Raw genomic sequence first — 57,671 nt, 5'->3', positions numbered from 1 at the left:
AACTTCTGGCAGATCATTGAAAAGTACAATAATGTGCGTGCGGTTTTATGTGGCCATATTCATCAAGATATGGATAAGTTGCACAACAACGTGAGAGTGATGGCAACACCATCAACTTGCGTGCAGTTTAAGCCTAACTCTCAAAACTTTGCTTTGGATCGTCAATCGCCGGGTTGGCGAGAGATCGAGCTATATGAAGATGGAACAATTGTTACTGAGGTTAAACGTTTAGCAAATGGCTTGTTCTTACCGGATTTTAACTCAACAGGTTACTAAGCTTGTTAACTTTTCAAAATATTCACTTACTTAAACTTATGACGCTATGAAACCTTCTCTGCTTTTGTATATTCATGGATTTAACAGCTCTCCTCTGTCTGTGAAAGCAAATCAAATGAAAGAGTATTGTGAGCTGCATCGACCTGATATCAAAGTGGTTGTACCGCAATTACCATGTTTTCCCGCTGAAGCGGCGCAATGTTTACTGAATATTGTCTCGAAATATAAAGATGACTTTAATATTGGTTTAGTTGGTAGCTCGTTGGGAGGATACCTTTCAACTTGGCTTAATGATAAATTTGGCTTTCGAGCGGTGGTAGTGAACCCTGCGGTTAAACCATACGAGTTGTTGATTGACTACCTTGGTGAACAACAAAACCCATACACGCACGAAACCTATGAATTGCAACCAAAGCACATTGATGAATTGAAAGCTCTCGATGTGGGTCGAATTCAGACCCCTGAACATTTTTGGTTGCTACAACAAGAAGAAGATGAGGTTCTTGATTACCGTCAGGCGGTTGAAAAGTTCTCAGCTTCAAAGCAGACCGTTGAGGCTGGTGGTGATCATAGCTTTGTTGGGTTTGAACGTTATCGCCAGCAAATTATCGAATTTTTACAACTATAAGCTTGCAACATAGTGGTGCTTAATTAAGCGACACCGATCTCTCATAATGCTTTTTTACTAGGCTTGTCATTGAGGGAGGAGTCATAATTTTGCTAGTTACTTACTTATCCCACTTGACATGAACATGTCTCTTCCAGACTATGTTTCCCCTAGACTATTGCAGTCAAGAACGCTGATAAAAGCAGCGTTTTTGTTAAATTTTTAGCCGAAATAATAATAAGCTTCATAATTCATCTGCAAAGTAACCGTTTCAATTTCTAGAACGATATTCCGTATTATGACTGAACAATATAATGCTGGAGCCATTGAGGTTCTTAATGGTTTAGAGCCAGTACGTCGCCGACCAGGGATGTATACGGATACAGCGCGCCCAAATCACTTGGGCCAAGAGGTTATCGATAACAGTGTCGATGAAGCGCTAGCCGGACATGCAACAAAGGTTCAAGTAATTCTTCATGCAGACCAATCATTAGAAGTGATTGATGATGGCCGTGGCATGCCTGTCGATATTCACCCTGAAGAGAAGGTATCAGGCGTTGAGCTGATTTTATGTAAACTTCATGCGGGTGGTAAATTTTCTAATAAAAACTACCAGTTTTCTGGTGGTCTACACGGTGTAGGTATTTCGGTAGTAAATGCGCTGTCTAAGCGTGTTGAAGTAACCGTTCGTCGTGACGGTCAAGTGTATGAGATTGCTTTTGAACACGGTGATAAGGTTTCTGACCTAACGGTTACGGGCACATGTGGCCGTCGCAACCGTGGTACCAGTGTACACTTCTGGCCAGATGCAAAGTACTTTGATTCTGCAAACTTCTCGGTAACACGTTTGGTGAATAACCTACGTGCGAAAGCAGTACTTTGCCCGGGTCTAGAGATTACGTTTACCGATAAAGTAAACAACAAAGACTACAAATGGCACTACGAAGATGGTCTGAAAGACTATCTAGCGGAAGGTGTAAAAGGTTACCCAGTTCTACCAGAAGAACCATTTACTGGTGAGTTCTCAGCTGAAACCGAAGCGGCAAACTGGGCGGTAATTTGGCAGCCGGAAGGCGGCGAGATGATCACGGAAAGCTACGTGAACCTTATCCCAACCGCACAAGGTGGTACGCACGTTAACGGTCTACGCCAAGGCTTGCTCGATGCAATGCGTGAGTTCTGTGAATTCCGTAACTTGTTGCCTCGTGGCGTGAAGCTAACCGGTGATGACGTTTTTGACCGCTGTTCTTACGTACTGTCAGTTAAGATCCAAGACCCGCAGTTTGCCGGTCAAACCAAAGAGCGTTTGTCTTCTCGTCAAACAGCTGCCTTTGTCTCTGGTGTAGTAAAAGATGCATTCAGCCTATGGTTGAACGAAAAGCCACAACTGGCTGAGCAGTTAGCTGAAGTATGTATCGCGAATGCCCACCGTCGTATGCGTGCGAGCAAAAAGGTTGTACGTAAGAAGGTCGCATCAGGTCCTGCATTGCCAGGTAAACTGACCGACTGTTCTGTACAAGACCTTAACCGCACCGAAATCTTTTTCGTAGAGGGTGACTCGGCGGGCGGCTCTGCTAAACAAGCACGTGATCGTGAGTTCCAAGCAGTGATGCCACTGCGTGGTAAGATCCTGAATACGTGGGAAGTCTCTGCAGACCAAGTTCTTGCTTCTCAAGAGGTGCACGACATCTCTGTTGCTTTGGGTATCGACCCAGACAGCGACAACCTAGACAGCCTGCGTTACGGTAAGATCTGTATCCTTGCCGATGCGGACTCGGATGGTTTGCACATCGCAACGCTATTGTGTGCACTGTTCACACGTCACTTCCGTGCGCTGGTTGAAGCTGGTCATATCTACGTAGCGATGCCGCCTCTGTATCGTATCGACTGTGGTAAAGAAGTCTTCTATGCCCTAGACGATGACGAAAAAGATGGCGTACTAGAGCGCTTGTCGAAGAAGAAAGCCAAAATCAACGTGCAACGATTCAAAGGTCTGGGTGAGATGAACCCACTTCAGTTGCGCGAAACAACCATGGATCCGAACACGCGTCGTCTGGTTCAGTTAACCATTGATGACTCGGCGGCGACCATGGAAATGATGGACATGCTGCTTGGTAAGAAACGAGCAGATGATCGTCGTTCTTGGCTACAAAACAACGGCGATATGGCAGAGGTTTAACGGATGTCTACAGAAATTACTTACGATGGCGTTGAACAGTTGCCAATGCGCAAGTTCACCGAAGACGCTTATCTGAACTACTCGATGTACGTAATCATGGACCGCGCATTGCCATACATTGGCGATGGTTTGAAGCCGGTTCAACGACGCATCATTTACGCAATGTCGGAGCTTGGTCTTTCGGCATCAGCAAAATACAAAAAATCCGCACGTACCGTTGGTGACGTGTTGGGTAAATACCACCCGCATGGTGACTCTGCATGTTACGAAGCGATGGTACTCATGGCACAGCCATTCTCTTACCGTTACCCATTGGTTGACGGTCAAGGTAACTGGGGTGCGCCAGATGACCCGAAATCATTCGCAGCAATGCGTTATACCGAAGCAAAACTGTCTAAGTTTGCCGAAGTGCTGCTGGGTGAATTAGGTCAAGGCACGGTTGAATGGCAACCTAACTTTGATGGCACGATGAAAGAGCCTCAAATGTTGCCTGCACGTCTGCCTCATATCCTGCTAAACGGTGTAACTGGTATCGCGGTTGGTATGGCGACAGATATCCCGCCTCACAACGTTCGTGAAGTGGCGGATGCAACCATCCATTTGATCGACAACCCGAAAGCGGAACTGCCAGATGTGATGCAGTTCGTTAAAGGCCCAGACTACCCGACAGAAGCAGAAATCATTTCGCCGCAAGCGGATATCGAGAAGATTTACCGTAACGGTCGCGGCAGCATCAAGATGCGCGCGGTATGGCACAAAGAAGGTTCAGATATCGTTATCACTTCTCTGCCACACCAAGTATCAGGTGCGAAACTGCTTGAGCAAATCGCAAACCAAATGCGCGCTAAGAAGCTACCAATGGTTGACGACCTTCGCGATGAATCGGATCACGAGAACCCAACGCGTATCGTTGTGGTTCCAAAGTCAAATCGCGTAGATTGTGATCTGTTGATGAACCACTTGTTCGCTTCAACCGATCTTGAGCGCAGCTACCGCATTAACTTGAACATGATTGGTTTGGATAACCGTCCTCAAGTTAAAGGTCTGGTTCAAATTCTGTCTGAGTGGATCGAGTTCCGTCGCACGACTGTGCGTCGCCGTCTACAACACCGCCTAGACAAAGTAATGGCTCGTCTACACATCTTGGAAGGTTTGTTGGTTGCTTACCTCAACCTAGATGAAGTGATTGAGATCATTCGTACTGAAGACGATCCAAAAGCAGTGCTGATGGAACGCTTTGGCATTACCGATATCCAAGCGGATGCGATTCTAGATACTAAACTTCGTCATTTAGCCAAACTAGAAGAGATGAAGATCCGTGGTGAGCAAGACGAGCTAGAAAAAGAACGTGAGAAGCTAGAACAGCTACTAGGTTCTGAGCGTCGTCTGAACACACTACTGAAGAAAGAAATCAAAGCAGATGCAGAGAAATACGGTGATGACCGTCGTTCGCCAATGGTTGAACGTGCAGAAGCAAAAGCGCTGACTGAACGAGACTTAATACCAAGTGAGCCAATCACGGTTGTGCTTTCTGAGAAAGGCTGGATTCGTCACGCGAAAGGTCACGATGTGGATGCAGAAGGCTTGAGCTACAAGTCTGGTGACAAATACTTAGCGCATGCGCGTGGTAAGAGTAATCAGCAAGCGGTGTTCTTTGGCAGTGATGGCCGAAGCTACTCACTTGAGTCGCATTCATTGCCATCGGCGAGAAGCCAAGGTGAGCCAATTACTGGTCGCTTGAATATCACTGCTGGCAGCAGCATTCGCCAAGTGATCATGGGCGAAGAAGAGCAGCTATGGCTGGTGGGTTCTGATGCGGGTTACGGCTTTGTATGTAAAGGTTCTGATTTGCTATCGAAGAACCGCAGCGGTAAAGCATTGGTGACTCTGCCTGCAAACTCTGAAGTGATGACGCCTTATGCGATTCGTGATTTAGATAGCGATGAGATCTTAGCTATTACTAATCAAGGCCGTATGTTGCTGTTCCCAATCAAAGACCTCCCACAGTTAGGCAAAGGTAAAGGGAATAAGATCATCAATATCCCTGCAGCGAAAGCTAAAGAACGTGAAGAGTTTGTCTCTCACTTGTTAGCTTTACCACAAGGCGCTTCGGTAACTTTGTATGCGGGTAAACGTAAGCTTGGCCTTAAGCCGTCTGATCTTGAAAACTTCCGTGGTGAACGTGGACGCAGAGGTGGGTTATTACCAAGAGGTTTACAAAGGGTGACACGTATAGAGCTTGAACAGTCTTCAGAGCAAGAAACGTTGAATGACTAATTAAAAAAAATCCCCTGCTAAGCAGGGGATTTTTTTACTAATCTCTGGGGTCTTCTGCGATGGTGACTTGTAACGTCATCTCTTCTCCCTGCCGAAGTATTAAAATATCGGTCTGAGTTCCAGGGCGCAATTCGGTCACGATATCCATCACACTTTGTTTGCCATTTATCTTTTGACCACCAATTTTTAGAATGATGTCTTGCGCTTTAAACCCTGCTTTTGCGGCAGGTCCATTTGGATCAATTCCCAGCACAATAATACCGCCTAAATGGTCATTGCCTAAGAGGCGAGCAGTCAATTGGTTAATATCTTGGCCATCAATTCCAATATAACCACGAATCACACGGCCGTCAGCAATGATCTTCTGCATTATTTTGTTTGCTAGTGCATATGGGATTGCAAAAGAAATTCCATACGTCTCAAGTTCAGTCGCTTGCTGGAAAGAGGCAGTGTTAATACCAACCAGCTCACCACGAGTATTGACCAAAGCACCACCTGAGTTGCCTTCATTAATTGCAGCGTCGGTTTGAATAAAGGCTTGGCGTCCGTCCGCACTAATCGATGAGCGACCAGTCGCTGAGATGATACCAAACGTTGTTGTTTGGCCTAGGTTATAAGGGTTACCGATAGCAAGTACGACATCACCAACGGTTGGTGAATATTCTGAATTGAGTGGAATAACTGGTAGGTTTGTTCCTTCGATACGAAGGATTGCGATATCTGTTCGTCGATCTTTACCGACTAATTGAGCGGCAGCAACACGGCCGTCTTGAAGCAATACAATGATTTGGTCGGCTTTGGCTACAACATGGTAATTGGTGATGATATAGCCTTTTTCACTGACAATGACGCCTGACCCCAATCCTTGAGTTGAAAGTTGTGTTCTATTGTTTTCGGTGTATTTCCGGCTGTAGATGTTGACTACTGCGGGCGCAGCTCTACGCACTGCTTGATTAAACGAAATTTGTTGGGAGTTGATATCGATTCCGGTGCTTTGAGCTTGATTTGGTAGTACATTTGAGCGTAAAGAGGGCACTAACAACAAAAGAAGTGCAGCCGTTGCTAAACCTAAACCGACAGATCTTAGCAAAAATGGGATCATACCTTCTTCAACTCCGGATAGAAAACTCGTGAATGATGAAGAATAGCATTAGATGAAAAAATAATAAAAGGACAGTGCGGTGGAGCACTGTCCTTTAAAGTCAATATCACGTCATTTTATCGAACAACTAGATAAATAGTGCGATCGCCACGTTGAATATTCAATGCAAGCACTCCCGGTTTTTTATCTAGAATCTTTCTGAATTCCGCAAGGTTTTTCACTCGGTGACGATTAACACCAATAATAATGTCATCGGCTTGTAGTTGGTATGCTTCCGCAGGAGAACCTTTGGTAACAGACGTTACTTTCACGCCAGAGATCGGGTCATTAGCAATCGTATTGGTTAGCTCCGCGCCTGCCAATCCGTCATGCAGTTTATCTGCTGTTGTTTTCACATCAGATTGTTCGCCTAAGGTGACATTGAAGATTTGTTTCTTGCCATCCCGAACCACCCCTAAAGTGATTTTCTTACCGGCGCCTAAGGTGGCAACTTTTGCTCGCAGTTCACCAAAAGTATCAATACTCTTGTTATTGATTGATACAATAATGTCACCAGCTTTTAGACCTGCTTTATCGGCTGCACTTTCTGGCACTACTTGGCTGACAAAAGCGCCTTTACTCGATTCATAACCGAGCGCTTCGGCCAATTCAGAGGTGATTTCTCCGCCTTGAACCCCTAGCATGCCGCGTTTCACTTCGCCAAACTCGAGAATTTGCTCCGTTAAGTTCTTCATCATATTTGATGGGATAGCAAAACCAATACCAACGTTTCCGCCATTTGGACCAAGAATCGCCGTGTTTATACCGATAAGCTCACCATTTAGGTTCACTAAAGCTCCTCCAGAGTTACCACTGTTAATCGCGGCATCTGTTTGGATGAAGTTTTCAAGGTTTTCTACGTTAAGTCCGCTACGACCTAATGCTGAAACAATACCAGAGGTAACGGTTTGCCCAAGACCAAATGGATTACCGATGGCAACACTAAAATCACCGACGCGCAGTTTATCTGAATCGGAAATCTTTATTTCAGTTAGATTTTTTGCTTTTTCTAACTTGAGTAAAGCGATATCAGATTGCTGATCGCCACCGATAAGCTCTGCATCATACTCTCGTCCGTCATGCAGCTTCACTCGGATTTTCTCTGCACCATTTATTACATGGTAGTTGGTGACGACATGGCCTTTGTTTGCATTAATAATGACGCCAGAGCCGAGACCACGGAAAGGGCGCTCTTGGATTTGTTCGGCTGGAAACTCGGGACCAAAGAAAAAGCGGAATTGCTCAGGAATGCGTTGCTTGGAAACTTGAGTACCTTCAACAGCAATACTGACAACGGCGGGTGTTACCCGTTCTAGCATTGGCGCTAAGCTAGGAAGCTGTTCACCGTTAACGGCTAGCGGTAATGCGGCTGAGGCTGGTATGGGGGTGATGATTGAACTTAAGCTTAATGATAAGACGGTTAAAGCAAGCAAAGGTTTTTTCATCTGATAACTCCTATGTTATTCAAGACCTTTTGATTCTGTATTTGTTTGAGAAATAAGAATTCACAAGGTACTGCTGAGAGTTATGACTTAAAAACCTTTGCAAAGTTCATCTATTATACAAAATTGCTTTATGATGCTTTGGCGGTGACGGCGTCTTCCGAGCTCAATGTTTCTTTTTCTGGCTCTTTAAGTAAGCCTGTCGCACCAGAAGCGTAGTCTTTTGGCGCTTCTTCTATTTTCGAATTAACTTCGTGTTCAACTTTTTCTTCGCTATGTTCAGCAATTTTTTTGTTAAATGGATTGTCTTGATCTGGAACATTAGGCAGCAATTCTGTAGATGTTTTTGCCATATGTTGGTAAATTTTTGTGTATTCTTTACCTAGAGAGTCCAGCATTTCTGCGGTTTGCGCAAAGTGATCCGCAAGATCTTGTTTTTGCTGTTCCAATTCAAATTTTGCTTTGTCCAGTTCTTTTTGGACGCTTTTTTGCTTCTTGTATCCTGGGGTCGTGATTCGCGCGATGATAATTCCTAAAACTGCGCCAACTAACAAACCTATTACGGCGTAAATCCAAGGCATATTTGCTCCTTATCATTGTTATTTAACATGTTTTTTACCGAGTGGTTACACATGTTCGATGGACATGGTACTATGACAAACTGAGTCAATAAAGGGAAATGAATGCGCTTTATTTGCTGCTCTTTACTCCTCTTATATTCCTAATAGGTTGTATACCAATGACGCCGATAGAAAAATATCACTTTGACTTGAAAGAACACGGTTTTCAAAAAGACGACGCGCAACTACAAGCGATTAAGGCGTTAAATCAACTTTATTTGAATCTGATAGATTTTCAAAATACACCTAAATCAGAGGTTAATACCGGGCTTTGGTCTCGTTTATGGAGCAAGCCTCAAGAACTCCCGCCTCCACCTAAAGGGCTCTATTTTTGGGGGGGCGTGGGGCGTGGAAAAACATATTTAATGGACACGTTTTACGAAACGCTACCAGGAAATCGCAAAATGCGAGTTCATTTCCACCGCTTCATGCACCGCGTGCATGACGAATTAGGTGCTTTAGGCGAAATCAGTGATCCCTTAAAGTCAGTAGCAGATAAATTTAAAACTGAAACAGACATTATCTGCTTTGACGAGTTTTTTGTATCAGATATCACCGATGCAATGATTTTAGGGAATTTATTCCAAGAGCTCTTTGCTCGAGATGTTATTTTGGTGGCAACCTCGAATATTCCTCCACAAGATCTTTATCGCAATGGCTTACAGCGCGCGCGCTTTTTACCCGCTATTCAGTTAATTGAGGAAAACTGTGAGATTTTGAATGTAGATAGTGGGGTTGACTATCGATTACGAACGTTAGAGCAAGCAGAGATCTATCATTTCCCTCTCGATCGCGCCGCAAGTGAAAACCTAACTCGATACTATGAGCAGTTAGTCGGTGAACACAAAGACATTCAGTGTGAAATCGAAATCAATCATCGAACTGTTCCTGTGATAGCGGCATCTAATGGTGTGTTACATGCCAGCTTTGCTCAGCTGTGCCAAAGTGCGAGGAGTCAAAATGATTATATTGAAATTTCTCGCCTATATCACACGGTGCTATTAGCGGATGTTGTGCATATGAATCATAGCATTGATGATGCTGCGCGCCGCTTTATAGCACTGGTTGATGAATTTTATGAGCGAAACGTAAAGTTAATCATTTCGGCAGAAGTTGCATTAGAAGCGTTATACAGCTCTGGTCAATTAGAATTTGAATTTAAGCGTTGTCAGTCGCGTTTAATAGAAATGCAAAGTCATGATTATTTGGCAAAAGAGCATTTAAGTTAGTACGAAATTTAAGCTAAAACGGTACAAAGAAAAAAAATGATATTTTCGCGGAAAAAGAGGTGATTTTTTCAGCTGACTTCTCTATAATCCTGCGACCCACCGTTACTGCAGACCGAATTCTACAGGAATTTAGGGTCGAGAGTGCCAACCACTCGAAGGGGTGATGACTGGGCTCTTAGTCAGTGGGAGCTATGCTCCTTAAGTGTAAATTTAAATTAACGGGTTATTATTAGCATGAAAACTTTCGTTGCTAAACCAGAAACTGTAAAACGCGACTGGTACGTTGTAGACGCTGAAGGTAAAACTCTTGGCCGTCTAGCAAGTGAAATTGCATCTCGCCTACGTGGCAAACACAAAGCTGAATACACTCCTCACGTTGACACTGGTGATTACATCATCGTTATCAATGCTGAGAAAGTTGCTGTAACTGGCAACAAAGCTAAGAACAAAGTGTACTACCGTCACTCTGAGTTCCCAGGCGGCCTAAAATCAATCACTTTTGAAAAGCTGATCGATCGTAAGCCTGAAATGGCTCTTGAACTAGCGGTTAAAGGTATGCTACCACGTGGTCCTCTAGGCCGTGCTATGTACCGTAAGCTGAAAGTTTACGCTGGCGCTGAGCACAACCATGTTGCTCAACAACCACAAGTACTAGACATCTAATCGGGGATTTCGAAAATGGCAGAGAATCAATACTACGGCACTGGCCGTCGCAAAAGCTCAGCTGCACGTGTTTTCATTAAACCAGGCAGCGGCAACATCGTAATCAACAAGCGTAGCCTTGATGAGTACTTCGGTCGTCCAACTTCTCGCATGGTTGTTAAACAGCCTCTTGAGCTAGTTGAACTAACTGAAAAACTAGACCTATACGTTACTGTTAAAGGTGGCGGTATTTCAGGTCAAGCAGGTGCTATCCGTCACGGTATCACTCGTGCTCTAATGGAATACGATGAGTCTCTACGTCCTACTCTACGTGCAGCTGGTTACGTTACTCGTGACGCTCGTTGCGTTGAACGTAAGAAAGTTGGTCTACGTAAAGCACGTCGTCGTCCACAGTTCTCTAAACGTTAATTTTTCTTCGGAAGAATTATACGTTCCAGATGTACTGGATTACGCTATCAAAGCCTGGCTTCTTGCCAGGCTTTTTGTTTTTTGCTTCAAATCAAATCCCTTCATTCCTGAGAATCTCAGCATATTAATATCAGATTTGTTCCTTTTGTGACTTCACAAGCGAATTGCATTCACAAATGTTACAAAAAGGTAGCTTTATCTTGTCAAAAAGTAGGGTTTTATTTATCATTTCCAATCAAATAAATACAACTAAATTCGTATTTTGTTAGCCATGCTCTTAAAGGGAAATAACCGGGTCAAAGAGCCTGATATCCCCAAGGAGCAAGTGGGAGAATGTTTGGATGAGCAATGCGCCTTTAAATAACGGTCGCAGACGTTTCTTAACTGCTACAACAGCTGTTGTTGGTGGTTTGGGAGCAGCTGCGGTTGCCGTTCCTTTTATTAAATCTTGGAACCCAAGTGAAAAAGCGAAAGCTGCAGGTGCTCCTGTTGAAGTTGAAGTAGGTAAACTTGAAGAGGGGCAAATGGTACGTGTTGAGTGGCGTGGTAAACCTGTATGGGTGGTTCGTCGCGCTCAATCTGTGGTTGATGGCTTAACAGCGATCGACGGACAGCTTCGTGATCCTGAATCTGGTGAAGCCCAACAACCAGATTACGCTCAGAATGCTTACCGTTCTATTAAACCTGAATATTTTGTAGCAGTAGGTATTTGTACTCACCTTGGTTGTTCACCAACTTATTTGCCAGACAGTTTTAGCGAGCAAGTTCAAGGTGTTAAATCAGGTTTCTTCTGTCCATGTCATGGTTCGAAGTTTGATATGGCTGGTCGTGTATTTCAAGGTGTTCCAGCGCCATTAAACCTTGTGGTACCTAAGCACATGTACCTAAGCGATACCAAAATCCTTATCGGTGTTGATGAAGGAGGGGAAGCATAATGCAAGCTCTACTGGATTGGGTAGAAAAACGCATACCCGCAATGAACGCGTATAAGAAGCACCTCTCTGAGTATCCGATGCCAAAGAATTTTAACTTTTGGTATTTATTTGGCTCGCTAGCGATGCTTGTGTTGGTGAACCAGATCCTTACGGGTATTTGGTTAACAATGAACTACGTACCATCGGGTGATGGTGCATTCGCTTCAATCGAATACATCATGCGTGATGTTGAATACGGTTGGTTACTGCGTTACATGCATTCTACTGGTGCTTCAGCTTTCTTTGTTGTTGTTTATCTGCACATGTTCCGTGGTCTTATCTATGGCTCGTACCAGAAGCCTCGTGAGTTACTATGGATCTTCGGTATGTTGATCTTCTTGGTGCTGATGGCAGAAGCATTCATGGGTTACCTACTTCCATGGGGGCAAATGTCTTACTGGGGGGCTCAGGTAATCATCTCTCTCTTCGGTGCTATCCCTGTTATTGGTGATGATCTAACGTTATGGATTCGTGGTGACTACGTTATCTCTGGCGCGACGCTTAACCGTTTCTTTGCTCTACACGTTATCGCACTACCAATCGTACTTCTGCTGCTTATCGTTTTGCACGTACTAGCGCTGCACGAAGTAGGTTCAAACAACCCTGACGGTATCGAAACTAAACTGCCAAAAGGCACGATGGGCGACGATCACAAGACACAGTTTAAGTTCCACGACTACTACACGAAGAAGTACGATATTATCGACTCGATTCCTTTCCATCCTTACGGTACGGTGAAAGATATGGTTGGTATAGCGGGTTTCTTATTCTTCTTCTGCTACGTGTTGTTCTTCAACCCAGAGATGGGTGGTTACTTCCTTGAGCCACCTAACTTTGAAGCGGCCAACCCTCTAAAAACACCTGAGCACATTGCTCCTGTTTGGTACTTCACTCCGTTCTACGCGATCCTTCGTGCGGTTCCAGACAAGCTACTTGGTGTTATTGCTATGGGGGCGTCGATTGCGGTTCTGTTTGTACTTCCTTGGTTAGATCGTTGCCGCGTACGTTCTTATCGCTACCGCAGTAAGTTCCATTTATTCAATATCATCCAATTCACGATCAGCTTTATTGCGTTGGGTATCCTCGGTGCGCTTCCAGCAACACCAACATACACGCTGCTAGCTCAGATCTTCAGCTTAGCTTACTTCATGTTCTTCGTACTGCTGTACTTCTACAGTAAGAACGAAGCGACTAAGCCACTACCAGAAAGGGTGACATTCAAATGAAAAAATGGATTGTAATTTTATTTGCAATGCTGCCTTCATTGGCAATGGCAGCGGGTGCGAACGTACCACTTGATAAAGCAAACAATGACCTGAGTGATCAAGCGTCACTGCAAAATGGTGCGAAATTGTTTATGAACTACTGTTTCGGTTGTCATTCTGCTCAGTACCAACGCTATGAGCGTGTTGCTCGTGATATTGGTATTCCGGTGGAGCTGTTGAAGGATAATTTAATCTTTGATCCTGAAGCAAAAGTCGGTGATTTAATGGAAAATTCAATCCCTGAGGATTCTGCAGCGAAGTGGTTTGGTGCTCCACCACCTGATTTGACTTTGGTTGCTCGAGTTCGTGGTACTGACTGGTTATACACATATTTGCGTTCTTTTTATGAGGATCCAAGCCGTCCATTTGGTGTAAATAACATCGTATTCCCAAGTGTTGGTATGCCCCATGTATTAGAAGAGCTACAAGGTATACCTAAACCAATTTACGCATTAGAAGTCGTAGATGGTAAGGAAATACAAAAAGTGGTTGGTGTTGAGTCTGATGGTACAGGTGAGCTAAATAACGAGGAATACGATGATGCAGTGCGAGATCTCGTTAACTTCCTTGAGTATTCTGGTGATCCTGTGAAGTTAGAACGACATGCTCTTGGATGGTGGGTAATGGGTTTCCTTATTATCTTCACCATTGTAGTTGTGCTTCTTAAGAAAGAGTATTGGCGTGATGTGCACTAATTGTGCTATCATGCTGTGCTAATTTCCAAATTTTATTGTTTACAATGGAGGCTTAGCCTCCATTGTTTTTTTATATCTGTAAGTGTGCTGGAGGGCTCCATGGCTGTAGCTGCCAATAAACGTTCTGTGATGACTCTATTTTCTAGTGCGTCTGATATGTATAGCCATCAGGTACGTATTGTTCTGGCTGAGAAGGGTGTAAGTGTTGAGGTTGAGTTAGTTGACGAAGCTAATCTTCCAACTGAGCTTGTAGAATTGAACCCATATAAATCAGTACCTACTCTAGTTGACCGTGAGTTAGCGCTTTACGATTCAAAGATCATCATGGAATATTTGGATGAGCGTTTTCCGCATCCACCGTTGATGCCTGTATACCCAGTTGCTCGTGGTAACAGCCGCTTGATGATTTATCGCATCGAACGTAACTGGTATTCACTGGCTGCAAAAGTGAACAGTGGTACTGCTGAAGAAGCAGAGAATGCACGTAATAAGTTACGTAATGACTTATTAACACTTGCTCCTGTATTTGCTGAGTACGAATACTTCATGAGTGAAGAGTTTAGCTTGATCGATTGTTACCTAGCTCCACTATTGTGGCGTTTACCTGTGTTAGGTATCGATTTGGTTGGCCCAGGCTCTAAAGAGCTGAAGATATACATGAATCGTGTATTTGAACGTGATTCTTTCTTAGCTTCATTGACTGAAGCCGAGCGTGAAATGCGTCTGGTTCGTTAATGGATATTACTGAGATGACACCACGACGCCCATATATGCTTCGCGCATTTTATGATTGGCTCGTGGATAATGATCTGACACCTCACTTGGTTGTCGCTGCCACATTACCTGGTGTCAGAGTACCAATGGAATTTGTGCAGGATGGCCAGATCATTCTAAATATTGCTCCTCGTGCTGTGGGTAATTTGGAGTTAGGTAATGAAGCGATTACATTTAATGCTCGTTTCAGTGGTAAGCCTCATTCTGTGATTGTTCCTCTCTATGCTGTTCAGGCTATTTATGCTCGTGAAAACGGTGCAGGAACTATGTTTGAAGCAGAAGATGCATACATGGTGGATGAGCAAGCGGAAGAGTTTCTTGATGAGACTGACTCGTCATCTCTGTCTTTGGCATCAGAAGAAGATAGCGAAGTGGAAGAGGGTGTATTCCCTGATGATGAACCACCAAGACCCAAAGGTCGCCCAAGTTTAAGGGTTGTTAAATAAAAAAAGCAGCGTCTAGGCGCTGCTTTTTTATATCTGTATTGAAAAGGTATTTAGTCTCCGTACTGGAAAGCTTTAATCACCCGTTTTACACCAGAAATATTACGTGCGATTTCTGCGGCTTTATCTGCGTGAGCATGTGAGACATAGCCTAAGAGGAATACCTCATTATCTTCAGTGATCACCTTTATTTTAACGCCAGTTAATGCTGAATCGGTAAGTAAGGCTGATTTCACTTTTGTCGTGATCCAACTGTCGTGGCTGATCTCACCAACCGATAGTGGAGCTTTGATTTTTACTTGATTAAAGATTTCATGCACACCTTTGACTTTACTGGCTTGATGTTCAAATTGTTCCAATAACTCCTGTGTTTGTGCTTGTCCCATTAGCACAACAGTTCCTTTGTATGAACTGGCAATGACACGAACTTTTCCACGATAAGGTGCTTTATTTGTAATGCCCGCGACTTCAAATTCAATATTGTTATCTTGCCATATTTCTTGAGTGCTACGAGTATCAATTACGATCGCTGCAGTTGTCGCGGCTCCTGCGACAAATAAGCCTGCGCATCCAGAAGTCGCAAGTAGTGTGAGAGTTAAGAATAAGGCTTTTATGGAGTTCATTGAATTACTCTTCGTGAGCAGGGAATAATACTTGGTCAATAAGATCGCATAAGCAATGCAGTGTCACCATATGAACTTCGTGAATTCTCGCCGTTCTGTGAGACGGAATACGAATTTCAACGTCATTTTCACCAAGTAATCCAGCCATTTCGCCGCCATCTTTACCTGTAAATGCAATGATTGTCATATCGCGGGTAACTGCTGCTTCCATCGCCTTAATGATGTTTTTGCTGTTACCACTGGTTGAGATGGCTAAGAGAATGTCGCCGGGCTGGCCAAATGCACGTACTTGTTTGGAAAAAATTTCCTGATAGTGATAGTCATTTGCTACAGCGGTCAAAGTGGTGTTGTCAGAAGTTAGTGCCATAGCAGGCAAGCTTGGTCTTTCAGTTTCAAATCGGTTTAGTAAACAAGAAACGAAAAGTTGAGCATTAGATGATGAGCCACCATTACCACAACACAGAATTTTATTACCGTTAAGCAAGCTAGCAACCATAGCTTGAGCGGCGTGTGTGATCGCATCTGGTAATGCTTCAGCAGCGGCAATTTGGATTTGAATACTTTCGGTAAAACTGTCTTTAATGCTATCTAGCATCGGTTATCCTTGAGTGATCGCGTTCTTAATCCAGTCAATTTGTTGCCCCTGTGAGTGAATGGCGACAAGATCAAACCGAAAGTCGGTTGAATAGACTGAGAGGTTATTTTTCATTAACCATATGTTGGCCGCATGGATTAGTTTTTTTGCTTTACTCGCGGTCACTGTTTCGGCCGCGTGCCCATATGATTGATTTTTTCGGTATCGTACTTCAACAAAGATGATAGTTGAACCTTGTTTCATTATCAGATCCAACTCACCACCTTTGGTATTGAAGTTTCTCTCAATTAACGTGAGACCGCAACTGAGTAAATACTTCTCTGCTGCGGTTTCATAATGTTGGCCTACCTTGCGGCGGTTATTGAGCACTGTGCTCCGCCCAATCGATTTCACGTTCAACAACACATTGTTCATTGATGCTCAATACCCCGGTTCGGCCTTTGACAGTGTAACCATCCACGACTTTCATTTGAGGTAATTGTTCCATCATTAGATACGCATCCATACCTAACGCTTGTAAGCGTTTTTGTGAATTGGATTCATTTGGCCACATTTCATCCATCTGTCTTTTCAGTTGCTCTTCAGGATGGATAAGTAGAGGAATATCGCTGTAAACAACACCGGATAAATCTTCGTACTGATGACGACCATTGTTACTACGTGAGTTAGAAAACAGCTTAGGTGGTGCTGTATCTGGATTAATAGCCACTTCGATAAACGGCTTAATCAAGGTCAATTCTGCGCTGCTTGCAACAATATAAACGGCATCTACATCACGGCGGCTACGTGGCTGTGTTTCCAACGAAATACCTAATAAAGATTCCATTTGCGCAATGTGTTGCTGACTGCCTTGTAGGCCAAATGCGGAGTTAATATTACGTTGTAGTTGGCGTTTATCACTAAATAGAGTCACTGCAACTTTATTCTCGCTATGTTGTTGCCACTCTCGATTAAAAGCAGAAACGACACGCTCACCTAGGTGTCCTTTCGGTGCGAGGATCAGAGGATATTTGTAGCCTTGTTCATACAAATGTTTGGCAGCTTGTTCAACTTCTTGTTCTGGTGATAGCGCTAAATAACAAGTGCTGGTGCCGTTTTCGATTTCGTCAGGGATGTTTAACGCCAGCATTGGTACTGGTTGAGCGAACTTATCTTGTGCTGCTTGAAGCTTTTCAACATCATCTTTGATAAGTGGTCCAACGATGAAATCGATATTTTTTTCAAGCAGTGTACGCTCTAACTCTTCCACTGTGATCGTATTGGTATCGACAACCGTGAGTGTTGCACTTGGGTCACGTTGCTCATCGTTCATCATTTCAAGAATAAAACCATCACGAATAAGCTGAGCTTGCTTAGCAAACTTACCTGTTAGTGGTAACAGCAACGCTGTGTTTACTGGTTTTGTTATTTCTAGTGAAAGAATGTTTTGCAGTGATTTTGGTGTGTATAGTGCTGCAGGATGATTTGGGTTTTCGGCTAACCATTTTTCCAGCGTATTCTTAAGTTGAGGGATGTTGTTCGACATCGCCTTAACGTAAGTCGTAAGCTGTAACCAACCGTCTAGAACCGCTTCTTCAGGTTGTGCTGAGAAGCGTGTAATTTCATTAGCGGAGTAACGGTTTAAATTTGCCCAAACATCTTGAGCCACATAACTTTGCTGTGAAGAGGCTAAATATGAAGACAGGGCGATCAGTTCACGGCTGGCTTCAAAGTAATCCCCTTTTTTTGCAAACAGCTTGGCTCGTAGATTGTGGTAATCACGCCACTGTTCGTCTTCCAGCATCCATCCAGGTTTGAAATTTAGCCCTGACAAGGCGTCTGAATAGTCTGATTGATTCACCAAAAGCTGTGCTCGCGCCAGCTGCCATTCCGCTTGCTGTGGTTCAGACAGAGGTTGACGGGCGAGGCGTTTCAACAATAACTGAGCTTGTACGTCATCATTCTCCGCAATGGCTGATTTTAATGCCATGATCAACCAATCATTTTGTAAGCTGCCTTGAGAAGCATCCGCTCGCATGAGATAGCTTTGGGTTGATTGAGATGGATCAAGGGTAATGTCCACTGATGTCGGTGCTGAAGGTTTAGACGAACACGCCGCTAAAGTCACCGCAAGTGCAACAGGCGTCAGAATGCGTGTTACACTGAGTCGCTTATGGTTTTTGTTAGCCATGAGTATTTTAGTAATTCCGTGTAAGATTGTGTCTATATTAATCGTTGAAGTGATGGTAAACAAATGACAGATAACAAAACATTGCCAGCAGAGATCCCAACTCTCTACATTGTGCCGACCCCAATCGGCAATTTGGGTGATATTACCCAGCGTGCGATAGAGGTACTGTCTGGAGTCGATCTCATTGCTGCTGAGGATACGCGCCACACTGGTAAGTTATTGTCTCACTTCAGTATTCAAACCAAAACTTATGCCTTACATGATCATAATGAACAACAAAAGGCGCAAGTATTGGTGGATAAATTGCTGGAAGGCCAATCCATCGCGCTTGTTTCTGATGCTGGCACTCCTCTTATTAGCGATCCAGGTTACCATTTGGTCACAAAATGTCGTCAGGCAGGCGTCAAAGTTGTGCCACTTCCTGGGGCTTGCGCTGTCATTACGGCTTTAAGTGCGTCTGGGTTACCATCAGATCGCTTTAGCTTTGAGGGATTCTTACCACCGAAAAGCAAAGGGCGCAAAGACAAGTTTCTAGAAATCTCAAAAGCAGCACGGACGTGTATCTTTTACGAATCACCGCATCGCATTATTGATTCACTCGAAGACATGCTGGATATTCTTGGCCCAGAGCGTGAAGTTGTATTAGCGAGAGAGCTGACCAAAACATTTGAAACCATACAAGGTCTACCACTTGGTGAACTTATTGAGTGGGTCAAGTCGGATGATAACCAACAAAAAGGTGAGATGGTTCTTTTGGTTCATGGTTTCCGTGAATCTGTTGAGGACACCTTGCCTGATGAGGCAACCCGTACTTTAGCGATATTGACCAAAGAACTGCCTCTGAAAAAGGCTGCAGCGTTGGCCGCAGAGATCTATAACCTGAAGAAAAATGCCTTGTACAAATGGGGACTAGAGCATCTAGATTGAATCGCTTTATAGATAGATAAGATTGAGTTTTGCGGCTTTGCGGCAATTATGAATAAAAAAACATCAATTAGCGCATTCGTTTCATTATCTATGTGATCTCTCTGGACTCCAATGGGATAACTCTATACAATCCGCCTCCGGAGTTGACTGGGTAGTCGCTGCTTCATTGATGTCCTTTAGCCTTGTGTTAGGGGAGACTGATGGAGGGGAGGAAAGTCCGGGCTCCATAGAGCAGGGTGCCAGGTAACGCCTGGGGGGCGAAAGCCTACGACAAGTGCAGCAGAGAGAAGACCGCCGATGGCCCGTAAGGGAACAGGTAAGGGTGAAAGGGTGCGGTAAGAGCGCACCGTGCGACTGGCAACAGTTCGTAGCAAGGTAAACTCCACCCGGAGCAAGACCAAATAGGCTTCCGCATAGCGTGGCTCGCGTTGGAGAAGCGGGTAGGTTGCTTGAGCCAGTGAGCGATTGCTGGCCTAGACGAATGGCTACCACCGTGCAAACGGTACAGAACCCGGCTTACAGGTCAACTCCCCCTATTTAAAACCCATCGTAACAACATCGTTATGATGGGTTTTTTGCTTTTAGTTGACGTAAATTATTTTACAAGCAATAAACTTAGCGCAATATCACGTGTTCCTGATGGGACAAGGTGACGATAAGTTGCCAAATGAGTACACTGGACATCAGACGCAACACTGCGATAGTAAATGAGAAGACCATGACCGACGCATTCAAACACATTTCTGTTTTACTTCACGAATCTATTGAAGGTTTAGCGATTAAACCAGACGGCATCTATATTGATGGCACCTTTGGACGCGGAGGGCACAGCCGAACAATTCTTTCTCAGTTAGGCGAAGAGGGACGCTTATTTAGTATCGATCGTGATCCACAAGCGATCGCTGAAGCCAAAAAGATTGAAGATCCACGTTTCACCATTATACACGGCCCATTTTCAGGAATGGCTGAGTATGCGACGCAGCATGGTATTGCTGGTAAAGTTGATGGGGTATTGCTAGACCTAGGTGTTTCCTCTCCTCAACTAGATGATGCGGAGCGAGGCTTTAGCTTCATGAAAGACGGCCCTCTTGATATGCGTATGGATCCAACGTCGGGGATATCGGTTTCTCAATGGTTAGCTGAAGCCGACCTTGATGACATTACTTGGGTTATTCGTGAGTTTGGCGAAGACAAACATGCCCGTCGAATAGCAAAGGCAATTGTGGCTTATCGTGAAAATGAAGAAAATGAGCCATTAACTCGTACTGGCCAATTGGCGAAGCTGATCTCAGATGCTGCGCCTAAGAGTTTCAAAGAAAAGAAACACCCCGCCACTCGTGCTTTTCAGGCTTTTCGTATTTACATCAACAGTGAACTCGAAGAAATTGATACTGCATTAAAAGGAGCGGCTAGTATTCTTGCTCCGCAAGGGCGTTTGTCCGTGATCAGTTTCCACTCACTAGAAGATCGCATGGTGAAGCGATTCATTAGAAAAGAAAGCAAAGGACCAGAAGTTCCTCATGGCATTCCGATGACTGAAGCGCAGATCAAAGCGTTAGGTAGTGCAAACCTAAAAGCAGTGAGTAAAGCTATTAAACCTTCAAAACAAGAGATTGAGATGAACACGCGCTCTCGTAGTTCGGTTCTTCGCATCGCTGAAAAACTTTAACTTATATGAGTGAGCAGACGCCTAATTTAGCTAAGTTAGTGGCACGGGATCTGATATCGACAGGTCGCGTCCCCCTTATTTTATTGGTATTAATTTTTGCTACCGCAATGGGGGTTGTATTTACAACCCACCATTCTAGACAAGCTATCTCTGAAAAAGATCAGGCTTTGATAGAGCGCGAGCGTTTAGATAATGAGTGGCGAAATCTATTGTTAGAAGAGACGGCTCTTGCAGAACATAGCCGTGTACAAGCCGTCGCCAAGCAAGATCTTGAAATGAAGCGTCCTGACTCAGATAAAGAAGTTGTTATAAACCTGCAATGAGCTCAAAAAAAGTTACTCCGAAAAAAGCAACACCTAAGCCAGAAGCAACGTCTCCTGTTGTTATAAACTGGCGTATTTATGTCGTCCTGTCTTTTGTCTTCTGCGCCTTTGCATTGTTAGTTGGGCGCATTGCCTACATACAAATCATCGAACCAGATAACCTCATTCGACAAGGTGATATGCGTTCGGTCCGTGCCAAAACATTACATTCAGCTCGCGGTATTATCTCTGATCGAAATGATGAGCCTTTGGCGGTTAGTGTTCCAGTTCAAGCCGTATGGGCAGACCCTGCGACCATCTTTAAGCAAGGTGGCTTAGGTGATCGAGATCGTTGGTATGCACTCGCTGACGTTTTAGGCCTTAAACGCCAAAGCTTGATCAATAAAATTGAAAGAAATAAAACACGTCGATTTATTTACTTGCAGCGCCAAGTCAGTCCAGCGATGGCAAATTATATTCGAGAGTTAAAACTCGCGGGCATAGGCCTCAAAGCGGAATCTCGTCGTTACTATCCAGCCGGTGAAGTTAGTGCCCACTTAGTAGGGGTGACAGGTATTGATGGACATGGCCTTGAAGGGGTTGAGCGTAGTTATGATAAATGGCTAACTGGTGAGGCGGGTAAGCGGATCATCCGAAAAGACCGTTACGGCCGAGTGGTTGAGAATATTTCGCTTGAAGAGCGAGAAGAAGGAAAACCACTGCAACTGACGATCGATCAGCGCTTACAAGCCATTGCTTTTAGAGCTATTAAGCAAGCTGTTGCCGATTACCGTGCAACATCGGGCTCAGCTGTTATTCTGGATGTAAAAACTGGAGCCGTTCTTGCGATGGTCAATGCGCCATCTTACAACCCTAATAATCGCTCTGATCTACAATCGGCAAAAATGCGCAACCGTGTTATTACTGATGCCTTAGAGCCGGGTTCTACCGTCAAACCGTTTGTTGTATTAGCAGCACTTGAAAATGGTGTAGCTGATGAAAATACCATTATTGATACTGGCAATGGCATCATGCAAATTGGTGGTAGCCGCGTTCGAGATACCTCAAGAGCGGGCAAAGCAAGCCTTGCTAAAATCCTACAAAAATCCAGTAATATTGGTGTGGCGAAACTAGCACTCAGCATGCCATTAGAAGCGTTGCTTGGGATGTATAGCTCTGTTGGTCTTGGGGAGATCTCTGGCTTGAACCTGATTGGTGAAACTGCGGGTATTTTCCCGAACCGCCGCCGTTGGTCTAAATTTGAAATTGCTACCTTAGCCTTTGGCTACGGCATTTCTATAACACCTCTTCAACTTGCTCATGCATATGCAACTTTGGGCAATTATGGTAAATATCAGCCAATCCACATCATAGATAACAATCAGCAAGATTTATCTCGACAGGTTATTGATAAAGATAATGCCCGCAAAGTCTTAAACATGCTTGAAACGGTAACTCAGCCTGGTGGTACAGCCACCAAAGCCGCAGTACCGGGTTATCGTATTGCCGCCAAAACAGGTACGTCGAGAAAGGCGAGTGCAGGTGGTTATAGTGATGAATATGTGGCGGTTACAGCTGGCTTGGCACCGGTTAGCGATCCACGAGTTGCACTGGTTGTGATTGTGAATGAGCCACAGGGTGATCTCTATTACGGTGGTTCGGTAGCGGGACCGGTATTTGCTGAGATAATGAAGGGGACATTGCAAATTTTAAATATTGCCCCGGATGAAAATCGATTTAAAGAAGAATAAGCGAGAACATTGATGTTCAAGGAATTGACACTGGCTTCACTGCTTTCAACATGGGTTGATGTCAGTAAACAGCCATACGCTGATTTAATCATTACCCATCTTGAATTAGATAGTCGAAAGATCACGCAAGGGGATACATTTGTAGCCGTCAAAGGCCACGTTGTTGATGGTCGAAATTATATCGATGCTGCTATCTCTGCTGGGGCAAATGCCGTGATTGCTGAGGCCTGCGAGTTGCAGCCGCACGGCCATATTACGGAGTTACATGGCACCCCAGTTATCTATATTCAAGAACTGAACACGCTTCTTTCAACCCTTGCCGCTAAGCGTTATCCGCTCATATCCAATCAACTTATCGGCGTGACAGGGACAAATGGTAAAACCACCATCACTCAACTTATTGCTCAATGGCTTGAGTTGCTTCACCGCCGTGCGGCAGTAATGGGGACAACTGGAAACGGTTTTCTCAACGAGCTAAAACCTGCGGCTAATACGACAGGTAATGCTGTTGAAGTCATGCACACACTTCACGAGCTTGAAAAGCAAGGGGCTCAATACACGGCATTAGAGGTTTCTTCTCATGGCTTAGTTCAAGGTCGTGTAAAAGCCGTACCGTTTAAAGTCGGAGTCTTTACTAATTTAAGCCGAGATCATTTGGATTACCATGGCACCATGGAAGATTATGCTGATGCCAAGTTTCTATTGTTTAGTGAACATCATTGTCAGCACGCAGTGATCAACATTGATGACTCGATTGGTGCTAGTTGGGCTGAAAAGCTGCCAAACGTGACGGCCGTTTCTCTCACTCCTAAAGAAACAGGAATTTGGGCAACTCAAGTGCATTATAGTGATGCTGGGATTGATCTTTGTTTTGACGGCCTCTGTGGTCAAGGACAAATGCAAGTACCGCTTATTGGTGAGTTTAATGCCTGTAATGTATTGCTTGCCTTCGCAACACTACTTCAGCTTGGTTTTAGCAAACAAGCTCTGACGGAGAGCGCCCCATATCTAAAACCTGTTTTGGGACGCATGGAGCTTTTCCAAGCAAAAGAGAAAGCCAAAGTTGTTGTTGATTATGCTCATACCCCGGACGCATTAGAAAAAGCGTTGATGGCGTTGCGCGTGCATTGCCAAGGAAAGCTTTGGACTATCTTTGGTTGTGGTGGTGATCGTGATACCGGTAAGCGGCCTATGATGGCGGAAATTGCAGAACGTCTCGGTGATGAAGTGATTCTCACGGATGACAACCCTCGCAGTGAATCTCCACAAGCCATTATTCAAGATATGCTTTCAGGGTTGCGTGAGCCAGAGCGAGCAACCGTCGAGCATTGTCGCTATGACGCATTACGCTTCGCGTTAGCACATGCGAGTGCTGAAGACATTATCTTGTTAGCTGGAAAAGGGCACGAGGATTATCAAGTTATGGCGCATGAAACGATCCACTATTCAGATCGTGAATCGGCACAACAACTGTTGGAGTTAGGTCAATGATTTCTCTTCAATTAAGCGAAATTGCAAAGGTCGTGGATGGTGAGCTTGTTGGTGATGACCAGAAGATCATTGCTGTTTCAACAGACACGCGCACAATTACCGCTGGCGCATTATTTGTTGCTCTGAAAGGTGAACGCTTTGATGCGCATGATTTTGCCGTTCAAGCCGTTGAAGCACATGCAAGTGCCTTGTTAGTGGAAAGAGCTTTACCCTTCACAACATCGCAGGTTGTCGTGGCAGATAGCAAGTTGGCATTAGGGCAGTTAGCTGCATACGTACATAGCCAATGCAATACGCCAACCGTTGCGATAACAGGCAGTTGCGGTAAAACAACAGTAAAAGAAATGGTTGCTAGTATTATGGCGGCAAAAGGCCAAGTTCTTTTTACTGCTGGAAATTTCAATAATGATATTGGTGTGCCGTTAACACTTTTACGTTCTGCTCCTGAAGATGAATATGCAGTTATTGAACTAGGGGCAAACCACATCGGAGAAATTGCTTACACCACTCAATTGGTGAAACCGGATGTCGCATTGGTCAATAATGTGGCGGCAGCACATTTGGAAGGATTTGGGTCAATCGATGGCGTTAAGCAAGCAAAAGGTGAAATCTACCAAGGTTTGAAAGCTGGCGCAGTGGCGATCGTCAATTTAGATAGTCAAGGCGGTGAACACTGGTGTTCTGTGTTGGCGGATAAGACAGTTAAAACCTTTTCTTCAACCAATAATACAGCGGATTTTTACGCTAGCCACATTGTGTTAAATGAGATTGGAGAGGCCAATTTCACGATGCATACTCCTGAGGGGGATACCAATATTCAGCTCAGTATTGTTGGTCAGCATAATGTTGCTAATGCCTTAGCAGCCGCGGCTCTTGCTCTTGAGTTGGGAGCGACGCTTCCTATGATCCAACATGGCCTTGCGAATCTTGTGAAAGTGAAAGGTCGAGTGGAAGTTGAACAGCTTAAGTCGAATATTAAACTGATTGATGATAGCTATAACGCGAGCGTTCCTGCTATGAAGGCCGCAGTTGATCTACTCGCGGGTTTTAAAGGCTCTCGCTGGCTTATTCTCGGAAATATGGCAGAGTTGGGTGAGGAAAGTCTTGCACTTCACCGTCAAGTCGGAGAACATGCAGCCCCATTTAATTTTGAGTATGTCTTGACCTTCGGCGAGGATGCGAAAGCAATTAGCACGGAATGTCACGGCATGCATTTTTCTACTCACGACAGCATGATTGATTATATAAAGCAGCAGTTAAAACCGGGGATTGAGCCCAATACTTTATTAGTGAAAGGTGCAAATAGTGCCGGTATGAGTAAAGTTGCTGCTGCTTTGAAGGAGATGTATTCATGATCATTTGGCTTGCAGAGCTGCTACAGCCATACTTTTCTTTTTTTCGCTTATTCGAATACTTGTCTTTTCGAGCGATAGTCAGTGTCTTGACGGCTTTGGGACTTTCTCTTTGGATGGGGCCTCGTCTAATAAAGCGTCTGCAAATGCTACAAATCGGTCAGGTTGTACGTAACGAAGGCCCTGAATCGCATTTTAGCAAACGAGGCACACCGACGATGGGAGGGATCATGATCCTCGCATCGATCATTATTACCATCTTGCTTTGGACAGATTTATCCAACCCTTATGTGTGGGCTGTTCTGTTTGTCCTCACTGGTTACGGTGCCGTTGGGTTTGTAGACGACTACCGTAAAGTCGTGCGTAAAAACACAGATGGCTTGATTGCTCGATGGAAATATTTTTGGCAGTCAGCGATCGCACTCGTTGTAGCCTTTGCTTTGTACGCGCATGGTAAAGATACATCTGCAACACAGTTAGTGGTTCCATTCTTTAAAGAAGTGATGCCTCAACTTGGATTGATGTATATCGTTCTGACTTACTTTGTGATCGTCGGTACCAGTAACGCAGTTAACCTTACGGATGGTCTTGATGGGCTGGCGATTATGCCAACAGTGCTGGTTTCTGCAGGTTTTGCAGGAATCGCATGGGCAACGGGTAACGTGAACTTCGCGGAATATTTGCATATTCCTTATGTGCCTTATGCTTCAGAGCTGGTGGTGGTGTGTACCGCTATTGTGGGGGCTGGACTTGGCTTCCTTTGGTTTAATACATACCCAGCGCAAGTTTTCATGGGGGATGTCGGCTCACTTGCCCTTGGTGGTGCACTAGGTACCATTGCAGTGCTTGTTCGTCAGGAGTTTGTTTTGGTGATCATGGGCGGTGTATTTGTAATGGAAACCTTATCGGTTATTTTACAAGTCGGCTCATATAAGCTGCGCGGTCAACGAATTTTCCGTATGGCACCTATCCACCACCACTATGAATTAAAAGGTTGGCCTGAACCACGTGTTATCGTTCGATTCTGGATCATATCAATCGTTTTGGTATTGGTTGGCTTAGCTACCTTAAAAGTTCGCTAAGGTAAAGAGATAACAGGCATGGAACATTGGCGTAATATAAATAAGGTTGTTGTTGTAGGGCTCGGTATTACCGGGCTCTCTGTCGTTAAGCATTTAACAAAATTACCGCACAGTTTATCAATTAAAGTAATTGATACTCGCCCGCAGCCGCCAGGCGCAGAACAATTGCCGACCGAGGTAGAACTACACAGCGGTGGGTGGAATCAGGAATGGTTGCAACAAGCTGATCTAATTGTTGCGAACCCCGGTATTGCTCTAGCTACTCCTGAGATTCAATGTGCTATCCAAGCTGGTATTCCAGTGATTGGAGATATTGAGCTTTTTGCATGGGCTGTTAATAAACCTGTTATTGCGATTACTGGTTCGAATGGAAAGAGTACGGTGACGGACCTGACCGGAGTCGTGGCCAAAGCGGCTGGTTTGAGCGTTGGTGTTGGTGGGAATATTGGTGTTCCTGCATTGGATTTACTGGAGCAATCAGCCGATCTGTATGTGCTTGAGTTATCTAGTTTTCAGCTTGAAACAACGTCGAGCCTGAAATTGAAAGCAGCCGCTTTTCTTAATCTTTCAGAAGATCATATGGACCGATATGATGGCATGGAAGACTACCGTCAAGCCAAATTAAGAATTTTTGAACATGCTGAGTGCTGCATCGTTAACCAGGCCGATCAAGCAACTTATCCTGATGATAAAAGGACGGTGATTTCGTTTGGTTTAACCACGAGCGCTGACTTTGGGGTTAAGGAAATTGAAGGTGTGGAATATCTTTGCGATCATGACTCGCCTGTCCTTACCTCGGACGCTTTGAGTCTTGTTGGGCGCCACAATGTCGCTAATGTTTTGGTTGTGTTAGCGCTACTTCGTCAAGCTGGTGTGGATTATCGCAAAGGTTTGGATGCATTGAAATCTTACAACGGTTTGACACATCGTTGCCAAGTGGTTGCGGATAATCGCGGTATAAAATGGGTAAATGATTCTAAAGCGACGAATGTAGCAAGTACATTGGCAGCACTTTCTGGCTTGCGTTGTTCCGGCAAGTTGTATTTGTTGGTTGGTGGTGATGGTAAAGGTGCAGATTTTTCTGAGCTTGCTCCTGTGTTAGCTGAGTTAGATGTAGAACTTTGCTGTTTTGGTCGTGATGGTGAGCGTTTTATGCCTTTGCATTCATCTGCGAAGCAATTTGAAACGATGGAACAAGTCATCAAGGCCATTTCATCGGAGCTAAAGCCTAGTGATATTGTGATGCTTTCGCCAGCATGCGCTAGCTTCGATCAGTTTGCCAACTTTATGGCTCGAGGGGATGCATTTACCCAACTGGCCCAACACTATGCGTAACCGATAAGAATACAGAAATATGCAGATTCACAACTCCATCTCTGGTGTAAAAGGATGGTTTACACGCCCAGCTCCTCAAGCATTATTTGATCGCCAGTTAGTCTGGATATCACTTGGTTTGATGCTAACTGGTCTCGTCATGGTGACATCTGCTTCATTTCCTATTAGTTCACGTTTGACGGATCAACCATTTCACTTCATGTTCCGCCACGCTATCTTTTTAGTTTTAGCAATTTCTACGTCAGCCATCATCATGCAGGTGCCAATGAAACGCTGGATGCAATACAGTTCAGCACTGCTTGTTGTGTCTGTTGGGCTTTTGGTTGTCGTACTTGTTGCGGGTAAATCTGTTAACGGTGCATCACGTTGGATCCCACTTGGCTTATTCAACCTGCAACCAGCAGAGGTCGCTAAGCTTTCATTATTTATTTTTATGTCGGGTTATTTAGTACGTAAAAATGATGAAGTTCGTGCTACCTTTTTTGGTGGTTTCATTAAACCCATCATGGTATTCGGTACACTAGCCAGCTTACTTTTGCTTCAGCCGGATTTAGGCACAGTGATCGTAATGCTTGTTACCCTGTTTGGAATGCTGTTCATTGCAGGGGCAAAGCTCACTCAGTTTCTTGCTTTAATGGTGGTCGGTATTGCAGCTGTTGTTGGCCTTATCTTAATTGAGCCCTATCGGATGCGCCGAGTCACTTCATTTTTGGACCCATGGGAAGATCCATTTGGCAGCGGCTACCAGTTAACACAATCATTAATGGCTTTTGGTCGTGGGGAATGGTTAGGCCAAGGTTTAGGTAACTCCGTTCAAAAATTGGAATATCTGCCTGAAGCGCATACCGACTTCGTCTTTGCTGTACTAGCTGAAGAGCTGGGTTTTATTGGTGTTGTACTGGTCCTTATTTTAATTTTCAGCCTAGTGCTAAAGGCGATTGCAATTGGCCGAAAGGCTTTTGAGCATCAACAGCTTTTTGGGGGCTACCTAGCGTTTGGTATTGGTATTTGGTTTGCCTTCCAAACCTTAGTCAATGTGGGGGCGGCAGCCGGTATCGTACCTACAAAAGGCTTAACATTGCCTTTGATCAGTTATGGTGGCTCGAGCTTAATTATTATGTCGGTTGCTGTTTCGATATTACTGAGAATCGATCATGAGTGCCGTATAGCCGACTCTAAGAAAGAATTACAAACTATAGATACAGATGACAAACAGTAAAAAATTAATGGTAATGGCTGGTGGTACGGGAGGACATGTTTTTCCTGGCTTAGCTGTAGCCAAAAAGTTACAAAAACAAGGGTGGCAGATTCGCTGGCTGGGTACAGCGGATCGTATGGAAGCTCAACTCGTCCCTCAACATGGTATTGACATAGATTTCATCCAAGTCAAAGGCCTACGAGGAATGGGGATGATCAGACTTTTAAAAGCACCGTTTCAGATCATCAACGCGGTATTGCAGGCCCGTAAACATCTTAAAAACTATCAGCCCGATGCAGTGTTAGGTATGGGGGGATACGTCAGTGGTCCCGGGGGAATTGCTGCTTGGACCTTAGGTATTCCGGTTGTACTGCATGAACAAAACGCGGTTGCTGGCCTCACAAATCAGTGGTTAGCGAAAATTGCTAAGCGTGTTTTTCAAGCGTTTCCTGGGGCGTTTACTGATGCAGAGGTCGTCGGTAACCCAGTAAGAGAAGATGTCGTTGCTATATCTGACCCAACGGTTCGTATGTCTGACAGAAATGGGGCGATTCGCATTTTGGTGATGGGAGGGAGCCAAGGCGCTCAAATCCTTAACCGAACGCTGCCAGAAGTTGCTGCATTACTTGGTGAAAACTATCAAATTCGTCACCAAGCAGGAAAAAATAACCAAAATGAAGTCGAGCAGGCTTACCATAGTGCTGGTTTTGAGCATGTAGAGGTAACAGAGTTCATTAATGATGTAGCAGAAGCCTATCAGTGGGCTGATCTATTGGTTTGTCGCTCGGGGGCGCTAACCGTATCGGAAACGTCGGCAGCTGGAGTTGGTTCCATTTTTATTCCATTCATGCACAAAGATAGGCAGCAAGCACTAAATGCTGATCACCTAGTAGAATGTGGCGCCGCAAAAATGATAGAGCAACCAGAGCTAACGGTCGACAAACTGGCCAATCAAATTAAGAACCTTACACGTGACGAATTGCTAGAGATGGCAATTAAAGCTCGAGCTGCTGCAAAACTGAACGCTGACGACGTCGTGGCTGACGCCATCGTAGCGCTGACCAAATAACGAGAAATTTTATGACTGTTCAACATACTCAAAATCTTGCTCAAATTCGCGCGATGGTGCCAGAAATGCGTCGTGTTAAATGCATTCACTTTATTGGCATCGGCGGTGCTGGTATGAGTGGTATTGCCGAGGTTTTATTAAATGAAGGATATCAGATCACAGGTTCTGATATCGCGGAAAATGCTGTAACAGAGCGTTTAGTCAGCAAAGGTGCACAAGTTTTCATTGGTCATCAGGCTGAAAATGTTGAACGTGCGAGCGTTGTTGTTGTTTCTACTGCTATTAATGAAGAGAACCCGGAAATTATGGCAGCGCGAGAAGCGCGTATTCCCGTTGTGCGCCGAGCTGAGATGTTAGCAGAGTTGATGCGTTTCCGTCATGGTATTGCCGTTGCAGGTACACATGGCAAAACAACTACAACAGCGTTAGTGACTCAGATTTACTCTGAAGCAGGATTAGATCCTACCTTTGTTAATGGTGGTTTAGTTAAAAGTGCGGGCACCAATGCTCGTTTAGGCTCTAGCCGCATTTTGATTGCGGAAGCCGATGAGAGTGATGCGTCATTCTTACATTTACAACCTATGGTCAGCATCGTAACGAATATCGAAGCCGATCATATGGATACTTATGGCGGTGATTTTGAAACGTTAAAACAAACGTTTGTTGATTTTCTACATAACTTGCCTTTCTACGGTCAGGCGATTGTTTGTATTGATGATGAGGTTGTTCGTAATCTAATCCCACGTATTAGTCGTCAAGTCATTACCTACGGTTTCTCCGATGATGCAGATGTTCGTATCGAGAATTATCGTCAAGAGGGTCAGCAAGGTAAGTTTACAGTTGTCCGTGAAGGTAAAGCGAATTTAGATATTACGCTTAACATACCTGGTCGCCATAATGCATTGAATGCCTCTGCAGCAATTGCTGTCGCGACTGAGGATGATATTAGTGATGAAGCTATCCTTGCAGCAATGGCAGGAACTCAGGGAACTGGACGCCGATTTGACCATTTAGGTGAATTTGAAACTGGTCGTGGCCAAGCCATGTTAGTGGATGATTATGGTCATCATCCTACAGAGGTGGATGTGACAATTCACGCTGCCAGAAGTGGTTGGGAAGATAAACGCTTAGTTATGATCTTCCAGCCTCATCGATACAGTCGAACGCGTGATTTGTACGATGATTTTGCCAATGTACTTGAGCAAGTCGATGTACTTATCATGCTTGATGTTTACGCTGCTGGTGAGGCACCTATTGCCGGAGCTGATGGGCGAGCGTTATGTCGGACTATTCGCAGTAGAGGAAAGCTAGATCCAATTTTTGTACCAGACAGCAAGTCGCTTCCTGCAGTTCTAGCAAATGTTTTACAAGATGGTGACTTAGTGCTAACCCAAGGAGCAGGGGATGTTGGCAAAGTAGCGAAGCAGCTTGCCGCATTCGAATTGAACATCGATGCCATGCTAGATGCATAACGCAAGTGTGAGAACTCTGATTTTTGACTAATTTATTGTGTTTAAATGATGATTTCTCACTTTCAATGTTTGATACTTTCCTTGACCCCAGTATAATCCGAAGGTTGAAATAAGTGCATTTGCCTCTATTAAGAAAAGAAATAGGGATGAGAATTGCGAGCAATTAGCAAGGACAACGGACTTTGATTCAATCTGTACTTAATGAAAGCCGTCGTTTACGCAATACACCACTAGTAAAGCAACATGCTGTTGGCGGAAGCTTTTTACTGGTGGTTTTATTGTTGGTTGGCTCCATTCTTTACTCAACACTATCGTGGATGTGGGATGATCAGCGTCTCCCTTTATCTAAGATAGTGCTTCAGGGGAATTTGGAATATGTAACTGCGTTAGATGTCCAGCGGGCATTTGCACGGTTAGAACACGTTGGCACCTTTATGTCTCAAGATATTAATGTGCTTCAAACAACGGTTCAGTCCATTCCTTGGGTCGCCCATGCTTCTATTCGAAAACAGTGGCCAGATACAATTAAAATCTTTCTTACCGAGTACCACGCCGAAGCAATTTGGAACGGTAACTCGATGTTAAACGAGAAAGGCGTTGTATTTGATGGTGACATTGGCCAACTAGAGGGAGACAGGGTTAAACTGTATGGCCCTGAAGGTACAAGTCATAACGTGATGACGGTATGGCGAGAACTCATACCTAAATTTGGCGCACTGAATCTTAAAATTACGTCGTTGGTTTTAAACGAGCGGCGAGCTTGGCAAATTATATTAGATAACGGTATTCGTCTTGAATTAGGCAAAGAGTCTCTAGATGAAAGAATCGAACGATTTGTCGAGCTATATAGAAAACTAGGTAGTGATACTGAAAAGATAAGCTACATAGACCTCAGATATGATACAGGGGCGGCAGTAGGCTGGTTCCCTAAAGAAGAATTAGAACAAGAGAAATCAGATGACTAAGACCGCAGATGACAACATTATTGTTGGTCTTGATATAGGCACTGCCACCGTATCTGCTCTGGTAGGTGAAGTCCTACCAGATGGTCAAATTAATATTATTGGTGCTGGTACGAGCCCATCTCGAGGCATGGATAAAGGTGGCGTAAATGACCTAGAATCGGTTGTAAAATCGGTTCAACGTGCCGTTGATCAAGCGGAGCTAATGGCTGAGTGCCGTATTAGTAACGTATTTCTTTCATTATCCGGTCGCCATATTGCGAGCCGCATAGAGAAAGGTATGGGAACTGTCTCTGATGAGGAAGTGTCTCAGGATGATATGGATCGTGCAATTCACACCGCAAAATCTATCAAAATTGGTGATGAACAGCGCATTCTGCACGTAATTCCTCAGGAATTTACCATTGACTACCAAGAAGGGATTAAAAATCCGCTAGGTTTATCAGGAGTACGCATGGAAGTCAGCGTACACCTCATTTCTTGTCATAATGATATGGCAAGAAACATTATTAAGGCTGTAGAGCGCTGCGGCCTTAAAGTAGAACAACTTGTTTATTCTGGGTTAGCTGCAAGTAATGCAGTGATAACAGAGGATGAACGTGAGTTAGGCGTTTGTGTTGTAGATATCGGTGCAGGTACCATGGATGTAGCGATTTGGACTGGTGGAGCTCTACGTCACACAGAAGTTTTTTCATACGCCGGAAACGCCGTTACCAGTGACATTGCCTTCGCTTTTGGTACACCAGTAAGTGATGCTGAAGAAATTAAAGTGAAGTACGGATGTGCACTGAGTGAATTGGTGAGCAAGGATGATACGGTTAATGTACCTAGTGTTGGTGGAAGACCATCACGAAGTTTACAACGTCAGACACTATCAGAAGTGATCGAGCCACGTTACACTGAACTTATGGGACTTGTTAACCAAACTATCGATTCTGTTCAAGAAAAGTTGCGGGAAGATGGAATCAAACATCACCTTGCAGCAGGGGTTGTACTCACAGGTGGTGCGTCTCAAATTGAAGGGTTGGTAGAATGTGCGGAACGTGTTTTCCGCAACCAGGTTAGAGTTGGTAAACCTTTAGAGGTAAGCGGCTTAACCGATTATGTTAAAGAGCCGTATCATTCTACGGCAGTTGGTTTGCTTCATTACGCAAAAGACAGTCAAGTTAATGACGATACCGAATATAACGAACCAAAGCGTCAGTCTATGTCGAGTTTTTTTGGTCGTTTGCGTAACTGGATTCAAAAAGAGTTTTAACCTGAGCAGCAGGAAAAACGGAGATAACACATGTTTGAACCGATGATGGAAATGTCTGACGATGCGGTAATTAAAGTCGTTGGAGTTGGTGGCGGTGGTGGTAACGCCGTTGAGCACATGGTACGTGAATCCATTGAAGGCGTGGAGTTCATCAGCATTAATACTGATGCACAAGCACTTCGTAAGACTAGCGTTAACACAGTTATTCAAATTGGTGGCGATATCACCAAAGGTTTGGGTGCAGGTGCAAACCCACAAGTTGGCCGTGATGCTGCTCTAGAAGATAGAGATAGAATTAAAGAAGTTCTAACTGGTGCCGATATGGTATTTATCGCAGCTGGTATGGGCGGTGGTACTGGTACTGGAGCTGCTCCTGTTATTGCAGAAGTTGCTAAAGAACTTGGTGTCTTGACGGTGGCTGTTGTGACTAAGCCATTTAGCTTTGAAGGTAAAAAGCGTTTAGCTTTTGCTGAACAAGGAATTGAAGAGCTGTCTAAACATGTAGATTCTCTAATTACTATTCCTAACGAAAAGCTTTTGAAGGTGCTAGGTCGCGGAATTACCTTACTAGAAGCTTTTGCTAGCGCGAATGACGTACTTAAAAATGCAGTGCAAGGTATTGCAGAGCTAATCACACGCCCTGGCATGATCAACGTTGACTTTGCTGACGTAAGAACAGTGATGTCAGAAATGGGTCATGCGATGATGGGAAGTGGGGTTGCTAAAGGTGAAGACCGTGCGGAAGAAGCTGCTGAAATGGCAATTTCTAGTCCACTTCTAGAAGATATCGATCTTGCAGGAGCTCGTGGTGTTCTTGTGAATATTACAGCTGGTCTAGATATGCGCTTAGATGAGTTTGAAACTGTAGGTAATACGGTGAAAGCATTCGCATCTGACAATGCTACAGTGGTTATCGGTACTTCTCTCGATCCTGATATGGCGGATGAAATCCGCGTAACAGTTGTTGCTACAGGCATTGGTAATGAGCGTAAACCAGATATTACTTTGGTGGCGGGCGGAAAAGCAAAAGTAGCACCAGCTGCTCAGCCTGCACAAACGCAAACACCGATTCCGCAAGCTGCACAAGTAAAAGTGGAAGAGAAACCGGCACAACCTTTGCAGGAAAAACCACAAGTGACGACGCAACCTTCTTCTCCGGCTACAGGTACAGCGACTAATCAAAATGCTGCACCGAAGCAAGAAAAAGAGAGCGGTTATTTGGATATTCCCGCATTTTTACGTCGTCAAGCAGACTGATATTTCGCCATAATTTGACACTGTTCAAAATTATGATACGATTCTCGGTCGGTAAGTATTACCGACCGTAATTTGTAGCGTTTACAAAGAGGCAAGTAGATGATCAGACAACGTACTCTGAAAGAAATAGTGAAAACGACTGGTGTGGGACTCCACTCTGGGCGTAAAGTGACACTAACTCTTCGCCCTGCTGCTGCAAACACCGGTATCGTTTATCGTCGTACCGACGTAAATCCGCCAGTCGATTTTCCGGCAGACCCTCAATCTGTTCGTGATACGATGCTTTGTACAGCACTCGTGAATGATGAAGGAATCCGCATCTCTACTGTAGAGCACTTAAATGCAGCTCTAGCCGGTATGGGTATCGACAATGCTGTGATTGAAGTAGATGCTCCAGAAATCCCAATCATGGATGGCAGTGCTAGTCCGTTTGTTTTCTTACTGCAACAAGCAGGTATTGAAGAGCAAAATGCAGCTAAGCGCTTTATTCGAATTAAAAAGCCAGTTCGTTTTGAAGATGGTGATAAATGGGCTGAGTTTGTGCCATTCAACGGTTTTAGAATGGATTTCGAAATTGAGTTTAATCACCCAGCGATTGATTGTGACGAACAACATTTGCGATTTGATTTCTCATCTCAAGGATTTATCAAAGATATCTCTCGAGCAAGAACGTTTGGCTTTATGCGTGATATCGAATATTTACAATCACAAAACCTATGTTTAGGTGGTAGCTTTGATTGTGCAATTGTTCTTGATGACTACCGAATTCTAAATGAAGAAGGCTTACGCTTTGAGAATGAGTTTGTGACTCATAAAGTGCTTGATGCCATCGGTGATTTATATATGTGTGGTCACCCAATTATCGGTGAATTCCGCGCATATAAATCGGGTCACGGCTTGAATAACCAATTACTTCGAGCGGTATTAGCAGATCAAGAAGCTTGGGAGTGGACGACGTTTGAAGAAGAAGCTGGTTCACCAGTTGCTTTTGCTGACCCAAGTATGGTGTTGTCATAACGATAAGTTTGATAAAGAAAACCAGGCGTATCGCCTGGTTTTTTTATTGATTTTTTTTCTTGGCCAAATCGGCCAATCTTTCAAGTCGCTTTTTTACCTGAGGTGAAGCGGAATCAGCAATTAAGCGTAAGTAGCCCGCCGCATTTTCTGAAATAGGTTCCCTAGACTTTGTTTTCTCTTTCTTGTTTGGATGTTGCTCTTGTTTGTAGAGTTCAGGGTTTATCCGGATATCGATTGCGATCAGTTTAGAAAATCCCTTCATTCTTAGCTGATTTAATAACTGCATTCTTTCATAATTAAGTTTCATTTTTAGTGCAGCACTAGCAACCTCAATAATGAGTTGCCCATCACGAATATTTGCCGCTCGGCAATGTTTCTCCGTCCCACGTGGCAATAATTCATTTAACAGTAGATTGATTGTTAGAATCTCTTCAGCATGCTGTTGCAGCTTGGCAAATTGAGAGCCTGAAACAATATCATTCCCTAAAGTTGGGCGGTGATCTCTCATATATGAACCCATCTTGAAACATACCCACATTGTAGTCCAAGTTATAGGCTCGTAATAGCGTTGTATTTGTATAAAATTGAGGCTAGAAGCGAGAAAAAAGTAAAAGTGGTTCAAACAAATACGTTTGCTATTGGTTGTTTGAAAGAAAATTCCTTAAACTAACGGCCACCTTTAAACATTTGCCCTTGAAAATAACAGTTTTCATCACAATATCTGTGGTAAGTGATTTATCTCAGTATTCTTAGTTTAAAACTGGTAGAGACTGAAGGCATAGAAGTAGATCGTAAGCGATCTGAGTAAAGAGAGATTCATAGCAAATGATAACTAAGCTACTGACAAAGGTAATTGGCAGTCGCAACGACCGAACATTGCGCCGTCTAAGAAAAATCGTTAAAGAAATTAATAATTATGAGCCGACGTTTGAAGCGTTGTCCGATGAAGAGTTAAAAGCGAAAACAGTTGAATTTCGTCAACGTTTAGAGCAAGGCGAATCACTAGATAAGCTACTTCCTGAAGCTTTTGCTACAGTACGTGAAGCCTCTAAGCGTGTGTATGGTATGCGCCATTTCGACGTTCAGCTTATTGGTGGTATGGTGCTAAATGCTGGCCAGATTGCCGAGATGCGTACTGGTGAAGGTAAAACGCTCACCGCGACATTGCCGGCATATCTGAATGCACTGCCAGGTAAAGGTGTGCACGTTGTTACTGTGAATGATTACTTAGCAAAGCGTGACGCCGAGACAAACCGCCCACTATTTGAATTCCTTGGAATGACGGTTGGCGTAAATGTGCCAAATATGCCGCCGGTAGAGAAGAAAGAAGCGTATCAAGCCGACATTTTGTACGGTACCAATAACGAATTTGGTTTCGATTATCTGCGTGACAACATGGCTTTCCGCGCTGAAGATCGTGTTCAACGCGAACGCTTCTTTGCTGTAGTCGATGAAGTGGACTCAATCTTAATCGATGAAGCGCGTACACCTCTTATTATTTCTGGTCCAGCAGAAGACAGTTCAGAACTTTATACGCGCATTAATACTTTAATTCCTCACCTTGAAAGACAAGATCAGGAAGATTCAGAAGAGTACCGTGGCGATGGTCACTACACTGTGGATGAGAAGTCGAAGCAAGTTCACTTAACTGAAACAGGTCAAGAATTTGTTGAAGAGCTGTTGATCAAAAATGGTCTGATGGAAGAGGGGGACACCCTATACTCACCAACGAATATCAGCTTATTACATCATGTGAATGCTGCTCTTCGTGCTCACGTTTTGTTTGAAAAGAACGTTGACTACATTGTTACCGAAGAAGGTGAAGTTGTCATCGTAGATGAACACACTGGTCGTACAATGCCTGGTCGTCGTTGGTCTGAAGGTCTTCATCAAGCCGTTGAAGCGAAAGAAGGCGTTAAGATCCAAAACGAAAACCAAACGCTTGCATCTATCACGTTCCAAAACTACTTCCGTCTCTACGAAAAACTGTCTGGTATGACAGGTACCGCAGACACTGAAGCATTTGAATTCCAGTCAATTTATGGTCTTGAGACGGTTGTTATTCCAACCAATAAACCAATGATCCGTAATGATATGCCAGATGTGGTTTACCGCACTGAAGCAGAGAAATTCAATGCGATTATTGAAGATATCAAAGAACGTGTCGAAAAAGGCCAACCATCGCTAGTCGGTACGGTTTCTATTGAGAAATCTGAACTACTATCGAATGCTTTGAAGAAAGCTAAGATTAAGCACAACGTTCTTAATGCTAAGTTCCACGAACGCGAAGCTGAAATTGTTGCTGAAGCAGGTACGCCAGGTGCTGTCACGATTGCAACCAACATGGCTGGTCGTGGTACCGATATTGTATTAGGCGGTAGCTGGCAAGCAAAAGTTGAAGCACTACAAGAGCCAACTCAAGAACAGATTGATGCCATAAAAGCTGAATGGAAAATTGTTCACGATAAGGTCCTTGAAGCTGGTGGTCTGCATATTATTGGTACAGAGCGTCATGAATCTCGTCGTATTGATAATCAGCTTCGTGGCCGTTCCGGTCGTCAAGGTGATGCGGGTTCATCTCGTTTCTATCTTTCAATGGAAGACTCACTACTACGTATCTTCACGTCAGATCGCATGGCAAGCTTGATTCAGAGCGGTATGGATGAAGGTGAAGCCATCGAGTCTAAGATGCTGTCACGCTCTATCGAAAAAGCCCAACGTAAAGTTGAAGGACGTAACTTTGATATCCGTAAGCAGTTGCTTGAATACGATGACGTAGCAAATGATCAACGTAAAGTAGTTTATGAACTACGTGATGAGCTCATGGTTGTTGATGATATTAGTGACATGATCGAGCAAAACCGTGAAGACGTTCTTTCGTCGATTATTGATGAATACATTCCACCACAATCTTTGGAAGAAATGTGGGACGTGGAAGGTCTACAGGATCGATTGAAGAATGACTTTGATCTTGAAGCTCCAGTGAAACAATGGCTTGAAGAAGATGACAAGCTATATGAAGAAGCGTTACGTGAGAAGATCATTAACCTAGCGGTTGAAGTGTATAAAACTAAGGAAGAAGTGGTTGGCGCGCAAGTGCTACGAAACTTTGAAAAGTCCGTTATGCTTCAAACACTAGATACATTGTGGAAAGAACACCTTGCTGCGATGGACCATCTTCGTCAAGGGATCCATCTACGTGGTTATGCTCAAAAGAACCCGAAACAAGAGTACAAGCGTGAGTCATTTGAACTATTTGAAGGCTTGTTAGAGTCATTGAAATTTGACGTTATCACTATCTTGTCGAAGGTTCGTGTTCAGCAGCAAGAAGAAGTAGAGCGAATGGAAGAACAGCGTCGAGCTCAGGCTGAAGAAGCTGCTCGTCGTGCGAAAGCTCAACACGCTTCTGCTGAAAACCAATTGGCTGATGGTGAATCAGAAGATACCGCTCATCAACCAATGGTTCGTGAAGAACGAAAAGTAGGCCGCAATGAACCATGCCCATGTGGTAGTGGTAAGAAATACAAACAATGTCATGGTCAGATTAACTAGCACACGATAGCAACGTGTTTGTTAACCGTTGTTGCGGTGTATTACAACGAAGAGTCGCTTAGGCGACTCTTTTTTTAAGTCAAATTCAGAAGGAGTCTACGATGAAACGTATTCATATCGTAGCGGCAATCATTTTTAACCGAGACAAGTCGCAAGTTTTTATTACCAAGCGCCCAGATGATAAACATAAAGGTGGCTTCTGGGAGTTTCCTGGCGGAAAAGTGGAAGACAATGAATCAATAGAACAAGCGATGATCCGAGAGCTCGAGGAAGAAATTGGCATTGTGACTACCGAGCAACAGCGATTTGAACATTTGGAATTTGATTATCCAGATAAGTCCCTTAAGTTTGATTTCATTTCTGTGACTCAGTTTGACGGAGAGCCTTACGGACGAGAAGGTCAACAAGGTGAGTGGGTTGCTGTTTCTCAGCTGCCTAACTATTCCTTCCCTGAAGCCAATATCTCTATTCTTCAGCGAGTAGTAAAAGAGTTTTCTTAAGCTTACTTACTCCCACTAGCCAGACACAATGAATGCTGTTAGTTTTATTGAGTAAAATACAGAACAAATATTTGAAAACGGAGAAAGTGCAATGGTACGTATTGCAATTGCAGGAGCAGCGGGTCGTATGGGCCGTAACCTAGTCAAAGCGACACATTTAAATGAACATGCTCAAGTTGGAGCTGGTTCAGAGCGTCCGGAATCATCGTTGATTGGTGTTGATGTGGGTGAATTGTGTGGTGAAGGTAAGTTTGACGTCGTATTGACTGATGATCTGGCAAAAGACATCAATAGTTTTGATGTCATTATTGATTTCACTGCGCCAGCAAGTACGTTAGCAAACCTCGAACTTTGCAAACAGCATGGTAAAAGCATTGTAATTGGTACGACGGGCTTTACCGAGCAAGAACGAGAGCAAATTGATCATGCGTCAAGAGAAGTACCTGTCGTTATGGCTCCTAACTACTCTGTTGGTGTTAACCTAGTTTTCAAACTTCTTGAAAAAGCGGCAAAAGTTATGGGTGACTACTGTGACATCGAGATTGTCGAAGCACACCATCGTCATAAGGTTGATGCTCCTTCTGGTACCGCGATTGGCATGGGAGAAGCCATTGCTGGTGCAATGGGGAACAAGCTAAGTGATGTAGCGGTATATGCACGTGAAGGCATTACCGGTGAACGTACAAAAGATGAAATTGGTTTTGCGACAATTCGTGCGGGTGACATTGTTGGTGAGCACACGGCGATGTTCGCTGATATCGGTGAGCGAGTGGAAGTGACGCACAAGGCGACAGACCGGATGACTTTTGCAAACGGTGCGGTGAAAGCTGCAGTGTGGTTAAAAGAGAAGCCCGCAGGTTTTTATACGATGACTGATGTTCTTAACTTAAATGAGCTATAAATAAATAATTATGCGCTGGACTCGTCCGGCGCTTTTTATTCCTTCCAAATTTATTCCGTATAGCCAACTGATATCCTTCCTGCTGTTTTTTTAGTTTTTACTTGTGATTTTGCCTGTCTTGCTTTGTTTTTTGTCTGTAATCCTCAAAAGTTGCATTTGTTTTTTTGAGTATAACGTTTGCGCGCTTTTTGAGAAGAAAAGTGTGATCTCAGATTGGCTTGAAAATATGGATTTCATAAATTTGTACCGATAAATCCAAAGTTGCATCAATAAAGTTGTTTTTTTAAGTGCTTGAGTTGCTTTTGTTGCTAATGACTATAAAAAATGAATTTATTTTTTTGGTCTCTGTTGACACAAATCACAACTCTAATTAGAATACCGCCAATTTGTCTAAAATACCTAAAATCGCTTTTTTATGGCGCAAAGGAAGGCAAATTTGCAGTTTAATTTATTATTTTTGCATTTTTATTCCGGAGGTTGTCTTGAGTAAATCAGCACTGTTAGTCCTAGAAGATGGGACAGTGTTCCGCGGTGTTTCCATTGGAGCAGATGGTTCATCCGTTGGTGAAGTCGTTTTTAATACCTCGATGACGGGGTACCAAGAAATCCTCACTGATCCTTCCTATTCCCAGCAAATCGTTACTCTTACTTATCCTCACATTGGCAATACCGGAACCAATTCCGAAGACGAAGAATCCTCTTCAATCCACGCACAAGGCCTTGTGATTCGCGATCTCCCTCTTATCGCTTCTAACTTCCGTAACGAACAATCCCTTTCTGATTACCTTAAGTCGCAAAATATCGTCGGCATTGCGGATATTGATACTCGTAAGCTAACTCGTATCTTGCGCGAAAAAGGTGCTCAGAACGGTTGCATCGTAGCTGGTAACAACCTAGACGAAGCTTTTGCCCTAGCGAAAGCAAAAGAATTCCCTGGTTTGAAAGGAATGGATCTTGCGAAAGAGGTTACAACAAAAGAAGCGTATCAATGGAAGCAAGGTTCGTGGACGCTTGAGAGTGGACTTCCAGAGGCGCAAGACGACAGCGAGTTGCCATATCACGTTGTTGCCTATGACTTCGGTGCAAAACGCAACATCCTACGCATGTTGGTTGACCGAGGCTGCCGCTTAACGGTTGTTCCTGCTGAGACTTCAGCAGAAGAAGTGTTGGCTCTAAATCCAGATGGCGTTTTCCTGTCAAACGGCCCTGGTGACCCAGAACCATGTACTTACGCGATTGAAGCGACAAAAGTATTCCTAGAAAAAGGTCTACCAATCTTCGGTATCTGCCTTGGTCATCAAATCCTAGCGTTAGCATCGGGTGCACAAACTGTGAAAATGAAGTTTGGTCACCACGGCGCAAACCACCCAGTTAAAGATTTGGACCGTAATGTTGTGATGATCACTTCTCAAAACCACGGTTTTGCAGCCGATGAAGCAACACTACCTGAAAATCTACGTGCTACTCACGTATCGCTATTTGACGGCTCTCTACAAGGTATCCACCGTACTGATAAGCCAGCATTTAGCTTCCAAGGTCACCCAGAAGCGAGCCCTGGTCCACACGACGCAGCACCGCTATTTGACCACTTTATCGAACTAATTAAACAACACAGCGCTTAATTTCGGAGTAGTAGATAATGCCAAAACGTACTGACATTCAAAGTATTCTTATTCTTGGTGCTGGTCCGATTGTTATCGGTCAAGCATGTGAGTTTGACTACTCTGGCGCACAAGCGTGTAAAGCACTGCGTGAAGAGGGTTACCGAGTTATCCTAGTAAACTCAAACCCTGCGACAATCATGACTGACCCAGACATGGCGGATGCAACTTACATTGAACCAATTCAGTGGGAAGTTGTTCGTAAGATCATCGAAAAAGAGCGTCCAGATGCAGTTCTACCAACGATGGGTGGTCAGACAGCGCTTAACTGTGCTCTAGATCTAGAGAAATACGGCGTACTAGAAGAGTTCGGCGTGGAAATGATCGGTGCAACTGCTGACGCTATCGATAAAGCTGAAGACCGTTCTCGTTTCGATAAGGCAATGAAGTCTATCGGCCTAGAGTGTCCACGTGCTGATACTGCCAAAACAATGGAAGAAGCTTACAAAGTACTCGATATGGTTGGCTTCCCATGTATTATCCGTCCATCTTTCACAATGGGTGGTACTGGCGGTGGTATCGCATACAACAAAGAAGAGTTCGAAGAGATCTGTCGTCGCGGTCTCGATCTGTCGCCAACTAATGAGCTTCTAATCGATGAGTCATTGATTGGTTGGAAAGAGTACGAAATGGAAGTGGTTCGTGACAAAGCGGACAACTGTATCATCGTATGTTCTATCGAAAACTTCGACCCGATGGGCATCCACACCGGTGACTCAATCACAGTAGCTCCAGCTCAGACTCTGACAGATAAAGAATACCAGCTAATGCGTAACGCATCGCTAGCGGTACTGCGTGAAATCGGTGTTGAAACGGGTGGCTCAAACGTACAGTTTGGTATCAACCCGAAAGATGGCCGTATGGTTATCATCGAGATGAACCCGCGTGTATCTCGTTCTTCTGCTCTAGCATCTAAAGCAACGGGGTTTCCTATTGCGAAGATTGCAGCGAAACTGGCAGTAGGCTTCACGCTAGACGAGCTACAAAACGACATCACTGGCGGCGCAACTCCAGCTTCATTTGAACCTACGATCGATTACGTAGTCACTAAGATTCCTCGCTTTAACTTCGAGAAATTTGCTGGTGCGAACGACCGTCTGACTACTCAGATGAAGTCAGTGGGTGAGGTAATGGCGATTGGTCGTAACCAACAAGAGTCACTACAAAAAGCACTTCGCGGTCTAGAAGTTGGCGTGAATGGTTTTGACGAAATGGTTGACCTAGACGCACCAGACGCACTGACAAAGATTCGTCATGAGCTAAAAGAAGCGGGGGCAGAGCGTATTTGGTACATCGCAGATGCATTCCGTGCTGGTATGTCAGTAGACGGTGTATTTAATCTAACGGCAATTGACCGTTGGTTCCTTGTTCAAATCGAAGAGCTGGTTAACCTAGAAAACCAAGTCAAAGCTGGCGGTTTTGCAGGCTTAACGGAAGATGTTTTACGCAAGATGAAGCGTAAAGGCTTCTCTGATGCGCGTCTGTCTACGTTATTGGGTGTCTCTGAAAATGAGATTCGTCGTCTGCGTGACCAGTACGATATCCACCCAGTTTACAAGCGTGTTGATACATGTGCGGCTGAGTTCTCTTCTGACACTGCTTATATGTACTCATCTTACGATGACGAGTGTGAAGCACAGCCTACAGATAAAGATAAAATCATGGTTCTAGGCGGTGGTCCTAACCGTATAGGTCAAGGTATTGAGTTTGACTACTGCTGTGTACACGCTTCATTAGCGTTACGTGAAGATGGTTACGAAACTATCATGGTTAACTGTAACCCTGAGACCGTTTCTACCGACTACGACACTTCAGACCGTCTGTACTTCGAGCCAGTTACTCTAGAAGATGTTCTTTCTATTGTTCGTGTTGAGAAGCCAAAAGGCGTTATCGTTCAGTACGGTGGTCAAACGCCATTGAAACTGGCTCGCGCTCTAGAAGCAGCCGGTGTGCCAATTATCGGTACTAGCCCTGATGCTATCGACCGTGCAGAAGACCGTGAGCGTTTTCAAGTTGCTGTTGACCGTCTAGGTCTACTACAGCCAGAAAATGCAACAGTTACGACACTTGAGCAAGCTGTTGAGAAATCACGTGAAATCGGCTTCCCACTTGTAGTACGTCCTTCTTACGTATTGGGTGGCCGTGCGATGGAAATCGTATACGACGAGCAAGATCTTCGTCGCTACTTTAATGAAGCAGTGAGCGTATCGAACGAGTCGCCAGTGCTTCTAGATAGCTTCCTTGATGATGCGGTAGAAGTAGATATCGATGCTATCTGTGACGGTGAGCGCGTGGTTATTGGTGGTATTATGGAACATATTGAGCAGGCGGGTGTTCACTCAGGTGACTCAGCATGTTCACTGCCTGCTTATACACTAAGCCAAGAGATCCAAGATGTCATGCGTGAGCAAGTTGAGAAGCTAGCATTTGAGCTTGGTGTACGTGGCCTAATGAACACTCAGTTCGCGGTTAAAAACGATAAGGTTTATCTAATCGAAGTTAACCCACGTGCTGCACGTACGGTTCCATTCGTATCGAAAGCAACGGGTGCGCCTCTAGCGAAAATCGCTGCACGTGTCATGGCTGGGCAATCTCTAGAGTCGCAAGGCTTTACTAAAGAGATCATTCCACCTTACTACTCAGTGAAAGAAGTTGTACTACCGTTCAACAAATTCCCAGGTGTTGACCCACTGTTAGGCCCAGAAATGCGCTCCACTGGTGAGGTGATGGGTGTGGGTTCAACGTTTGCTGAAGCATACGCGAAAGCAGAACTTGGTTGTGGCAAAGTCTACCCTGAAGGTGGCCGTGCACTACTCTCTGTTCGTGAAGGTGATAAGCAGCGCGTTGTTGACCTAGCATCTAAGCTAACGAAGCTTGGTTACCAGCTAGACGCAACGCACGGTACCGCAGTTATCCTAGGTGAAGCGGGTATCAACCCACGTCTAGTAAACAAAGTACACGAAGGCCGTCCACACATTCTTGACCGTATCAAGAACAATGAGTACACCTACATCGTGAATACGGCAGCAGGTCGCCAGGCGATTGAAGACTCTAAAGTTCTACGTCGCGGCGCACTAGCAGAGAAAGTGAACTACACAACAACGCTAAACGCAGCGTTTGCAACCTGTATGTCTCACACTGCTGATGCTTGTGCTTCAGTGACTTCAGTGCAAGAGCTGCACGCGAAGGTTGCAGAGAACGAAGCTTAATAAAAATCAATAGGCTCGCAAGAGAGCCTATATGACAACCTCATTGCCCGCTCATTTGAGCGGGCTTTTTTATGCTGATTTTTATTGATGAAAATTAGGAATAGGTTGTAATCGAAGCTTTCGCTAACTGCTGCGTCTTAGGCAATGATAGTTTGTTATTTCTACTGGGTTGTTGATTGGTTAAAAAATGGAACTCTCTTTTGAAATTCTTACCCTTTTATTTTTGGTAGCGACAGCCGCAGGTTTTATTGATGCAATGGCGGGTGGTGGTGGTCTTTTGACTTTACCTGCGCTGCTTGCCGTAGGAGTACCGCCGACACAAGCACTAGCGACCAATAAACTGCAAAGCTCATTTGGTAGTTTTTCAGCCAGTTGGTATTTCGTGCGCAATGGCATTGTTAATATCAAGGAAATGCGCTTAGCAATTGTTTGCACTTTTGTCGGTTCTGCTATTGGCGCTGAGGTGGTGCAGTATATTAATGCAGGTGTATTAACTAGTCTTATTCCACTGTTATTGGTGGCGATCTCACTCTACTTTTTATTGATGCCAAAAACTCGAGAGCAATCTGGTAAGGCCAAAATCTCAGAAGCCATGTTTGCTTTTTGTGTCGGTGGTGGCGTTGGTTTTTATGATGGCTTTTTTGGTCCTGGAACTGGTTCGATCTTTACCGTTTGTTTTGTCGCTCTTGGCCACTTATCTCTTGTCGACGCTACAGCACGCACTAAGGTGCTGAATTTTACCTCCAATATCGCAGCGCTGATGTTTTTTATTTTCGCGGGGTTACCTATATGGGAAATTGGATTAGTAATGGCTATCGGAGGTTTTTTAGGGGCGAGGCTCGGCGCAAAGGTTGTGATAAGCAAAGGGCAACAATGGATTCGACCACTTGTGATCACTATGTCGATGCTAATGGCGTTAAAGCTACTTTGGGAACAGCATCAGCAATGGTTTCTATCAGTGCTTTAACCCTCTCATTTCGATAAGAGTTTGCGCGCAAGCAAATGTTAATAGGCCGATAGAGAGGCTTGAGTTGCCTGAAATCTTGATATAAATGCCGCTGAATGTTGAGAGTTTTGATCACTGAAAGTGGAACTAGCGCAGGAGCAACGTCAGCTAGTGCTAATTGGGCTGCTGCGGTATAAGAGTCCATCTCCATAATTGGCGAGATGCCAAGTTGATTAAGAACACTCAGTTGGTAAGTATTAGAAGGATTTTGTAAGTCGTTCGTAATGATGTGATCAGGTAAGGTGGTTAATGGGGATGCGCTAACCACATAAAATGGTTCATCAATAAGGTGAAATGTCATCAAGCCATGATGAGGTGGCAAGTAACCCGCACATACGCCAATGGTGGCTTTTCCTGACTGCACATGTTCAATAATTCTAGGTGTGTGATTGGTTGTCAGGCTAATGTGTTGATCCAGCTTAAAACAGTTGCCGAGTGCAGGAGCGAGATAGCCTGCAACCAATGTTTCTGAGCAGTCTAATTTAATGACGGTATTTTCACAGGCAGCTTGCTGTTCATAGATTTGCCCTCTGAGCTCATTGAAGGTCGGGGCAATATTAGCAATTAAATTTTCTGCATCCTGCGTAAGTTTGATATGTCGGCCATGTGGGACAATCAGTTTCTTCCCGATTTTCTTCTCTAGATTTGCTATCCGTTTACTTACGGCGGATTGGCTGATATAGAGTAAGCTACCAGTACGACTCATGGTTTTAGCTTTACTTAATACCAATAATGTTTCAATGCCTTCTAGTAACATAATAATGATGAAAATCGGGAATCATTTGTTAACTTTAACTCATAATTAAGCTGGATGTCATGGCTCATTGTTTACTGACAGATTGGCTGAGGCAAAAAGAGCATGAAGCAATATTCTGTGTTTGACGTAATGATTTTAATTGTTTTCTCATTATGCTCCGAGCATTGGATTTGCATACTAATTCTTGTTGGCCAAAATCTGAGTGCCCAACATCAACCTTGAGGTGGGGTGGAAGTTGCTTCGACATATGGTAAAGCGAGTGGGTTGAAGACTCGCAATGGCGTAATGCCTTACGGTAACTCAAAGCAATTAAGCCGCGGATCATTTGGAAAATAAATTGATTCATAGAGTGTCTCCTTGGTTGATTAAATTAGCGACTCGTTGACCGTGATAAAAGGCCGTGTCCAGATCAACTGGATGAACTTGACTATTCTTGTCGGGGCTGGCGACTAACCCTAAGCTTGCGCCAGTGCGGTTGAGCCCGAGATCGTCCGTATGCTCAGAGGTATCCATTCCTGCCCAAAGCATCCCGTGTTGACATGCGAGTGTAATAAAACTGGCCAAGGTTTGTTGTTGGTCACCATTAATACTGCCACCTGCAGTAAAACCGGAGGCTAACTTGTTGCGCCACGCTTTGACTGCGTATTTATCACTGCTTGCATCCATAAAGGCTTTAAATTGACTCGCTGGTGCACCCATGTAGGTAGGACTACCGAAAATGACGGCATCGCAGTGTTCGATTGCGTTTAACAGCTCGTCATTTTGATAGCGGCCTGCGTTAATATCTTGTCCTAACACTTCAAGTAATTCGATTTCAACGCCTTGAGAGTGAATGCCTTCTGCGATGCTGTGTGCTAACAGCCGTACAGTCCCTTGCTGGGAAAAAAAGACAATCGCTATTTTCTTTTTCATACCTGCTCCTCGTATAGATTGCGTTGGGCTGGAACATCACTTTGATACTCGATAAATTCCCATTCAATACCGTTATCATCAAAAGCATAAAAGCGAGTTCGATGAGGCTCTATCTCCATGTTGTGGTTGTCGCGAAAGCCCGCCGCGAGCAGTCTTTTTGAGACCGATTGAATGTCTGACACAACAAGTCCTATATGATTGATGCCTAGATCAAAATAGGGTGTACGTGTCACGTGAGGTTGCGATTTTGGTTCAGCTTCCTGAAGAGCAAGGTAGTGCTGCTCAGTACCGATATGGCACCAACGTTTTGTATTCATCCCTTGATATCGCACGCTAAAGTCGGGAAGAGCGGTTTGTAAAAAATGGATGGTCTGTTCAAGGTTACTGACCGTAATATTGGCGTGCTCCACGTATGTTTTCATTATTCCTCCTAAACTACTGCATGAAAGTAATATGGATGATTTCTGATTGATGTATTTAGTAAAGTTATTTGTTTATTAACTTAATCTCTTAATTGATTAAGTAAATAAAAAACTTTATATATGAAGTAAAAATAGGCCAAGATGTGATTGGTGTGGATTATTTGTGCAATTGATATGTAATATGTATAAAAAAACGGCGCTCAATGAGCGCCGTTTTAAAATTGAATTGACTAAATATTATAGTGATTCAGTAAAAGTACGAGCGATAACGTCACGTTGCTGCTCTGGAGTTAGTGAGTTAAAACGTACTGCATAACCAGAAACACGAATAGTTAGCTGTGGGTAGTTCTCTGGGTGAGCTACAGCATCTTCAAGTGTTTCACGTTTTAGAACGTTAACGTTTAGGTGTTGACCACCTTCGATGCGTGGTGCTGTTTCGATTGAAACTTCACGGCTTTCGTATTCACCTAGTTCGTTGATTGAAACTACTTGGTCAGCGTCATAGCCTGCTGATGCAGCAACACAACGTGCTTCATCTTTCTCGCTATCTAGTAGCCAGATAGAGTTTAGAAGTTCATCATTTGCTGCTTTAGTAATTTGAATACCTTGGATCATCACTATCTCCTAGTCCACAAACGTGGTGTTATTGGTGTTAATTTTCGAATTTTGTTGAGCTACGTATTATATAGCGGATAACCACTATTTTAATATTGATTTAAGTCAAAAAACAACTAAAAACCTTAAATTTCTCATGGTAAAAACATTGAGTTAAATCAATAAAAGCTTTAAAAACATAGTGATTACAATATATTTTAAACTATAAAATTTAGTTAAATGCTTAAAATGTTGTAATTTTACTACATTTGAAGTTTGTTTTTTGAGCTGATATGAGCGATATCCCATGCTAGCGTGGCATTTCTGAAAGTAAAAAGTGATTAAATGACAATTGAAAGAAAGTGCAAAAATAAGAAATTTATCGGTGCTCATGTGTCGGCTGCTGGTGGGGTTGATCAAGCGCCACTTAGAGCTGCTGAAATTGGAGCCACGGCATTTGCTTTGTTTACTAAAAATCAAAGGCAATGGGCTGCAAAACCGTTAGAAGTGAATACGATTCGTGCATTTAAAGAAAACTGCAAGCGACTGGGATATCTCAGTGAACAGATCCTGCCGCATGACTCTTACTTAATAAATTTAGGAGCGCCAGAGCAAGAGAAGCTCGATAAATCAAGATTGGCCTTTATTGATGAAATGACAAGGTGTGAGCAGCTAGGCTTAACATTGCTGAACTTCCATCCAGGTAGCCATTTAAAAAAAATATCAGAGCAAGAATGTTTAGCCAAAATTGCTGAGTCAATTAATTTGGCGCACCAAGCGGTGCCAAACGTTGTGGCCGTTATTGAAAATACCGCGGGGCAGGGGAGTAACTTAGGGTGGCGTTTCGAGCATATCGCGGAAATCATTGCTCAAGTTGAGAACAAAGAACGGGTTGGTGTTTGCCTTGATACATGCCACACCTTTGCCGCTGGTTATGACTTGCGTGGTCCTGCAGCATGTGATGCTACATTTGCCGAGTTCGACCGTGTTGTGGGGATGCACTATTTAAGAGCGATGCATCTTAATGATTCAAAAACAGAATTTGCCGCCCGCGTTGATAGGCATCATTCATTAGGGCATGGGGAAATTGGTTGGGGTTGTTTTGAGTATATAGCAAAAGATCAGCGTTTTAACGGTATCCCTTTGATTCTTGAAACAATTAATCCCGATCTTTGGAGTGATGAAATTCAAGCGCTTAAGGATTTTGATATACAATCAAAAGCTTAAACAGGTAATTCATATAATTGGCATCAATCTTTCATGAGTGGTGGTGAACATAGCATAACTAAATCACGATTAAGGAGGTTGCTATGCCATTTGCTACTCACTTTGCTGCCGTTAGACCGGCTCGTTTCCCAGTTCCCAATCGTCATATATCGGGGCAGGGGCATTATCGCATTCCTCAGAAACAACATTAAATTCAACTTGTTCCTCGGGTGAATTCTGAGAAAATGATCTCTAGAATTCACTCGCAGGATATTCAATATGACTCAGGCTCAGACGTGGCAAGATGTAATCGGTCAGGAAAAACAGCAAGCATACTTTCAAGAAACCCTTCAATTTGTGGAGTCAGAAAGGCAATCAGGCAAGGTGGTTTATCCGCCAGCAGCTGATGTATTTAATGCGTTCCGTGCGACAGAGTTTCAAGATGTGAAAGTGGTGATCTTAGGGCAAGATCCTTACCACGGGCCAAATCAAGCTCATGGCCTTTGCTTTTCAGTATTGCCGGGAGTGAAAACGCCACCTTCATTGGTCAATATGTACAAAGAGCTCGCTCAAGATATTGAGGGATTTCAAATTCCCAATCATGGCTACCTTCAGAGTTGGGCTGAACAAGGAGTGTTGCTGCTCAATACCGTGCTAACAGTGGAGCAAGGAAAAGCACATTCACATTCTAAGACGGGATGGGAAACCTTTACTGATCGCGTTATTGAGTCTATTAATCAGCATCAAAGCGGTGTGGTATTTTTGCTTTGGGGTTCGCATGCGCAAAAGAAAGGCCGCTTTATTGATCGCAACAAACATCATGTATTAGCTGCGCCGCATCCTTCACCATTATCTGCTCATCGCGGATTTTTTGGTTGTAAACATTTCTCTGCGGCAAACCAGCTATTGAGTCAGCAAGGGAAAACACCGATTACGTGGCATCTCCCGCAGAACATTATGTAAGAATTCGATTACAGGATAACTTGCTCATTTTTCGAACAGTCTCAAAGCAAACTGGCGCACATCTATATACACTTACTAGAAGTAAGTGTTAAGGAGAGACGCTATGATGATTGAGAGAATCAGACGTGAGCATGGTTATATGGTGCGTTTACTGGCGATCCTCAGGGAAAAACTGTCGCTATTGAAACAGGAAAAAGAAATCAACTACAGCTTAGTAAAAGAGATCGTTGATTACTTAACAGACCATTCTGAAAAAGTGCACCATCCAAAAGAAGATATTCTGTACCAGTATTACCTTAAACATTATGGTGATCAGCAAGACATCGTAAACTTGGAAGAAGAGCATATCCGCTTGTCTGAAAAGAGCCATGCTTTTCTTGCTGTGATAGAGATGATTCTTCAAGACGCAGTCGTTCCACAAAATATCTTTATGGAGCAACTGGAGGATTTTTTAAAGGCGCAGAAAAGCCATCTTGAAATGGAAGAGCACTCCGTTTTGCCTTTGATCAGCAAACAGTTTTCGACACAAGATTGGCAGACAGTTGAGCAACTGTGGTTAGTTGTTGAAGATGATCCAGTCTTTGGGGATACCATCGCAGAGCAATACAAACAGCTCGCTCAGAGAGTGAGACAAACTGATAGCGAGTGTATCTAACACTATTCAAAGTAAAAATAGGCACCGTATGGTGCCTATTTTTTTAAATATCGATATCTTCTAAGTTGTCGTAGGTGACGTCCATATCCATAAGCTCACGTTTCAAACGCTGCCTATCTTTAATTGCTTCAATCTCTCTCCATTTACGTTTCACTGGCTTGCTACGTGTACGTGATTTTGGAAGGTCCATCTCCATGAATTGTTCGAAATCTAAGCCATCCATAAGCTACCTCTTTGTTGTTGTATTTATCACTCCATGAAGGAGCTTTTTTAATACCATTGAGTTTGGAGCGTAACTTTGATTCGTTTCTCATTTGTTACGTTTGAATGAACTTTTTAACTGAATATTGTTAGGTGGTCACAAATTTCGTGTAGATTTTTGGTGAATAAAACAGCGTTTGAATTCACGCAAACGTTTAAATTTTACTTTTTTTAATGTTAATGACAGTGCGCTTTCATTCTCATGATTAACCGTTGAAGCTTTTGGCTATTTTTTATGCACTGTTTACATTTTTGTGCTTTTTTCTTATGCCGTGGGAGAAATCAATATGCCTTATAGTTTCGGGGGTTAGTGACGGATAGCTGGGCGGTAACTTTGTGTTCATTCGTCAACGTTAGGCGTTGTTAATTTTTTATCTTATTGTTCTATGCTTGTGCTTTTCTTGTATTTTTTTGTGTTAATTTTAGGTGACTTTCTAGTGAAAAATAACAATTGTGCGATACTTGTTGCGTATTGATTTTTGTATGGCTTACCTGCATTATCCGCCCGTCAAAAATACGCTGATACGTAAAAGGGAAGCATGAAGCGAGTTTTACATATCTCGGCTGCTGCATACTACAAATAATAACTAAGATTCATTGACACTTAGTTGAGCAGCCAGATGGATGGCTTGGAAGCGGGGATCAGCGAAAACTCACTATGAGGATCTTATGACAGACTTAATTAACTTGATGAATGACCTGCTTTGGGGGTCTATTCTGGTTTATCTTTTAGTAGGTGTAGGAATTTACTTTACGGTTCGGTTGGGGTTCATTCAGTTCCGCCATTTTGGTCACATGTTTTCTGTGTTAAAAAACAGCCGTAAAGCAGACAAAGCGGGCATCTCTTCCTTTCAAGCACTTTGTACGAGTTTAGCCGCTCGTGTTGGTACAGGTAACATGGCTGGTGTGGCGGTTGCATTAACTGCCGGTGGACCGGGCGCAATTTTCTGGATGTGGTTGATTGCAATGCTTGGTATGGCGACCTCGTTTGCCGAAAGTACGCTAGCGCAACTATACAAAACCAAAGACGATGATGGTAACTACCGCGGTGGTCCAGCTTATTACATGGAAAAAGGCTTGGGCATGCGCTGGATGGGTGTATTGTTCTCTATTTTCTTGATCATTGCTTTTGGTTTGGTATTTAACGCAGTACAGGCTAACTCGATCGCCAATGCGATGCATGCCGCGTTTGGTTGGGAAGACATCTATGTTGGTGTTGCGGTTGTATTGCTTTCTTCTATTGTGATCTTCGGTGGTATCAAGCGAATTGCACGTGTTGCTGAGTTGGTTGTTCCAGTTATGGCGCTGGCATATTTGGCACTTGCTTTGTTCGTTATGTTTATGAATATCGAGAAGGTTCCAGCGGTCGTTTCTCTTATCTTTAAGAGTGCCTTTGGTCTTCAAGAAGCAGCTGCTGGTGGTTTAGGTTATGCGATAGCTCAAGCGATGATCAATGGTATTAAACGTGGTCTATTTTCTAACGAAGCCGGTATGGGTTCTGCGCCAAATGCTGCTGCTTCTGCAACACCTTACCCACCACACCCTGCATCTCAAGGTTATGTTCAGATGCTTGGCGTGTTCATGGATACCATTGTTATCTGTTCAGCAACGGTAGCGATCATTCTAATGTCTGGTGAATATGTACCTCATGGTGAGGTCACCGGTATTCAGTTAACTCAAAATGCATTGAGTTCTCAAGTTGGTGAATGGGGCAGTATTTTTGTTGCGGTTGCCATTTTCTTCTTCGCATTCACATCTATTATTGCGAACTACTCATACGCGGAAACCAACCTGATTTTCCTTGAGCATAACCATAAAGCGGGCCTAAGTATTTTCCGCGTTATTGTTTTAGGTATGGTGATGTTTGGGGCACTTGCTTCATTACCCGTTGTTTGGTCACTTGCCGATGTGTCTATGGGCTTGATGGCGATTGTTAACTTGGTAGCTATTTTGTTGCTATCCGGTATCGTGATTAAGCTTGCGAAAGACTATAACCGTCAGCTTAAAGAAGGCAAAGTACCGACATTTGATTCAAATGACTTCCCTGAGCTTAAATCTCAGCTAGAAGACGGTATTTGGGACCAAAATAAGAAGGACTAATATCACAGTTATATTAGAAACGGCGTGTTGTGACTTTGTACCTAACGGTGGTTTCTTTATATAAGCTATAGATAATGTCTATTAGAACGATTCAAAAAGCCATGCAGACAATGCATGGCTTTTTTTGTAACCTATAACCTATAACCTATAAGCAATAAGATTATAAATGGATAGAGTAAAGTCATGTTAGTCGTCGTTTCCCCTGCGAAAACACTGGATTATGAATCGCCTTTAGCGACTGAGAAATTCACACAGCCTGAGCTAGTGGAGTATTCTAAGGCGCTGATTGAAGTGTGCCGCAAACTGACCCCAGCAGATGTCGCTAGCTTAATGAAGGTGAGTGATAAGATTGCAGATTTAAACGTCGGTCGTTTTCAAGAGTGGAGTGAGAATTTTACGGTTGATAATGCTCGGCAAGCGATTTTAGCGTTTAAAGGGGATGTCTACACGGGTCTTGATGCGCAAAGCCTAACCGAAGATGACTTTGATTATGCACAGACGCACCTTCGTATGCTCTCAGGGTTGTATGGTCTATTAAAGCCGTTAGATCTGATGCAGCCGTACCGTCTTGAGATGGGGACCAAGCTCGCTAATGATAAAGGAAGTAATCTTTATCAGTTTTGGGGTAATGTGATCACGGAAAAGCTGAATCAAGCGATCGCAGAGCAAGGTGATAATGTTTTGATCAATCTTGCTTCTAACGAATACTTTAAAGCTGTGAAGCCAAAGTCTCTGGATGCTCAAGTGATCACGCCTATCTTTAAAGATTGTAAAAATGGTCAATATAAAGTGATCAGCTTTTACGCTAAGAAAGCGAGAGGCATGATGGCTCGCTATATTATTGAAAACAAGATCGCGAGTGTGGCAGATCTAACTCAATTTAGCACTGCGGGTTATTACTTTGTTGAAGCGGAATCAACGCCAACCGAATTGGTTTTTAAACGCGAAGAGCAATAAGCGAAGAGTTATGGTTACGTGGCTAAAACAACTATTGAGAAAGTATGATGCTTGGTGTGTGTCTATGGGGCTTACACCAGAAAATAAGCGAAGCTGCGTGCCATATCGTTCAGAGCCGGATTCTTCCAAACAAAGTCACAAACACAACAAGGCGCAATGAAAATGCGCCTTTTTGATACGCACTGTCACCTCGATTTCTCCCCCTTTGCAGATGATATTACTCATCATGTAAACCTTGCACAGCAGCAAGCCGTCGTGCGTTTGTTAATCCCTTCAATCGGAGCTTCCAATTGGGGGACGCTCGACAAACTGGCGAAGCAGCATGCATCTATCTATTACGCATTAGGGATTCATCCGTACTTTATTGATGGCCAAAGTCTTGCAGACCTCACTACATTGGAACAACGGTTAACGAATCGTAGCGAGCATTGTGTCGCTGTTGGTGAGTGCGGTTTAGATGCCATGATAGAGGTGGATTTGGCTCTTCAAGAGCGCCTTTTTGTTCGTCAAATTGAATTAGCGCAGTCTTTTCAACTTCCTCTGATTTTACATGCAAGAAAGACTCACAACCGCCTTATTCAACTGCTGAAGAAACATCGTTTTACCCACGGAGGGGTGTTGCATGGTTTTGCCGGGAGCTACCAGCAAGCAATGCAGTTTGTTGAGCTTGGTTTTTACATCGGTGTCGGTGGCGTGATTACTTATCCAAGAGCCAACAAAACGCGCTTAGCGATAGCGCAGTTACCGCTTGATGCTTTGGTGTTAGAAACAGATTCTCCCGACATGCCACTTATGAATGAGCAAGGCAAGCCTAACCATCCCCAAAACCTGAGTAAAATATTGCGTGAGCTCGCATTGTTAAAGAATACTTCTACGCAAACGATTGCTGGAAACGTTTGGAAAAATAGCAATCTGGCGTTCAATATTTGTGAATAGTTTCGAAATATATTGTTCATTTGGTCACGCTATTTCGACTGAATAGTGACAATATTCACATTATTGGGTGAATGCTTGATGAATCTTATAAGAAAGTGTGAAGGCGGCATTACTTTATCCTCGGTCGGGTGAGTATAATTGCCCACGCTTTTGAGCTCCATTTTGTAACACGCCAACAAATAACATATAAGGAAGTCATAAACTATGAGCCTGTTTATGAGCCTAGTCGGTATGGCAGTATTGCTAGGAATTGCATTACTACTGTCAGATAACCGCAAAGCTATCAATCTAAGAACTGTGGGTGGCGCATTTGCTATCCAATTCATCATCGGTGGTTTCGTTCTTTACGTACCATGGGGTCGTGACCTTCTGGCTGGTTTTTCAGCTGGTGTACAGAACGTGATCGATTACGGTAAAGACGGTACTGGTTTCCTATTCGGCAGCCTAGTTAACTTCTCAGTTGACGGTATCGGTTTCATCTTTGCTTTCCAAGTACTACCAACGCTAATCTTCTTCTCTGCGCTAATTTCTGTACTTTACTACATCGGTGTGATGC

General features: G+C 43.8%; 54 protein-coding genes and 1 other RNA gene (2 of these 55 only partly in view). 42 read left to right on the top strand and 13 right to left on the bottom strand.

The window, feature by feature from the left end; translation table 11 throughout:
• The 4 genes from cpdA to parC form a co-directional block, all read left to right on the top strand.
• On the top strand, nt 1–276 hold the 3' portion of the coding sequence (cpdA, locus tag ACQEXS_RS05080) for a 3',5'-cyclic-AMP phosphodiesterase (RefSeq protein WP_427013038.1). Its footprint begins 546 nt before the window's first position; 276 of the gene's 822 nt are visible here — the last part of the coding sequence; the start codon falls outside the window, past its left edge; its stop codon occupies nt 274–276.
• A gap of 46 nt (nt 277–322) precedes the next feature.
• A complete protein-coding gene (gene yqiA / locus ACQEXS_RS05075) occupies nt 323–904 on the top strand; it encodes an esterase YqiA (protein WP_427013037.1) in 582 nt (193 codons plus the stop codon).
• Between the two features lie 277 nt (nt 905–1,181).
• Nucleotides 1,182–3,062, top strand: a complete 1,881-nt coding sequence (parE, locus tag ACQEXS_RS05070; RefSeq protein WP_427013036.1) for a DNA topoisomerase IV subunit B — start codon at nt 1,182–1,184, stop codon at nt 3,060–3,062.
• Between the two features lie 3 nt (nt 3,063–3,065).
• The gene (gene parC / locus ACQEXS_RS05065; RefSeq protein ID WP_427013035.1) at nt 3,066–5,339 is read left to right on the top strand and encodes a DNA topoisomerase IV subunit A; all 2,274 of its coding nucleotides are present in this window, start codon (nt 3,066–3,068) and stop codon (nt 5,337–5,339) included.
• A gap of 37 nt (nt 5,340–5,376) precedes the next feature.
• Here the strand turns inward: parC and degS are convergent, their stop codons facing one another.
• From degS to zapG, 3 genes are all read right to left on the bottom strand, one after another.
• Nucleotides 5,377–6,441 (bottom strand): outer membrane-stress sensor serine endopeptidase DegS, encoded by a 1,065-nt coding sequence (degS, locus tag ACQEXS_RS05060; protein WP_427013034.1) that lies wholly within the window; start codon nt 6,439–6,441, stop codon nt 5,377–5,379.
• 116 nt (nt 6,442–6,557) lie between these two features.
• Nucleotides 6,558–7,925 (bottom strand): Do family serine endopeptidase, encoded by a 1,368-nt coding sequence (locus ACQEXS_RS05055; protein ID WP_427013033.1) that lies wholly within the window; start codon nt 7,923–7,925, stop codon nt 6,558–6,560.
• Nucleotides 7,926–8,053: 128 nt separating this feature from the next.
• The gene (gene zapG, locus ACQEXS_RS05050) at nt 8,054–8,503 is read right to left on the bottom strand and encodes a Z-ring associated protein ZapG (protein ID WP_427013032.1); all 450 of its coding nucleotides are present in this window, start codon (nt 8,501–8,503) and stop codon (nt 8,054–8,056) included.
• 158 nt (nt 8,504–8,661) lie between these two features.
• On the opposite strand from zapG, the gene zapE reads away from it, so the two are divergent.
• The 8 genes from zapE (at nt 8,662) to sspB (ending at nt 14,996) form a co-directional block, all read left to right on the top strand.
• Entirely contained in the window at nt 8,662–9,771 is a 1,110-nt protein-coding gene (gene zapE / locus ACQEXS_RS05045; protein WP_427013031.1) for a cell division protein ZapE, read from the top strand.
• Between the two features lie 234 nt (nt 9,772–10,005).
• Complete coding sequence (gene rplM, locus ACQEXS_RS05040; protein WP_005372872.1) at nt 10,006–10,434, top strand: 50S ribosomal protein L13; 429 nt, start codon at nt 10,006–10,008, stop codon at nt 10,432–10,434.
• A 15-nt stretch (nt 10,435–10,449) separates the two neighbouring features.
• Nucleotides 10,450–10,842: a 30S ribosomal protein S9 gene (rpsI, locus tag ACQEXS_RS05035; protein WP_005436094.1), complete on the top strand. Its 393-nt coding sequence runs from the start codon at nt 10,450–10,452 to the stop codon at nt 10,840–10,842.
• Nucleotides 10,843–11,183: 341 nt separating this feature from the next.
• Nucleotides 11,184–11,777: a ubiquinol-cytochrome c reductase iron-sulfur subunit gene (gene petA, locus ACQEXS_RS05030; RefSeq protein WP_427009889.1), complete on the top strand. Its 594-nt coding sequence runs from the start codon at nt 11,184–11,186 to the stop codon at nt 11,775–11,777.
• Nucleotides 11,777–13,042, top strand: a complete 1,266-nt coding sequence (locus ACQEXS_RS05025; RefSeq protein ID WP_367987242.1) for a cytochrome b — start codon at nt 11,777–11,779, stop codon at nt 13,040–13,042. The genes petA and ACQEXS_RS05025 overlap by 1 nt, the downstream gene beginning before the upstream one ends.
• Nucleotides 13,039–13,776 carry a cytochrome c1 gene (locus ACQEXS_RS05020; RefSeq protein WP_427013030.1) on the top strand — a complete coding sequence of 246 codons (738 nt, stop codon included), beginning with the start codon at nt 13,039–13,041 and terminating at the stop codon, nt 13,774–13,776. The genes ACQEXS_RS05025 and ACQEXS_RS05020 overlap by 4 nt, the downstream gene beginning before the upstream one ends.
• 99 nt (nt 13,777–13,875) lie before the next feature.
• Nucleotides 13,876–14,511 carry a stringent starvation protein SspA gene (gene sspA, locus ACQEXS_RS05015; RefSeq protein ID WP_427013029.1) on the top strand — a complete coding sequence of 212 codons (636 nt, stop codon included), beginning with the start codon at nt 13,876–13,878 and terminating at the stop codon, nt 14,509–14,511.
• Nucleotides 14,511–14,996 (top strand): ClpXP protease specificity-enhancing factor, encoded by a 486-nt coding sequence (gene sspB, locus ACQEXS_RS05010; protein WP_367987239.1) that lies wholly within the window; start codon nt 14,511–14,513, stop codon nt 14,994–14,996. Before sspA ends, sspB begins: the two co-directional genes overlap by 1 nt.
• Before the next feature lie 50 nt (nt 14,997–15,046).
• On the opposite strand, the gene ACQEXS_RS05005 is transcribed toward sspB, so the two are convergent.
• Genes ACQEXS_RS05005 through ACQEXS_RS04990 form a run of 4 tightly spaced genes read right to left on the bottom strand, consistent with a single transcriptional unit; the run spans nt 15,047 to nt 18,381 of the window.
• The gene (locus ACQEXS_RS05005; protein WP_367987238.1) at nt 15,047–15,616 is read right to left on the bottom strand and encodes a BON domain-containing protein; all 570 of its coding nucleotides are present in this window, start codon (nt 15,614–15,616) and stop codon (nt 15,047–15,049) included.
• A gap of 4 nt (nt 15,617–15,620) precedes the next feature.
• Nucleotides 15,621–16,211, bottom strand: coding sequence for a phosphoheptose isomerase (locus ACQEXS_RS05000; RefSeq protein ID WP_367987237.1), 591 nt, complete (start codon nt 16,209–16,211; stop codon nt 15,621–15,623).
• Between the two features lie 3 nt (nt 16,212–16,214).
• Nucleotides 16,215–16,625: a YraN family protein gene (locus ACQEXS_RS04995; RefSeq protein WP_367987236.1), complete on the bottom strand. Its 411-nt coding sequence runs from the start codon at nt 16,623–16,625 to the stop codon at nt 16,215–16,217.
• On the bottom strand, nt 16,570–18,381 hold the full coding sequence (locus tag ACQEXS_RS04990; protein WP_427013028.1) for a penicillin-binding protein activator: 1,812 nt from the start codon (nt 18,379–18,381) through the stop codon (nt 16,570–16,572). Before ACQEXS_RS04990 ends, ACQEXS_RS04995 begins: the two co-directional genes overlap by 56 nt.
• Nucleotides 18,382–18,444: 63 nt before the next feature.
• Here ACQEXS_RS04990 and rsmI point away from each other — a divergent pair, with 63 nt between their 5' ends.
• From rsmI to lpxC, 16 genes are all read left to right on the top strand, one after another.
• Nucleotides 18,445–19,308 carry a 16S rRNA (cytidine(1402)-2'-O)-methyltransferase gene (rsmI, locus tag ACQEXS_RS04985; protein ID WP_427013027.1) on the top strand — a complete coding sequence of 288 codons (864 nt, stop codon included), beginning with the start codon at nt 18,445–18,447 and terminating at the stop codon, nt 19,306–19,308.
• Nucleotides 19,309–19,447: 139 nt separating this feature from the next.
• An RNA gene (gene rnpB, locus ACQEXS_RS04980) (RNase P RNA component class A) lies at nt 19,448–19,843 on the top strand.
• A 183-nt stretch (nt 19,844–20,026) separates the two neighbouring features.
• Nucleotides 20,027–20,977 (top strand): 16S rRNA (cytosine(1402)-N(4))-methyltransferase RsmH, encoded by a 951-nt coding sequence (gene rsmH / locus ACQEXS_RS04975; protein ID WP_427009895.1) that lies wholly within the window; start codon nt 20,027–20,029, stop codon nt 20,975–20,977.
• A gap of 5 nt (nt 20,978–20,982) precedes the next feature.
• Complete coding sequence (gene ftsL / locus ACQEXS_RS04970) at nt 20,983–21,300, top strand: cell division protein FtsL (RefSeq protein WP_427009896.1); 318 nt, start codon at nt 20,983–20,985, stop codon at nt 21,298–21,300.
• Nucleotides 21,297–23,030: a penicillin-binding transpeptidase domain-containing protein gene (locus ACQEXS_RS04965; protein ID WP_427013026.1), complete on the top strand. Its 1,734-nt coding sequence runs from the start codon at nt 21,297–21,299 to the stop codon at nt 23,028–23,030. Before ftsL ends, ACQEXS_RS04965 begins: the two co-directional genes overlap by 4 nt.
• Before the next feature lie 12 nt (nt 23,031–23,042).
• Nucleotides 23,043–24,521 (top strand): UDP-N-acetylmuramoyl-L-alanyl-D-glutamate--2,6-diaminopimelate ligase, encoded by a 1,479-nt coding sequence (murE, locus tag ACQEXS_RS04960; protein WP_427013025.1) that lies wholly within the window; start codon nt 23,043–23,045, stop codon nt 24,519–24,521.
• Nucleotides 24,518–25,876 (top strand): UDP-N-acetylmuramoyl-tripeptide--D-alanyl-D-alanine ligase, encoded by a 1,359-nt coding sequence (locus ACQEXS_RS04955; RefSeq protein ID WP_427013024.1) that lies wholly within the window; start codon nt 24,518–24,520, stop codon nt 25,874–25,876. Before murE ends, ACQEXS_RS04955 begins: the two co-directional genes overlap by 4 nt.
• On the top strand, nt 25,873–26,955 hold the full coding sequence (gene mraY, locus ACQEXS_RS04950) for a phospho-N-acetylmuramoyl-pentapeptide-transferase (protein ID WP_367987228.1): 1,083 nt from the start codon (nt 25,873–25,875) through the stop codon (nt 26,953–26,955). The genes ACQEXS_RS04955 and mraY overlap by 4 nt, the downstream gene beginning before the upstream one ends.
• A gap of 18 nt (nt 26,956–26,973) precedes the next feature.
• Nucleotides 26,974–28,290, top strand: a complete 1,317-nt coding sequence (murD, locus tag ACQEXS_RS04945; protein WP_427013023.1) for a UDP-N-acetylmuramoyl-L-alanine--D-glutamate ligase — start codon at nt 26,974–26,976, stop codon at nt 28,288–28,290.
• Between the two features lie 19 nt (nt 28,291–28,309).
• The gene (ftsW, locus tag ACQEXS_RS04940) at nt 28,310–29,509 is read left to right on the top strand and encodes a cell division protein FtsW (protein ID WP_367987226.1); all 1,200 of its coding nucleotides are present in this window, start codon (nt 28,310–28,312) and stop codon (nt 29,507–29,509) included.
• 7 nt (nt 29,510–29,516) lie between these two features.
• On the top strand, nt 29,517–30,557 hold the full coding sequence (gene murG, locus ACQEXS_RS04935; protein ID WP_427013108.1) for an undecaprenyldiphospho-muramoylpentapeptide beta-N-acetylglucosaminyltransferase: 1,041 nt from the start codon (nt 29,517–29,519) through the stop codon (nt 30,555–30,557).
• A gap of 11 nt (nt 30,558–30,568) precedes the next feature.
• Nucleotides 30,569–32,029, top strand: a complete 1,461-nt coding sequence (gene murC / locus ACQEXS_RS04930; RefSeq protein ID WP_367987225.1) for a UDP-N-acetylmuramate--L-alanine ligase — start codon at nt 30,569–30,571, stop codon at nt 32,027–32,029.
• Nucleotides 32,030–32,211: 182 nt separating this feature from the next.
• Nucleotides 32,212–32,994, top strand: a complete 783-nt coding sequence (locus ACQEXS_RS04925) for a cell division protein FtsQ/DivIB (RefSeq protein ID WP_367987224.1) — start codon at nt 32,212–32,214, stop codon at nt 32,992–32,994.
• Entirely contained in the window at nt 32,987–34,249 is a 1,263-nt protein-coding gene (ftsA, locus tag ACQEXS_RS04920) for a cell division protein FtsA (RefSeq protein WP_367987223.1), read from the top strand. The genes ACQEXS_RS04925 and ftsA overlap by 8 nt, the downstream gene beginning before the upstream one ends.
• A 30-nt stretch (nt 34,250–34,279) precedes the next feature.
• Nucleotides 34,280–35,506, top strand: coding sequence for a cell division protein FtsZ (gene ftsZ / locus ACQEXS_RS04915; protein WP_367987222.1), 1,227 nt, complete (start codon nt 34,280–34,282; stop codon nt 35,504–35,506).
• 99 nt (nt 35,507–35,605) lie between these two features.
• The gene (gene lpxC, locus ACQEXS_RS04910; protein WP_427009901.1) at nt 35,606–36,523 is read left to right on the top strand and encodes a UDP-3-O-acyl-N-acetylglucosamine deacetylase; all 918 of its coding nucleotides are present in this window, start codon (nt 35,606–35,608) and stop codon (nt 36,521–36,523) included.
• A 43-nt stretch (nt 36,524–36,566) separates the two neighbouring features.
• Here lpxC and ACQEXS_RS04905 read toward each other — a convergent pair whose 3' ends face one another.
• The gene (locus ACQEXS_RS04905) at nt 36,567–37,031 is read right to left on the bottom strand and encodes a DUF721 domain-containing protein (RefSeq protein ID WP_427013107.1); all 465 of its coding nucleotides are present in this window, start codon (nt 37,029–37,031) and stop codon (nt 36,567–36,569) included.
• A 317-nt stretch (nt 37,032–37,348) separates the two neighbouring features.
• On the opposite strand from ACQEXS_RS04905, the gene secA reads away from it, so the two are divergent.
• The 6 genes from secA to ACQEXS_RS04875 all read left to right on the top strand — a co-directional run bounded on the left by secA (nt 37,349) and on the right by ACQEXS_RS04875 (nt 47,313).
• The gene (gene secA / locus ACQEXS_RS04900) at nt 37,349–40,075 is read left to right on the top strand and encodes a preprotein translocase subunit SecA (RefSeq protein WP_427013022.1); all 2,727 of its coding nucleotides are present in this window, start codon (nt 37,349–37,351) and stop codon (nt 40,073–40,075) included.
• 101 nt (nt 40,076–40,176) lie between these two features.
• Nucleotides 40,177–40,575, top strand: a complete 399-nt coding sequence (gene mutT, locus ACQEXS_RS04895; RefSeq protein ID WP_427013021.1) for an 8-oxo-dGTP diphosphatase MutT — start codon at nt 40,177–40,179, stop codon at nt 40,573–40,575.
• Between the two features lie 91 nt (nt 40,576–40,666).
• A complete protein-coding gene (gene dapB, locus ACQEXS_RS04890) occupies nt 40,667–41,476 on the top strand; it encodes a 4-hydroxy-tetrahydrodipicolinate reductase (RefSeq protein ID WP_427013020.1) in 810 nt (269 codons plus the stop codon).
• 482 nt (nt 41,477–41,958) lie between these two features.
• Nucleotides 41,959–43,098 carry a glutamine-hydrolyzing carbamoyl-phosphate synthase small subunit gene (gene carA, locus ACQEXS_RS04885; protein ID WP_427013019.1) on the top strand — a complete coding sequence of 380 codons (1,140 nt, stop codon included), beginning with the start codon at nt 41,959–41,961 and terminating at the stop codon, nt 43,096–43,098.
• A gap of 17 nt (nt 43,099–43,115) precedes the next feature.
• Nucleotides 43,116–46,346, top strand: a complete 3,231-nt coding sequence (gene carB / locus ACQEXS_RS04880) for a carbamoyl-phosphate synthase large subunit (RefSeq protein WP_367987215.1) — start codon at nt 43,116–43,118, stop codon at nt 46,344–46,346.
• Nucleotides 46,347–46,533: 187 nt separating this feature from the next.
• Complete coding sequence (locus tag ACQEXS_RS04875; protein WP_427013018.1) at nt 46,534–47,313, top strand: TSUP family transporter; 780 nt, start codon at nt 46,534–46,536, stop codon at nt 47,311–47,313.
• Here ACQEXS_RS04875 and ACQEXS_RS04870 read toward each other — a convergent pair.
• From ACQEXS_RS04870 to grcA, 4 genes are all read right to left on the bottom strand, one after another.
• Nucleotides 47,243–48,109: a LysR family transcriptional regulator gene (locus ACQEXS_RS04870; RefSeq protein ID WP_427013017.1), complete on the bottom strand. Its 867-nt coding sequence runs from the start codon at nt 48,107–48,109 to the stop codon at nt 47,243–47,245. The two genes, ACQEXS_RS04875 and ACQEXS_RS04870, sit on opposite strands and share 71 nt — an antisense overlap.
• Before the next feature lie 342 nt (nt 48,110–48,451).
• A complete protein-coding gene (locus ACQEXS_RS04865; RefSeq protein ID WP_427013016.1) occupies nt 48,452–49,021 on the bottom strand; it encodes a flavodoxin family protein in 570 nt (189 codons plus the stop codon).
• Nucleotides 49,018–49,443 carry a VOC family protein gene (locus tag ACQEXS_RS04860; protein WP_427013015.1) on the bottom strand — a complete coding sequence of 142 codons (426 nt, stop codon included), beginning with the start codon at nt 49,441–49,443 and terminating at the stop codon, nt 49,018–49,020. The genes ACQEXS_RS04865 and ACQEXS_RS04860 overlap by 4 nt, the downstream gene beginning before the upstream one ends.
• Before the next feature lie 237 nt (nt 49,444–49,680).
• Nucleotides 49,681–50,058, bottom strand: coding sequence for an autonomous glycyl radical cofactor GrcA (grcA, locus tag ACQEXS_RS04855; protein WP_367987209.1), 378 nt, complete (start codon nt 50,056–50,058; stop codon nt 49,681–49,683).
• A gap of 324 nt (nt 50,059–50,382) precedes the next feature.
• Here grcA and nfo point away from each other — a divergent pair, with 324 nt between their 5' ends.
• From nfo to ACQEXS_RS04840, 3 genes are all read left to right on the top strand, one after another.
• Nucleotides 50,383–51,264: a deoxyribonuclease IV gene (gene nfo, locus ACQEXS_RS04850; RefSeq protein WP_427013014.1), complete on the top strand. Its 882-nt coding sequence runs from the start codon at nt 50,383–50,385 to the stop codon at nt 51,262–51,264.
• Between the two features lie 258 nt (nt 51,265–51,522).
• Nucleotides 51,523–52,206 carry a uracil-DNA glycosylase gene (ung, locus tag ACQEXS_RS04845; protein WP_367987207.1) on the top strand — a complete coding sequence of 228 codons (684 nt, stop codon included), beginning with the start codon at nt 51,523–51,525 and terminating at the stop codon, nt 52,204–52,206.
• A gap of 103 nt (nt 52,207–52,309) precedes the next feature.
• Nucleotides 52,310–52,861: a hemerythrin domain-containing protein gene (locus ACQEXS_RS04840; RefSeq protein ID WP_367987206.1), complete on the top strand. Its 552-nt coding sequence runs from the start codon at nt 52,310–52,312 to the stop codon at nt 52,859–52,861.
• A 43-nt stretch (nt 52,862–52,904) separates the two neighbouring features.
• Here the strand turns inward: ACQEXS_RS04840 and ACQEXS_RS04835 are convergent, their stop codons facing one another.
• The gene (locus ACQEXS_RS04835; RefSeq protein WP_367987205.1) at nt 52,905–53,084 is read right to left on the bottom strand and encodes a DUF3545 family protein; all 180 of its coding nucleotides are present in this window, start codon (nt 53,082–53,084) and stop codon (nt 52,905–52,907) included.
• Between the two features lie 707 nt (nt 53,085–53,791).
• On the opposite strand from ACQEXS_RS04835, the gene ACQEXS_RS04830 reads away from it, so the two are divergent.
• From ACQEXS_RS04830 to ACQEXS_RS04810, 5 genes are all read left to right on the top strand, one after another.
• Nucleotides 53,792–55,222, top strand: a complete 1,431-nt coding sequence (locus ACQEXS_RS04830; protein ID WP_367987204.1) for an alanine/glycine:cation symporter family protein — start codon at nt 53,792–53,794, stop codon at nt 55,220–55,222.
• Nucleotides 55,223–55,405: 183 nt separating this feature from the next.
• On the top strand, nt 55,406–56,179 hold the full coding sequence (gene yaaA, locus ACQEXS_RS04825) for a peroxide stress protein YaaA (RefSeq protein ID WP_427013013.1): 774 nt from the start codon (nt 55,406–55,408) through the stop codon (nt 56,177–56,179).
• A gap of 10 nt (nt 56,180–56,189) precedes the next feature.
• Nucleotides 56,190–56,339, top strand: a complete 150-nt coding sequence (locus ACQEXS_RS04820; protein ID WP_367987202.1) for a DUF5363 family protein — start codon at nt 56,190–56,192, stop codon at nt 56,337–56,339.
• Nucleotides 56,340–56,341: 2 nt separating this feature from the next.
• Nucleotides 56,342–57,115, top strand: coding sequence for a TatD family hydrolase (locus ACQEXS_RS04815; protein ID WP_427013012.1), 774 nt, complete (start codon nt 56,342–56,344; stop codon nt 57,113–57,115).
• A 204-nt stretch (nt 57,116–57,319) separates the two neighbouring features.
• Nucleotides 57,320–57,671, top strand: the 5' end (the start) of a protein-coding gene (locus tag ACQEXS_RS04810; protein ID WP_427009916.1) for a NupC/NupG family nucleoside CNT transporter. It continues 911 nt past the right edge of the window; the window shows 352 of its 1,263 coding nt (coding positions 1–352); its start codon is at nt 57,320–57,322; its stop codon lies beyond the right edge, outside the window.

The organism is Vibrio sp. TRT 17S01, from assembly GCF_050113695.1.
Classification (GTDB): domain Bacteria; phylum Pseudomonadota; class Gammaproteobacteria; order Enterobacterales; family Vibrionaceae; genus Vibrio.
This window is presented reverse-complemented; position numbering and strand designations above follow the sequence as displayed.

Coding starts and splice junctions, on each gene's coding strand:
- yqiA (WP_427013037.1), top strand. CDS start 323: ATGAAACCTTCTCTGCTTTTGTATATTCATGGATTTAACAGCTCTCCT.
- parE (WP_427013036.1), top strand. CDS start 1,182: ATGACTGAACAATATAATGCTGGAGCCATTGAGGTTCTTAATGGTTTA.
- parC (WP_427013035.1), top strand. CDS start 3,066: ATGTCTACAGAAATTACTTACGATGGCGTTGAACAGTTGCCAATGCGC.
- degS (WP_427013034.1), bottom strand. CDS start 6,441: ATGATCCCATTTTTGCTAAGATCTGTCGGTTTAGGTTTAGCAACGGCT.
- ACQEXS_RS05055 (WP_427013033.1), bottom strand. CDS start 7,925: ATGAAAAAACCTTTGCTTGCTTTAACCGTCTTATCATTAAGCTTAAGT.
- zapG (WP_427013032.1), bottom strand. CDS start 8,503: ATGCCTTGGATTTACGCCGTAATAGGTTTGTTAGTTGGCGCAGTTTTA.
- zapE (WP_427013031.1), top strand. CDS start 8,662: ATGACGCCGATAGAAAAATATCACTTTGACTTGAAAGAACACGGTTTT.
- rplM (WP_005372872.1), top strand. CDS start 10,006: ATGAAAACTTTCGTTGCTAAACCAGAAACTGTAAAACGCGACTGGTAC.
- rpsI (WP_005436094.1), top strand. CDS start 10,450: ATGGCAGAGAATCAATACTACGGCACTGGCCGTCGCAAAAGCTCAGCT.
- petA (WP_427009889.1), top strand. CDS start 11,184: ATGAGCAATGCGCCTTTAAATAACGGTCGCAGACGTTTCTTAACTGCT.
- ACQEXS_RS05025 (WP_367987242.1), top strand. CDS start 11,777: ATGCAAGCTCTACTGGATTGGGTAGAAAAACGCATACCCGCAATGAAC.
- ACQEXS_RS05020 (WP_427013030.1), top strand. CDS start 13,039: ATGAAAAAATGGATTGTAATTTTATTTGCAATGCTGCCTTCATTGGCA.
- sspA (WP_427013029.1), top strand. CDS start 13,876: ATGGCTGTAGCTGCCAATAAACGTTCTGTGATGACTCTATTTTCTAGT.
- sspB (WP_367987239.1), top strand. CDS start 14,511: ATGGATATTACTGAGATGACACCACGACGCCCATATATGCTTCGCGCA.
- ACQEXS_RS05005 (WP_367987238.1), bottom strand. CDS start 15,616: ATGAACTCCATAAAAGCCTTATTCTTAACTCTCACACTACTTGCGACT.
- ACQEXS_RS05000 (WP_367987237.1), bottom strand. CDS start 16,211: ATGCTAGATAGCATTAAAGACAGTTTTACCGAAAGTATTCAAATCCAA.
- ACQEXS_RS04995 (WP_367987236.1), bottom strand. CDS start 16,625: ATGAACAATGTGTTGTTGAACGTGAAATCGATTGGGCGGAGCACAGTG.
- ACQEXS_RS04990 (WP_427013028.1), bottom strand. CDS start 18,381: ATGGCTAACAAAAACCATAAGCGACTCAGTGTAACACGCATTCTGACG.
- rsmI (WP_427013027.1), top strand. CDS start 18,445: ATGACAGATAACAAAACATTGCCAGCAGAGATCCCAACTCTCTACATT.
- rsmH (WP_427009895.1), top strand. CDS start 20,027: ATGACCGACGCATTCAAACACATTTCTGTTTTACTTCACGAATCTATT.
- ftsL (WP_427009896.1), top strand. CDS start 20,983: ATGAGTGAGCAGACGCCTAATTTAGCTAAGTTAGTGGCACGGGATCTG.
- ACQEXS_RS04965 (WP_427013026.1), top strand. CDS start 21,297: ATGAGCTCAAAAAAAGTTACTCCGAAAAAAGCAACACCTAAGCCAGAA.
- murE (WP_427013025.1), top strand. CDS start 23,043: ATGTTCAAGGAATTGACACTGGCTTCACTGCTTTCAACATGGGTTGAT.
- ACQEXS_RS04955 (WP_427013024.1), top strand. CDS start 24,518: ATGATTTCTCTTCAATTAAGCGAAATTGCAAAGGTCGTGGATGGTGAG.
- mraY (WP_367987228.1), top strand. CDS start 25,873: ATGATCATTTGGCTTGCAGAGCTGCTACAGCCATACTTTTCTTTTTTT.
- murD (WP_427013023.1), top strand. CDS start 26,974: ATGGAACATTGGCGTAATATAAATAAGGTTGTTGTTGTAGGGCTCGGT.
- ftsW (WP_367987226.1), top strand. CDS start 28,310: ATGCAGATTCACAACTCCATCTCTGGTGTAAAAGGATGGTTTACACGC.
- murG (WP_427013108.1), top strand. CDS start 29,517: ATGGTAATGGCTGGTGGTACGGGAGGACATGTTTTTCCTGGCTTAGCT.
- murC (WP_367987225.1), top strand. CDS start 30,569: ATGACTGTTCAACATACTCAAAATCTTGCTCAAATTCGCGCGATGGTG.
- ftsA (WP_367987223.1), top strand. CDS start 32,987: ATGACTAAGACCGCAGATGACAACATTATTGTTGGTCTTGATATAGGC.
- ftsZ (WP_367987222.1), top strand. CDS start 34,280: ATGTTTGAACCGATGATGGAAATGTCTGACGATGCGGTAATTAAAGTC.
- lpxC (WP_427009901.1), top strand. CDS start 35,606: ATGATCAGACAACGTACTCTGAAAGAAATAGTGAAAACGACTGGTGTG.
- ACQEXS_RS04905 (WP_427013107.1), bottom strand. CDS start 37,031: ATGAGAGATCACCGCCCAACTTTAGGGAATGATATTGTTTCAGGCTCT.
- secA (WP_427013022.1), top strand. CDS start 37,349: ATGATAACTAAGCTACTGACAAAGGTAATTGGCAGTCGCAACGACCGA.
- mutT (WP_427013021.1), top strand. CDS start 40,177: ATGAAACGTATTCATATCGTAGCGGCAATCATTTTTAACCGAGACAAG.
- dapB (WP_427013020.1), top strand. CDS start 40,667: ATGGTACGTATTGCAATTGCAGGAGCAGCGGGTCGTATGGGCCGTAAC.
- carB (WP_367987215.1), top strand. CDS start 43,116: ATGCCAAAACGTACTGACATTCAAAGTATTCTTATTCTTGGTGCTGGT.
- ACQEXS_RS04875 (WP_427013018.1), top strand. CDS start 46,534: ATGGAACTCTCTTTTGAAATTCTTACCCTTTTATTTTTGGTAGCGACA.
- ACQEXS_RS04870 (WP_427013017.1), bottom strand. CDS start 48,109: ATGTTACTAGAAGGCATTGAAACATTATTGGTATTAAGTAAAGCTAAA.
- ACQEXS_RS04865 (WP_427013016.1), bottom strand. CDS start 49,021: ATGAAAAAGAAAATAGCGATTGTCTTTTTTTCCCAGCAAGGGACTGTA.
- ACQEXS_RS04860 (WP_427013015.1), bottom strand. CDS start 49,443: ATGAAAACATACGTGGAGCACGCCAATATTACGGTCAGTAACCTTGAA.
- grcA (WP_367987209.1), bottom strand. CDS start 50,058: ATGATCCAAGGTATTCAAATTACTAAAGCAGCAAATGATGAACTTCTA.
- nfo (WP_427013014.1), top strand. CDS start 50,383: ATGACAATTGAAAGAAAGTGCAAAAATAAGAAATTTATCGGTGCTCAT.
- ung (WP_367987207.1), top strand. CDS start 51,523: ATGACTCAGGCTCAGACGTGGCAAGATGTAATCGGTCAGGAAAAACAG.
- ACQEXS_RS04840 (WP_367987206.1), top strand. CDS start 52,310: ATGATGATTGAGAGAATCAGACGTGAGCATGGTTATATGGTGCGTTTA.
- ACQEXS_RS04835 (WP_367987205.1), bottom strand. CDS start 53,084: ATGGATGGCTTAGATTTCGAACAATTCATGGAGATGGACCTTCCAAAA.
- ACQEXS_RS04830 (WP_367987204.1), top strand. CDS start 53,792: ATGACAGACTTAATTAACTTGATGAATGACCTGCTTTGGGGGTCTATT.
- yaaA (WP_427013013.1), top strand. CDS start 55,406: ATGTTAGTCGTCGTTTCCCCTGCGAAAACACTGGATTATGAATCGCCT.
- ACQEXS_RS04820 (WP_367987202.1), top strand. CDS start 56,190: ATGGTTACGTGGCTAAAACAACTATTGAGAAAGTATGATGCTTGGTGT.
- ACQEXS_RS04815 (WP_427013012.1), top strand. CDS start 56,342: ATGCGCCTTTTTGATACGCACTGTCACCTCGATTTCTCCCCCTTTGCA.